Below are 56,764 nucleotides of genomic sequence, written 5' to 3' on the forward strand. Positions count from 1 at the left end.
ATCGGTGAAACGACCAGTGTGCCCCGGGGCACCTGCCGCGGCGGGCCCCGCTGTGCGACTCTGTGCCCGTGATCGGCAGGAACACCGGCCCCGGGGCGATCCGCCTGAGGGGCCGCGACACGGAGCTGCGGGACCTCGCCGGAGTACTGGACGGCGCGAGGGCCCGGCTCGGCGCGTCCCTCCTGTTCACCGGCGGCCCGGGCCGGGGCAAGAGCGCCCTGCTGGCCCACCTGCGCGCCGACGCCGGTGATTTCACCGTGCTCCACTGCGGCGGTGTCGCCGACGAGGCCGACCTCCCCCTGGCCGGGCTCGAACGCCTGCTGCGCCCCCTGGCCCCGCACCCCGCCCCGCTGGCCGAGGCCCTGTCCCGCGGTCGGGACGGCGACCGGCTGGCCCTGTCGACCGCCCTGCTGGACCGGCTCACCGCCCAGGGCCGGCTGCTGGTGTGCGTCGACGACGCGGAGCGGCTCGACGGCCCCTCCCTGGACGCCCTGGCCTTCGCGGCCCGCCGCCTGTCCGGCAGCGCCGCGGCGATCGTGTTCGCCGCCCGCGACGGCCGGGTCAAGCCGGGCTCGGCCCACGACCTGGTGCCCGGCGTGCCCGAGCGGCGGCTGCACCCCCTGAGCGAGCGGGCGCTCCACGACATCCTCACGGACCGCGCCCCGGCCGGGCTGCCCGCCCCGGCGCGGGCGGCCCTGGTGCGCGCGGCCCACGGCAACCCCGCCGTCCTCCTGGGACACCTGGAGTCCCGGGTCCCCGACGCGGACGACCCCTTCCCCGGGGAGCCGCGGCTGCCGACCCGGCTCCGCGCCGACCTGCTGTCCCCCTACCGGGACCTGCCCGGACGCACCCTGTCCCTGCTCCTCCTGGCCGCGCTGGGCGGGGACGTCCCGCTGCACCTGCTGGCGAGGGCGGCCGGCGCCGCCGGACCCGCCGCGGCCGACCTGGAACCCGCCGAGGAGGCGGGGGCGGTGCGGGTGGAGGACGACCTCGTCGTCTTCGCCGACCCCCTGGTGGGGCGGGCGTTCGCGCAGGATGCGCCGGCCGTCGTGCTGCGCGCCGCCCACCGCGCCCTGGCGGACGTGACCGACCGCGGCACCGACCCGGTGCGGTTCGTCCGGCACACCGCGGCCGGGGCCGAGGGCCCCGACGCCGCGCTGGCCGACTCCGTCGAGGCCGTCGCCCGGTCCGCCAAGCGCGTGGCGGGGCGCAACGAGGCCTCGTTCGCCCACGAGCGGGCCGCCCTCCTCACACCCGACCCCGACGTCCGGGCCTGCCGCCTCAACAGCGCGGCCTACGAGGCCTACATGGCGGGCCACTCCGAGCACGCGGCGCGGCTCCTCTCCCGGGCCCGCCCGCTGGCCGTCACCGACCGGCGGCGCGCACTGATCGACCTCGTCGACGCCCAGCTGGCCATGCGCAGCTCCAACGCGATCGACGTCGCGGAGCTGCTCTACGGCGTGGGCCGCGACCTCATCCCGCACGACCGCACGCTCGCCCTGCGCACCCTGGTCCGCTCGGCCGACGCGGCCTCGCTGGCGGGCGACCCCGTACGGCACGCGCGCGCGGCCGAGCTGGCGCTGCCGCTGGTGCGCCCCGACGACTCCGACCGGGTGCGCATGGCCGCCTCCTTCCTGGAGGGGTGCACCATCTCCTTCCGGGGCGACTACCCCGGCTCCACCCCCCTGCTGCGCGAGGCCGTCCGGCTCGCGGACGCGGTCGACCGGCCCTCGGAGCTGATCTGGGGGAGCGTGGCGGGGCTGCGCCTGTCGGACAGCCTGTTCGTGCGGCGCGCCAACACCCGCGCCGTGGAACTGGCCCGCCAGGGGGGCGAGCGGGCCACCGTCCCCGCCGCCCTGGGGTTCCTGGTGTTCTCCGAATTCTGGAGCGGGCGCTTCCCGTCCGCCGCCGGGACCGCGCTCCACGGCCTGCGGGCCTCCCGGGAGAGCGGCCAGACCATCTGGGCCACCCAGCACCTGGCGTCGCTGGCGATGATCGCCGCGGTCCAGGGGGACGTGGACACCTGCCGCATCCGGGCGCGGGCCGTCGCCTCCCAGGCGGGCGAGAACAGCCTCGGCCTGGCCGCGGCCCTTGCCTCGTGGGCGCTGGCCGTCCTGGAGCTGTCGCGCGGCAACGCCGCCGAGGCCTTCTTCCGGCTCCGGTCCCTGGTGCACGCGGGGCCGGGCCAGGGCCACCCCACGATGCGGCTGCTCACCGCGCCGCACTTCGTGGAGGCGGCCACCCGCATCGGCGAGCTGGCCTGGGCGCGGACCTCCCTGGCGGGGTACCGCCGCTGGGCGGACGCGATCGACTCCCCCGGCGCGCAGGCCCTGGCCGAGCGCTGCGCCGGGCTGCTGGCCCCGCAGGACGAGGCCGCCGACCACTTCGAGAGCGCCCTGGCCCTGCACCGGGCCTGCGGCGACGACGACGTCGAACACGCCCGTACCCAGCTGCTGTTCGGCGTTTACCTGCGCCGGGCGCGCCTGCCGGGGCGGGCGCGCGAACACCTGCACAACGCGCAGGAGTCCTTCGAGCGCTTCGGCGCCCGGCTGTGGGTCCGCCAGACCCGGGCCGAGCTGCGCGCCCTGGGCACGGGGGAGCGCGGACCGGAGTCCCCGTCCACCGGCGAGCTGACCGCCCAGCAGCAGCAGATCGCCCGGCTGGTCGCCGAGGGCGCGACCAACCGCGAGGTGGCCGCGCACATGTTCATCAGCCCGCGCACGGTGGAGCACCACCTGCGCGGCATCTTCCGCAAGCTCGGCATCAGGTCCCGGGTGGACCTGGCCCGCCTCTTCAACTGACGTCCCCGGGGACGCGGACGCCGGTTCCGCGCACCCGCTTCATACCAACCGGTCGGTATAGCCTCCCGGTCCCGACACGAAAGGCGGGGTGGAACGCATCCCATGACGACGACAGCGACCGAACACCTCCTGACGGCGGAGGGGATCACCGTCCGCTTCGGGGGCCTGACCGCACTCGACGGCGTCGGGCTGCGGGTCCGCCCGGACGGTGTCACCGGGCTCATCGGACCCAACGGGGCCGGCAAGACCACCCTGTTCAACGTGCTCTCGGGGATCCTGCGCCCCTCCGCCGGCACGCTCACCTGGAAGGGCGGGCCCCCGCCCGGGCGCAGGCCCCACCACCTCGCCCGCGCCGGGATCGCCCGCACCTTCCAGGGGCTGCACCTTTTCCCGCTGATGACGGTCCTGGACAACGTCGTCGCCGGTGCCGACCGCCTCGCCCGCGGCGGGCCCCTCTCCCTGGTCACCGGCCTGGGCCGCCACCACCGCGACGAGCGCGAACTCCGCGCCCGCGCCCTGGCCGCCCTGGAGCGCTTCGGCGTCGCCGACACCGCGCACCGCCTGCCCGGCACCCTGCCCTACGGCGTCCAGAAGCAGGTCGCCCTCGCCCGCGCCTGCGTGTGCGACCCCGAGCTGCTCCTGCTCGACGAACCCGCCGGGGGCCTCTCCGGCGGCCAGGTCGACGAGCTGGCCGCGCAGATCCGCTCCCTGGCCCGGGACACGGCCGTCGTCCTGGTCGAACACCACATGGACCTGGTCATGCGGGTCTGCGACCACATCGTCGTCCTGGACTTCGGCCGGGTCATCTCCGCCGGGACCCCCGACGAGGTGCGCGCCGACCCCGCCGTCACCCGCGCCTACCTGGGCACCGCCGGGGAGGGGGACGCCCGATGAGCGCCGCCCTGCTGGAGGTCGTGGGCCTCGGCGCCTCCTACGGCGCGGTCCGCGCGCTGGACTCCGTCTCCTTCACCGTCCCCGAACGCGGCTTCCGGGCCGTCCTGGGCGCCAACGGGGCGGGCAAGACCACCCTGCTGCGCACCCTCACCGGCCTGCACCGCGCCGACGCGGGCCGAGTGCTGCTCGACGGCGAGGACATCACCCGGATGCCCGCCGAGCGCGTCATCACCCGGGGCCTGGCCCACGTCCCCGAGGGGGGCGGCGTCATCACCGGGCTCACCGTCGAGGAGAACCTGCGCCTGGGCGCGCTGTGGCGCTCCCCGCGCCGCGACCGCGCCACCGAGGCCGAGGTGCTGGAGCTGTTCCCGCCGCTGGTCCCGCGGCTGGGCCGGTCCGCGGGCACCCTGTCCGGCGGCGAGCGCCAGATGCTCGCCATCGGGCGCGCCCTCATGGCCCGCCCCCGGGTGCTGCTGCTGGACGAGCCCTCCCTGGGGCTGGCACCGCTGGTCACCCGGCAGATCTTCGCCCTCCTGCGCGACCTGCGCGAGCGCACCGGGCTCACCGTCGTCCTCGTCGAGCAGAACGCCGCCGGGGCGCTGGCCGCCACCGACAGCGGCGTCGTCCTCGGCCAGGGCCGGGTGGCCGTGGAGGGGCCCTCCGCGGAACTGCTCTCCGACGACCGCACGCGCCACGCCTACCTGGGCTTTTGACCCCGGACCCCGAGGAGCACCCCCCATGGACCACTTCGTCGACCTGACCCTGGGCGGACTGGCGTCCGGTGCGGTCTACGCCGCCCTGGCGCTGTCACTGGTCATCATCTACCAGGCGACCCGCCTGGTGAACTTCGCCCAGCCCGCCCTGGCGCTGGTCGCGGTCTACACCGCCGCCACCGTCGCGCCGCTCACCGGCTCCTACTGGCTCGGCTTCGCCGCCGCCCTCACCGCGGGCACCGCCGCGGGCGCCCTGGTGGAGCGGTTCGTCGTCCGCCCCATCGCCCGGGTCTCCCGGCTCAACGGGATCATCGTCACCCTGGGCCTGCTCCTGGTCGCCCAGGGCGGGGTCGGCATGGTCTGGGGCAACGACCAGCACGGGTTCCGGTACGCCTTCGACTTCGTGGGGAGGCCGTCCCCGGCGGACGTGTTCGCCCTGGCCTCGGTGGCCGCGGTCGCCGTGCTGCTGTTCTGCCTGTACCGCCACACCCCGCTGGGGCTGCGCATGCGCGCCGCGGCGCTCCACCCCGAGGCGGCCCGGCTCAGCGGTGTGAGGGCGGGGCTGATGCTCACCGCGGGGTGGGCGATCTCCGCGCTCATCGCCTCCCTGGCGGGCATGCTGGCCGGCCCCCCGTTCATCTCGCCGAACGTGTTCGACGCCGTCTTCGTCTACGGCATCACGGCGGCCGTGGTCGGCGGCCTGGACAACCCGTTCGGGGCGGTCGTCGGCGGCCTGCTCGTCGGCCTCGGCATGTCCTACGTGTCCGGTTACGCCGGTCCCGAGCTGGCCACCCTCACCGCCCTCGCCCTCGTCGTCCTCGTGCTCAGCGTGCGCCCCGACGGCATCCTGTCCCGCCCGGCCGCGCGAAAGGTGTAGCCATGTCCACGTCCGCCACCGAGCGCGAACCCCGTACGGCCGGCGGCCCGGCGCGCCGCCGCGTCGACCTGCCGTCCCCGCTGCGCCACCTCCTCCTGGCCGCCCTGGCGCTGGCCGCCGTCGCCGGGCTGCTCCTGGTGACCGGCGACCTCACCGCGCTGCGGCTGGCCGCCGTCGGCTACACGATGCTGGCCGTCGCCGGGCTCCAGCTGCTCGTCGGCGGCAGCGGCCAGGTGTCGCTGGGCCACGGCGCGTTCATGATGATCGGCGCGTACACGATGGCGCTGCTGGTCCTGCGCCTGCCGATGCTGCCGCTGGCCGGGAACCTCGTCGCCGTGGTGGCCGTGGCCACCGTCGCGGGCGTCGCCGTGGGCGCCGCCACCGCGCGGCTGCACGGCCCCTACCTGGCCGGCGCCACGCTCATCCTCGCCGTCGGCCTGCCCGGCCTGACGCACCGCTACCACGAGGTCCTCGGCGGCAGCAACGGCCTCACCGTGCGCACCGCCGGTGCCCCTCCGTTCCTCCAGGGGCTGGTGTCCGGGAGCGAGTGGAAGGCGCTGGTGGTGTGGACGGCCGTCGTCCTGGGCCTGGCGGTGCTGGCGACGGTCTCCACGGGCCGGCTCGGCCGCCGCATGCGGGCCGTCCGGGACGACGAGACCGCCGCCGCGATGTCCGGGATCCCGGTCGGGGCCACCAAGGTCACCGCGTTCGTCGTCGCCTCCGCCGCCGGGGGCCTGGCGGGCGGGCTCCAGGTGTACGTCCTGGGCACCGCCACCCCGAGCATGTTCACCCTCTCCCTCTCCCTGACCCTGCTCGCGGCCCTGGTCCTGGGCGGCATCGGCAGCATGTGGGGCGCCCTGTGGGCGGCCCTGGCCGTGGTCTACCTGGAGATCTGGCTCTCGGACGCCGTCCGCGCGTTCGAGCTCGGCAAGGACGTGGAGAACAACCTGCCGATCGTCCTGTTCGGCGTGCTGCTCATCCTCGTCCTGCGGTTCCAGCCCCTGGGGCTGCACGGCATCCTCCAGCGGCTGCGCGCGCTCCTGCGCCGCGCCCGCTGACCCGCACCCCCCTCCCGCACCGCACCCCCCACCCGAAGGAGAACACCGTGCGCACCACGACGAACACGGCGAGACGAGGCCCCCTGGCGGCCCTGCTCGCCCTGGCACTGGCGGCCACCGGCTGCACCGGGGCCGGCGAGGTCGCCGAGACGGACGGCCCGGACCTGTCCGTGTCCCCCGGGGTGACCGACGACGCCGTTGTCATCGGCACCCACCAGCCCCTCACCGGCCCCGCCGCGGCGGGCTACATGTCCATCTCCCGCGGCGCCGCCGCCGTCTTCGACCACGTCAACGAGCAGGGCGGCATCCACGGGCGGCTGATCGACTACCGGGTCGAGGACGACGGCTACGACCCTGCCCGGACCATCGACGTCACCCGCGAACTGGTCATCGAGGACGAGATCTTCGCGATGTTCGGCGGTCTGGGGACCCCCACCCACGGCGGCGTCATCGACTACCTCAACGACGAGGGCGTCCCCGACGTGTTCCCGGCCTCGGGGGCCCTGGCCTGGAACAACACCGAAGAGCACCCCCTCACGTACGGCTGGCAGGTGGACTACACCAAGGAGGCCAAGATCCAGGGGCAGTACATCGTCGAGAACTTCCCCGGACAGGACGTCGGCTACCTGTTCCAGAACGACGACGTCGGCGAGGACTCCCAGGAGGGACTGGACCAGTACCTCACCGACGAGGTGGTCACCCGCCAGCACTACGAGTCCGAGGTCACCGACCTGAGCGCCCAGGTCGCCGAGCTTAAGCGGTCCGGGGCCGAGGTCGTGGTCTGCTCCTGCATCCCGGCCTTCGTCGCCCTGGCCATGCTGGAGGCGGCGAGCACCGGATACGACCCCCAGTGGGTGGTCTCCAGCATCGGCGGCGACACCGCCACCCTCCAGGGGCTGCTGTCGGCGTTCACCGAGGACACCGACGCGGAGGGGGTGCCGGCCGACACCTTCCTGGACGGGATGCTCATCACCAGCTACATGCCCCGGGTCGAGGACCCCGACGACGAGTGGGCGGCGTTCTTCATCGACCTCTACGAGGAGTACGGCGAGGGCGACCCCATGACCAACACCCACATCTTCGGCATGACCCAGGCCGTCATGTTCGCCCAGGTCCTCATGTCCGCCGGGCCCGAGCTGGACCGCCAGGCGCTGGTCGACGCCCTGGAGGAGCAGGAGTGGCAGGGCCCCGGGTCGGTGCCGTTCTCCTCCTCCGGAGGCGACCACGGCGGCCACCAGGGCGCCTACGTCGTCCAGTACCGGGAGGGCGGGGCGGTCGAGATGATCCAGGGCCCCCGGGTCACCGACCGCGACGGCGGCCCCATCGAGGAGGTCGACTTCACCCCGCTGTCCCCGCAGGAGCTGGTCTTCCACGACTGACCGCTCATACCCGCGGCGGCCCTCCCGGTCCGCCGCGCCGGTCCGGCGGGACGGGGCGGCGCCCCGGGGAGCGGTCCCCGGTCCGCCGCCCCGTCCGCGGGTCAGGAACCGTGCGGGCAGGAGTCGCGGTAGTCGGAGAAGTCGGTGCCGATCCCGGTCCGCGGCGGCGGGCACAGGAACTGCTCGTAGCGGGTGTCGTCGTCGACGAACCGCTTGAGCCAGGAGATCGAGTAGCGGGCGATCGTGGTGTTGGAGATGTTCGGGGCGAAGTGGCTCGCCCCGCGCAGCTCCAGGTAGGCCCGGTCCAGGGAGGAGGGCAGGCTCTCGTAGAACGGGATGGAGTGGGTGCGCACCGAGGCGACGGAGTCGTTCTCCGCGCCGATGACGAGGGTGGGCACCTGGAGCGAGGACCAGCGCTTCTGGGTGTGCCAGGGGGTCAGCGGGATCGCCGCCCGCAGCTCGGGGCGGTCCTCGGCGACGGCGAGGGTGCCCCCGCCGCCCATGGAGTGCCCCATCACGGCGAGCCGGGAGCCGTCCACCCGGTCGGCGACCCGGCTGTCCTCGACCAGGTAGTCCAGGGCGGCGTCGAGCTGTCGGCCGCGGCTGTCGGGCTGGTCCACGCGGGTGATGGTGTCGATGGTGAACACCACGAAGCCCTGGGACGCGATCCGGTGCCCGTACCAGGACATGGACGATTGGTCGGCGGTGTAGCCGGGGGCGATGACCACGCCGCCGAAGGTGCCCTCGCCGCGGTCGGTCGGGTAGTAGATGGTGCCGCCGCCGAACCCGCTCACCAGGGAGGAGACGGAGACGGTGTCGGTGGAGAAGTGCCCGCGTACCGCGGTGACGCTCTGCTCGGTGGGGGCGGGCCCGCGCTCGTGGGGGTTGGCGGCGTGGGCGGGGGCGGCGGCGCCGACCGACAGGCCCACGGCCATCAGTACGGCGGTGGCCGCCCGGGCCAGGCGGGAACGGGATCGGGGGGCGGACACGGGGAAGGACCCGATATCCGTGCGGGGGGTCTTCGTGTGCACTTCGTACCTTTTCTGCGGGAATCCGCATGCGGAAATGCGAATCCGGGGGGAGCGCGCCTTGCGCGGCGCGCGGGGAAAGGGATCGCGTCCCGGTCGGAAGCGGGTTCCTCGGTCGTTCCGGGCGTCCTCCCGCTTTTCACTATCGTGTCGATCAGGTGAACGCGCATCCGTGGGATCACCGGTCGTGACCGCCGCGTCGCGGAACGGCCCCGGAGCGGTGCTCCGGGGCCGGGGGCGGGCGGGGGAGGCGGCGGTCAGCCGCGCAGGGAGCGCCACCAGGTGAACAGCCGCCCGAGGAGGTCTTCGGCCCGGTCCGGCGGCTCCTCCCCGGAGCCCGGGGAGCCGTCCGCGGCCGAGGGGTCGGCCGCGTACGGGTCCGGCGCGGCGGGCGGGCGCGGTCGCGGTTCGCCCGGGGCGAACACCACGGGCAGGGCGGACAGCCCGCGCACGAACGGGGACGGCACCCGGCGCAGCCGCTCCGGGTCCACCGCCGGGCGCAGGCCCGCCAGCCGCTCGTGCAGGGCGGTCACACCCGTCGCGGCGACCAGCCGGGCCAGCTCGCGGGACGGACAGGCGTGCGGGCCCGCGCCGAACATCAGGTGCGCCCGGGCCCCGCTCACCACTCCGGTGTCCTCGCGCCCGCGCTGCACCGCCGGGTCGCGGTGCGCCGGGTCGAAGCCGATCAGCAGCGCGTCCCCCGCCCGGATCTCCGTACCGCCGATCCGGACGTCCTGGAGCGCGAACCGGGCCGGCAGCACTTGGAAGGGCGTGTCCGTCCACATGACGTGGTCCAGCAGTTCCCGGATGGTGAGCCGGGCGTCGGCGTGGGCCGCCCTGATGCGCTCGTCGGTGAGCAGTGTGCGCATGGTGTTGCCGATGAGGTGCGTGGTCGGCTGGTGGCCCGCGCTGTTCATCAGCGCCGCCTGGTGTGCCACCTCGTGGTCGCTCAGCCCGTTGGCGTGCTCCAGCATCCACGAGGCCAGGTCGTTCCCCGGCGTCCTGCGCTTGCGGGCCACCAGGCCCGCGAAGTACTGGTGTATGCGGATGACCGCCTCCTCGCCCCGCCGGGCGTCGTCCCCGAAGATGATCCCGGTGAGGTCGCCCAGCATGTGCCCGTAGCCGTCGGGCAGCCCGTACAGGCGGTTGAGCACCAGGACCGGGAGCGGGTCGGCGAAGTCTTTGATGAGGTCGGCCTCGCCGTCGGCGATGAAGGTGTCGATGAGGTCGTCGGCGATCCGCCGCACGTCGCGGGCGGTCGCCGCCATGTCCACCCGGGACAGGGCGGACACGACCGGTGCGCGCAGCCGGGTGTGCTCGGCGCCGTCGGCGTACAGGACGTTGGGCCGCCAGGACAGCGCGGGCCGGGCCGAGGACGGGTCGACCCGTCCCTCGACCACCTCGCGCCAGCGCCGGGTGTCCCGGGAGAACAGGTGCGGGTTCTGGAGGACCGTGAGGTTCTCGTGGTAGCCCAGCAGCAGCCAGGCGCGGATCCCCGGCTCCAGCTCCACCGGGGCCACCGGGCCGTGGCGTTCGCGCAGCTCGTCCCAGAGGGAGTCGCGCCCGGTGTCCGGGGTGGGGCCGTAGAAGCGCGGGGGGCCGGGCGGCCGGCCGCAGGGGGGAGGTCCGTCGGAGGAACGGGTGGTCATCGGGTGCGCGGTGCCCGCGGAGGCAGGGGCCGCTTCCCTCCCTTCGGGAACGGGGTGTGCGTGCACGGTGCAGGGACGCGGGAACGGCGCGAACGCGGGCGGTGCCGGAGCGCGGGGCGTTCCGATGGCGGGGAGGGGCGGCCGACGGCCTGAGCGTGAATTCTAAGAGCCCCGGGCGGACTTTTTCAATGACTTCGGAGAAATGCGTCCGCCAGGGCGGGGCATTCTTTGTCCGAAGGCATGGAATATGACGAAAAAGACCTTTCGCATCAATGGCATGAAAGGTCGCCGGGGGGCTGCGCCGGGTGCAGCATGGCACGCCGCGGCGACAATCCGGTGTACCCTCTCCGGGGCGTTCTCGGGCGGCTCGTTTTGTCGGTGTCGCCCCGTAGTGTTCTTGTTGTGAGCGACCGATGGAGTATCGACGACGTATGGGCCGTCGCCCCGGACGCCGCGTCCCGCAAAGCCGCCGTCAAGGTGGCCAAAGCGGCGTCGTGGCCCCAGCGGGGGGCGGTCGCCGCGCCCGCAGGGGGCGCCTCCGCCGTGTGGGGCGAGTGCCAGGGCAGCGGCTCCAAGCCCTACCTGGCCGCCGTCCACCTGGACGGCGGCACCGGCCCGGCCTACAAGTGCAGCTGCCCCAGCCGCAAGATCCCCTGCAAGCACATCCTGGGGCTGCTCGCCCTGTGGGCGCAGGGCGAGGTCGGCGACCGCGAGGACAAGCCCTCCTGGGTGGGCTCCTGGCTGGACGGCCGGGCCGCCCGGCAGGCGCGCGCCGCGGACCCCGCCGGCGCCGCCCCCGCCGACCCGGCCAAGGCCGCCGCCACCCTGCGCGCCCGGGAGGAGGCCGTCGACGCCGGGCTCGCCGAACTGCGCCTGTGGCTGCACGACCAGGTCGACGCCGGGCTCGCCGAGGTCCCCAAGATGGGCTACGACCACTGGGACCGGATGGCCAAGCGCCTCACCGACGCCAAGGCGCGCGGCGTCTCCGGCCTGGTCTCGCGGCTGCCGGCCGTGGCCCGGCAGGAGAACTGGCCCGAGCGCGTGCTGGAGCACCTGGGCATGGTCCACCTGCTCATCGACGGCTACCGGGCCGGCGACGCCCTGGGCGAGCGCACCCGCGGCGCGGTCCGCTCCCGCGTCGGCATCACCCTCAAGGCCGAGGAGGTGCGGACCGCCGGCGAGCGCGTCGCGGACGTCTGGGCGGTGCTGGGCCGGCGCACCGTCCCCGGGGCCGAGGACGACATGACCGGACTGCGCGTGTGGCTGCGCGGCACCGAGACCGGCCGTACCGCCCTGGCCCTCAGCTTCGGCCGCGCCGAGCAGGCGCCCACCACCCCCTACCGGCTGGGCACCGCCGTCGAGGCCGAGCTGTCCTTCTACCCCGACGGCCACCGGGTCGTCCCGGACGCGGGCGCCGAGCGGCCCGGCACGGTCCCGCGGGGCACCGCGGTGGCCGCGGCGCTCGACTCCTACGCCGCCGTCCTCGCCGAGGACCCCTGGCGGGACACCTGGCCGCTGGTCCTGGCCGGCGTCGTCCCGGCCCGGGACGACCGCTGGTACCTGGCCGACAGCGCCGGCGACGCCCTGCCCCTGGCCACCGCCGCCCCCCGGCGCCTGCTCGCGGTCACCGGCGGACACCCCGCCACGGTCGCCGCCGAGTGGAACCCCCACGAAGGACTCACCCCCATCGCCGTATGGGACCGGACCGGAAAGGCGATCCCCCTGTGACCACCTCCTCCCCGGACGCCGGGCGCACCGCCCCCGGCGACCCGGAGCCGGGCCGCGGCCCGGCACAGGGCCCCGACTCCTGGGACCTCCTCGTCTCCGCCGCGCTCGTGGGCACCGCCCGCCGCGCCGTTCCCGACACCCCCGACCTGCCCGCCACCGCCGAGACCGGGGGCGCCGCCGCCCTGCTCGACCGGGCGGCCCTGGCCACCGTCCGCCGCCTCGCCGGGTACACGCCCGCGCGCGCGGCACCCGTCTCCCCCGCCCCCGAGGCCGACCGGCCCGAGGCGGGGGGCCCGGCCGCGCGGCGGCTGGAGGCGGTCCTGGCCGACCGGTCGGGGCTGCTGCCGGAGTGGCTGGAGCTGGCCGCCGCCGCGGGGCTGCGCGTCCCCGCCGAGCACCTGCCCGCCCTGCTGGACCGCGGCGCGCACGACAGCTCCCTGCGCCCCGCGGTCGCCGCCGCGGCCGGTGCGCGCGGCCTCTGGCTGGCCGGGTTCGACCCCGACTGGTCGTACCTGCTCGCCGAGTCCGCCCCCGAGGACGTGTTCGACGAGCAGGCGTGGCTGTACGGCACCGAGGGCGAGCGCCGCCGCATGCTCGGCGCGCTGCGCGCCGCCGACCCCGCCCGGGGACGCGAACTCCTCGCCTCCGTCTGGCCCGACCTGCGCAAGGCCGAACTGCGCCGCCGCCTCCTGGAGGCGATGGGGACCGGCCTGGGCCCCGACGACGCCGGACTGCTGGAGACCGCCCTCGACGACAAGGGCGCCAACGTGCGCGGCCTGGCGCTGTCCCTGCTCACCCGGCTGCCCCGCTGCGCCCACGCCGACCGGCTGCGCGACCACGTGCGGGCCCACGCCCGCCCCGGACCCGAGGACACCGTCGTCGTCACCCCCGTCGGCGCCGACGAGGCCGGCCTGCTGCGCGACCTCGCCCTGGCCCGGCCCTCCGGCGCGGTCGGCCGCCGCGAGCGCGCCGAGTACCTGTGGACGCTCGTCACCCGCGCCCCGCTCGACGTGTGGACCGGCCTGCTGGGCACCGACCCCGCCGGAGTCCTGGAGCGGGTCTCCCGCTCCGACGACGAGGAGCTGCACGACGCCCTGATCAACGCCATCGGCGTCCAGGAGGACGGGGAGTGGGCCCGTGCGGCCCTCGGCATGCTGGAGGGCAAGGTGACCGACCGCATGCTCAGCGCGGCCCGCAGCCGCCGCCCCCTCCAGCTCGAACCGCTGCTGCGGGTCCTGCCCGCCCGGGAGCGCTGCTCCCTGGCGGAGCGCTCCTTCGGCCCCCGCACCAACACCCGCGACGTGCGGTCGCTGCTCCACGCGGTCCCCGGACCGTGGACGGCGAGCCTCGCGCACCGCGTCGCCGACCGCCTCGGCGGCAAGGGCTGGGACCGCGACCACGGCGGCTACCGGTCCGTGTGCGACCTCCTCGCCGAGCGCACACCCCCCGAACTCGTCCACGAACTGCCGCAGGAGACCCCGTCCCTGGCAGCCGTCGGCGGCCCCGACGGCACCGGCGACTCCGCCTACCGGAGCCTGCTCGGCACCCTCCGCTTCCGCCTCGACATGCACAAGGAGCTCGCGTGACCACCTCCTCCGCCCCCTCTCTCTCCACCGACGCCGCCCAGGCGCTGCGCCCCCACGCGGAGCAGACCTACGCCACCGAGCTGGAGGCGCTGGCCAAGGCGGACGACCGCCGGCGCCCCCCGGGCTGGCGGCTCTCCCCCTGGGCGGTGACGCAGTACCTCCTGGGCGCCACCCTGGACGACGGCACCGAGATCACCCCCAAGTACATCGGCGCCCGCCGCGTCGTCGAGGTCGCCGTGGCGACCCTGGCCACCGACCGCGCGCTGCTGCTGATCGGCGTTCCCGGCACCGCCAAGACCTGGCTCTCGGAGCACCTGACCGCCGCGGTCTCCGGCGACTCCACCCTCCTGGTCCAGGGCACCGCGGGCACCTCCGAGGACGCCGTCCGGTACGGCTGGAACTACGCCCGGCTGCTCGCGGAGGGCCCCTCCCGGGAGGCGCTGGTCCCCAGCCCCGTCATGACCGCCATGGCGCGCGGCTCCATCGGCCGCATCGAAGAGCTCACCCGCATGCCCTCCGACGTGCAGGACGGCCTCATCACCGTGCTGTCGGAGAAGGCGCTGCCGGTGCCCGAGCTGGGCATCGAGGTCCAGGCCCAGCGCGGCTTCAACATCATCGCCACCGCCAACGACCGCGACCGCGGCGTCAACGACCTGTCCAGCGCGCTGCGCCGCCGGTTCAACACGGTGGTGCTGCCGGTGCCCGACAGCGCCGAGGACGAGGTCCGCATCGTCACCCAGCGGGTGGAGCAGCTGGGCCGGTCGCTGGAGCTGCCCGAGGTCCCGGCCGGGCTGGACGAGATCCGCCGGGTGGTCACCGTGTTCCGCGAGCTGCGGTCCGGCGTCACCGAGGACAACGGCACCAAGGTCAAGTCGCCCACGGGGACGCTGAGCACCGCCGAGGCGATCTCGGTGCTCACCAGCGGGATCGCGCTGGCGGCCCACTTCGGGGACGGGGTCCTGCGCCCCGCCGACGTCGCCGCCGGCATCCAGGGCGCCGTGGTCCAGGACCGGGTGTCCGACGGCGTCGTCTGGCGCGAGTACCTGGAGACCGTCGTCCGCGGCCGCGAGGGTTGGGGCGAGTTCTACCGCGCCTGCCGCGAGGTGGGCGCCTGATGGCACGACTGGACACGAGCGGGCTGCACGTCCTGGGCGTGCGGCACCACGGGCCGGGGTCGGCCCGCGCGGTCCGGGCGGCACTGGCCGACATCAAGCCGGACGCGGTCCTCATCGAGGGGCCGCCGGAGGCCGACGCGCTGATCCCGCTGGTGGGGGAGCTGGAGCCGCCGGTGGCGCTGCTGGTGCACCTGGCGGACCCGCCCAGGGGCGACGCCGCCGCGTCCGCCGCGGGCTGGGCGTTCTGGCCGTTCGCGGCCTTCTCCCCGGAGTGGGAGGCGCTGCGCTACGCCGCCGAGCACGGCGTCCCGGTCCGGTTCTGCGACCTGCCCGCAGCGCACACCCTGGCCGAGCGGATGGCGCGGGCCGGGGGGACCGGGGAGCCGGACGGCGCCGAGCCCGCCGACGGGCCCGAAGCCGACACGGAGGAGGGGGCCACCGAGGACCCCGAGTCGGTGGGCCGCGACCGGCTGCGCCTGGACCCCCTGGGCGTGCTCGCCGAGGCCGCCGGCTACGACGACGCCGAGCGCTGGTGGGACGACGTCGTGGAGCAGCGGGGCGAGGGCGAGCCCTCGCCGTTCCCCGCCATCGCCGACGCCATGGCCGCCGTCCGGGAGGAGAGCGGGCCCGAGGACGAGCGCGGCGCCCGGCGCGAGGCGTACATGCGCCAGGTGCTGCGGGCCACCCTCAAGCAGGGGCACGAGCGGGTCGCCGTGGTCTGCGGGGCCTGGCACGCGCCCGCCCTGCGCGGCGTCGCCGACTTCCCCGCCGCCGCCGACACGGCGCTCCTCAAGGGCCTGCCCAAGGCCAAGGTCAGCGCCACCTGGGTCCCCTGGACCCACGGCCGCCTCGCCTCCGACAGCGGCTACGGCGCCGGGGTCACCGCCCCCGGCTGGTACCACCACCTGTACACGGCCCCCGACCTGCCGGTCCACCGATGGCTCACCGACGCCGCCCGTCTGCTCCGCGAGGAGGGCCACCACGTGTCCTCCTCGCACGTCATCGAGGGCGTGCGGCTGGCCGAGAGCCTCGCCGTGCTGCGCGGCCGCCCCCTCGCCGGACTCGACGAGGTGTCCGAGGCGCTCACCGCCGTCCTGTGCGAGGGCGAGCCCGCCCGCGCCGCCCTGGTGCACCGCACCATGGCGGTCGGCGAGCGCATGGGGTCGGTACCGCCCACCACGCCCATGGTCCCGCTCCAGCGCGACGTCATCGCCGCCCAGAAGCGGCTGCGGATCAAGGCGGAGCCGTTCGACCGCGACCTCGACCTCGACCTGCGCAAGGAGGGCCACCGCGAGCGCAGCGTCCTGCTGCACCGGCTCCGGATGCTCGACGTGGCCTGGGGGGACCCGCGGGACACCCCGGCCGGCAAGGGCACCTTCCGGGAGTCCTGGCGCGTCCGCTGGGAACCCGAGCTGGACGTGGCGCTCATCGAGGCCAGCCGGTGGGGCACCACCGTGGCCGGGGCGGCCTCCGCCCGGGCCGCCGAGCGCGCCGCCGAGGCCGACCTGCCCGGGCTCACCGCCCTCACCGAGCAGTGCCTGCTGGCGGACCTGGCCGACGCCCTGCCCGGCGTGCTGACCCTGCTCACCGACCGGGCCGCCACCGACGGCGACGTCACCCACCTGATGGGCGCGCTGCCCCCGCTGGCCCGCTCCGCCCGCTACGGCGACGTGCGCGGCACCGACGCCGCGCACCTGCGCGCCGTCGCCGAGCAGATCCTGCGCCGGGTCTGCGTGGGCCTGCCCCCCGCGGTGCACGGCCTCGACGACGACGCCGCCGCCCGGTTCGTCACCCACATCGACCACACGCACTCCGCCGCCACCCTGCTCGGCGGCGAGGCGCTCGCCGAGTGGGAGGCGGCCCTGGCCGCCCTGGCCCGGCGGGAGACCCTGCCCGGCAGGATCTCGGGCCGCCTCAACCGGATGCTCTCCGACGCCGGCCACATCGACGCCGAGGAGCTGCGCCGCCGCCTGGGGCTGGCCATGTCGCAGGGCACCGAGCCCGCCGCCGCGGCGGCCTGGCTGGAGGGGTTCCTCCAGGGCAGCGGACTCGTGCTGGTCCACGACGACCGGATGCTCGGCCTCATCGACTCCTGGCTGCTCGGCCTGCCCGAGGAGCGGTTCTCCGCGGTCCTGCCGCTGCTGCGCCGCACCTTCGGGGCGTTCGACGCCTCCGAGCGCCGCGAGATCGGCGAGGCGGCCGGCCGCCTGGGCGGCACCCGGGCCGCCGTCCGCACGCGGGTCCCCGTGGACGTCGAACGGGCGGCCCCCGCCCTGGCCACCGCCCTGGCCATCCTCACCGACGGAAGGAAGCGCGCATCGTGAACGCCGCGGACACCAAGGACGAGCGCGAGCGCCGCTGGCGGCTGGTGCTGGGCCGGGAGGCCCCCTGCGGCTCCGGCCTGAGCGGGGCCGACCAGGGCATGGACGCCGCCCTGGAGGCGCTCTACAACCGGGGCGACGCGGGGCGCGGGGGCGGCGGCCGGTCCGCGGGGCTGGGCGGCTCCGCGCCGCGCGTGGCCCGCTGGCTCGGCGACATCCGCGAGTACTTCCCCTCCACCGTCGTCCAGGTGATGCAGAAGGACGCCATGGAGCGGCTGGGCCTGCACCAGCTCCTCCTGGAACCCGAGATGATGGAGGCCGTCGAGCCCGACGTCCACCTCGTCGGCACCCTGCTGTCCCTCAACAGGGTCATGCCCGACAAGGCCCGCGAGTCGGCCCGCTCCCTGGTCCGCAAGGTCGTCGAGGACCTGGAGCGCAGGGTGGCGCAGAAGACGCGCTCGCTGGTGCAGGGCGCCATCGACCGCTCCGTCCGCACCCACCGGCCGCGCCGCGTTTCCGACATCGACTGGAACGCGACCATCCGCCGCAACCTCGCCCACTACCTGCCCGAGCACAACACGATCGTGCCGCAGACCCTCGTCGGGTACGGGCGGCGCAACCAGGGCGTGCACAAGGACGTCGTGCTGGCCATCGACCAGAGCGGGTCCATGGCCTCGTCGGTGGTGTACGCGAGCGTGTTCGGGGCGGTGCTGGCGTCGATGAAGACGCTGCGCACCTCGCTGGTCGTGTTCGACACCGCGGTGGTGGACCTCACCGAGCAGCTCACGGACCCGGTGGAGGTGCTGTTCGGCACCCAGCTGGGCGGCGGCACGCACATCAACAAGGCGATCGCCTACTGCCAGGGGCTGATCGAACGGCCCGACGACTCGATCTTCGTGCTGATCAGCGACCTGTACGAGGGCGGTGTCCGGGCGGAGATGCTGCGCCGGATCGCGTCGATGCAGGCGGCCGGGGTCCAGGTGGTGGTGCTGCTGGCACTGTCCGACGAGGGCGCGCCGTTCTACGACAGGGAGAACGCGTCCGCGCTGGCGGAGATGGGCGTCCCGGCCTTCGCCTGCACCCCGGACGTGTTCCCGGAGCTGATGGCCGCGGCCATCCAGGGGCAGCCGCTCACCGCCTGGGTGGACAAGCAGAAGGACGCCTGAGGCGGGGCGCCCCAGGGGATCCGGGCGGCCTCGCGGGCTGTTCACCGGTGGGGCCGCCGGGAATACTCGATCCGGGCGGGCGGGGCTGTGGCGGTCTCCGCCCGCCCTCCCGCAGCCCGGGGGCGCGGCGCCCGCCGCCGCCCCGCGCGTCAGCCGGTGCCGTAGCCGAACCGGATGTGGTCCAGGAACAGGAAGAACCCGAGGAACCCCAGCACGGCGACCACGAAGCAGACGGCGGTGGAGATCCAGGAGTACCGGGTGTAGCGCCGCATCTTCGCGGGGTCGTCCGAGCTGCCCAGGGCGATCCCGGCCAGGACCACCCCGACGATGTTGATCACCAGCAGGCAGAACAGGACACTCAGGATCGACACCGTCAGCGCGATGACCGCGGCGGTCCTCTCCGCGGGCGCCGCTGCCGGGGGACGGCCGTGTCCGGCTCCTCGTCCAGGGGGCGGGTAACCCATCGCGCATCCTCCCGGTCGCGTCGGCGCACCTCACAGCGTTTTCGGGAGGGGCGGAGCGAATATACCAGGACGTACCGCCGCACCGGCGGTCTCACCCGGAGGAAGGGGGCCGGTCCGCCGGCCCGCCCGGTTCAGCCGCCGTAGAGCCGGGTGCGGTCGTCCACGTCCGCGGCGGGGGCGCCGGTGTGCCAGGCGCCGTGCCCCACGCGCAGGGTCCAGTCGCCGTACAGCCGCCCGGCGTCCCGGCCCACCGTGAACCGGAAGTTCGCCCGGTAGCGGCCGACCTCCCCGGAGCGCAGGGTGAACAGGGTGCGGGGCCAGCGCCGGGGGAAGGCCTCCCACCCGTCGGGGGCGGACCTGGCCACGGTCAGCAGCCCGCCGTGCTCGCGCAGGCGCAGGCACCAGGGGACCCCGGTCAGGGCGGCGTACCGCACGGTCTCCTGCGGGACGTACGCGTTCTCCTCCCGCAGGTCCACGTCGTGCAGCAGGACCGGGGTCCCGGGACCCGGATCGGGGAGGCCGGGGAGCGGGAAGGCGTCGGGCAGCCCGCGCCGCACATCCGCGGACCGGGCGCCGCGGCCCTCCTCGGTCCACCACACGGCGACGCGCTGCACGGCGATGGGGGGAGTGCGCATCCCCCCATCATGCCCCGGGGCGCGCGGCCCTCGATGCGGCCGCCGCGGCGGTGCCCCGGCACACCGGCCCGAAACGGTCGCGGCCCCGGGGAACCCCCGGCCGCCCCCGGGAGTCCCACACGGTGGGGGCGACCGAGGGGAGGAGCCTGATGGACGGAACGCACCGGGGCGACCTGCTGTCCGGGGACGACGAGGGGTCGGAGGAGGTCAACGACCTCCTGGACGACGGCGGCGACACCGTCAGCGGCGTGCGGCGGTTCCCGCCGCGGGCCGCGCCGCCCTCGCCGGACGCCACGGAGACGACCGTCCTGCTCCGGGACGAGCTGGGGCTGCCCACGGTCGGCGAGATCGGCGGCGACCTGCTGGGCGCGGACGGCGAGGCCGCCGCGCGCGAGACCGGCCTGCCCGTCCGCGCGGCGGGGCTGCCGGCCCGCGCCGTCGCGGACACGGTCATCGACGAGGCCGACCACCCGGGCCTGGCGCTGCGCGCGGTCTCCCTGCGCGGCGACCGCAACCGCGCGGCGGGGCTGCCCCGGCAGGAGTCCTTCGGGCTGTACCCCCTGGAGGGGTTCGTGCTGGCGGTCACGGCCTGCGGCTTCCCGTCGGTGCGCGACGCCGACCGGGCGCGCCGCCTGCTGCGCCGCGGTGTCGCCGACCGGCTGCCCGAGCTCGGCGCCCCGCGCCGGGACCCGGGGCACTTCCGCGGCCTGTGCGCGCAACTCCTGGGCCGTGCGGTGCAGGAGGGGCCGCCGGGATCCCTGACCGCCGCACTGCTGCGCCTGTCCCCGGCGGGGGAGACCACCGACTGCCTGCTGTTCGGGACCGACGCCGCGTCCGCCCGGCTGCTGCGCGGGGGAGCGTGGGAGCCGCTGCCCGCCACCCTGCCCGCCGCCCCCGACGGGGTGCACGTCAACGGCCGCCCCATCGCCCCGGGCGAGGCCCTGCTCCTGTGCGGCGAGGGGCTGTCCGGCCCCATGGCGGACGCGGAGACCGCCGACCGCCTCGCCGCCCAGTGGGGCGCGGGCCGGGTGCCCGGCCGGATGGAGTTCGGCCGGCAGCTGGACTTTCGCGCGGACGGCCACGACGCCGACCGCACCGCCGTCTGCCTCTGGGGGCTGTGACCCGGCCGGGCTCACGGCTCCGGGCGGGTCAGCCCCCCAGGTTCTCCTCGTCGGGCCGGGCCGAGTCCGGGCGCAGCGGGTCGTGCCCCACCGACATCAGGGACCGGCGCCACCCGGCGTCCTCCCGCCGCGGCTCCGCCAGGAGGCGGTTAACGTGGTCCGCGACCTGCTCCATGAGGTCGACGTCGGAGCCGGTGAGGTCCGTGCGCCGCTTGCGGAGCACGGCCACCACCTCCTCGCCGCGCGCCGACACCCCCAGGCCGGGCCCGGGCCGCTCGAAGGCCTCCTCGCCCGAGGCGTCGGTGAGCAGCCACTCCCGCAGTTCCTCGCCCGTCATGTTCACCGCCGTGTGGAATGCGTTCCAGACCGCGTCGGCGCGGTCGTCGTGCTCGGCCATCGTTCCCCCTCTGTCGTCGTGCTCTCCCCGCGCGGGGTCCCCGGCCACGGCCGTCTCCGGGGGCGCCCCGATGATGAACCCGAAGACCACGTGGTCGGCGAGCAGGGCCCACCGCTCCCCGGCGCTCTCCCGGCGCGCGTGCCCCAGGCCCAGAGCGGGGGCGAGCACGGCCTCGAAGGCCCCCCAGGCGAGGACGCCGTAGACGGGGCCGGCGAGCCGTGAGGCGCGCAGCCGCCGCGGGAGGAGGGAGAAGGCCAGGCCGGCCACCGTGCCGTACGACCAGTGGGCCAGCTCGATGACCGCGGTCCGGCGGTTCTCGGGGAAGGCTTCCAGGACCGGGGGCACGCCCTGCCGCAGGATCTCGTCGGGCGGCGTGCGCTCGACGAGGCCCAGGCCCACGGTGGCCTGTCGCATACCGGTCATCGCCATCGATCCCACCGCTCCCCGGACGGCGCCCCTCACCCACGGGCGCCGCGGGGGCCGGTGCGCGCACCTGCCCATCGTGCCCCTCCGATCTGCTCGTGCCCTTCCCCTGACCGCGATCGGCGGGTTCACACCTGCGCCGCGGGGGGTCGGACGGTCACCGGTGGGTAGGGGGCGGTCATGAGACCCACAGTGCGCACGGGAGCGGCGGCGGCAGCGGCGGCGGTGACCCTGGCGACCGCGTGCGGCGCCGCGGGAGAGGGGGGAGGCGGGAGCCCGCGGGCCGAGAGCGCCCCGGAGGCGGACGGGGGCGCGGTGGGGGAGCCCGGCGTCCACGCGACGGGCCTGGAGGTCCCCTGGGGGATCGCCCCCCTGCCGGACGGCTCGCTGCTGGTGGCCGAGCGCGACTCCGGCGAGGTGGTCCGGGTGGCCGGCGACGGCACCGCCGAGGCGGCGGGCACCGTGGACGGCGTGTCCTCCGGCGGCGAGGGCGGCCTGCTGGGCCTGGCCGTCGACCCCGCCTACCCCAACGAGCCCTATGTCTACGTGTACTTCACCTCCGACTCCGACAACCGGATCGCCCGCCTGGAGTACGACCCCGAGGAGGGGCTGACCGGGCAGGAGACGCTGCTCGACGGCATCCCCGCGGCGGGCAACCACAACGGCGGCCGGATCGCGTTCGGCCCCGACGGCTTCCTGTACGCGGGCACCGGAGACGCCGGGGACCCGTCGCTGTCCCAGGACCGGGACTCGCTGGGCGGCAAGATCCTGCGGATCACCACCGAGGGCGAGCCCGCCGAGGGCAACCCGTTCGGCAACCGCACCTACAGCTACGGGCACCGCAACGTCCAGGGACTGGCCTGGGACGGGGACGGGCGGCTGTACGCCACGGAGTTCGGCCAGGACCGGTGGGACGAGGTCAACCTCATCGAGTCCGGGGGCAACTACGGCTGGCCCGACGTGGAGGGGGAGGGAGGCGGGGAGGAGTACGTCGACCCGCTGGTCACCTGGTCCACCGACGAGGCCTCGCCGAGCGGGGCCGCGGTGGCGGACGGCTCCCTGTGGGTGGCCTCCCTGCGCGGCGCCCGGCTGTGGGAGGTGCCGCTCACCGGGGACGGCGGCGTCGGGGAGCCCGCGGCGCACTTCGAGGGGGAGTACGGGCGTCTGCGCACGGTGGTGGCCTCCTCCGAGGGCGACGCCCTGTGGCTGTCCACCAGCAACCGCGACGGCCGGGGCGATCCGGCCGAGGACGACGACCGGCTGTTCCGGGTGCCCCTGGGGTGAGCGCCCGCCGGGAGGCCGGGGAGGCCACCGCACATCCTCACGGCCGGCCGACGGGCGCGCCCAGGGCGGCGCGGGCCAGGAGGATCCCCCGCGGGGTCGGGCGCAGGGTGCCCAGCAGGTCGCTGCCGCGCACCGTCCGGCCCAGGGCGGTGAGTCCCGCCACGACGTCCCGGTAGGGCGAATCGGAGTCCCCGGCCACGGCCGGCAGCAGGAGCACGCCCGCGTGCCCCCGGTGGGCCCGGCGGCCGCCGCCGGACCGGACCGGCGCAGGGTGTTGCCGCGCCGCCTCGGCCGGCGGGCCCAGGACGCCGAGGGCCTCGGGACGGGCCTCGGTCAGTTCCGTGAGCAGGGGGCGGGGGTGCCCGTGGGGTCGGGCCGACCGGTCCCGCCCCCGGGCCCGCCCGGGCGGCGGCGGGTCCGCGGACCCGGGCGCGGCCCCGGCACCCGGCTCACTCCTCCGGTTCGGCCGGGGCGGCCGAGGCCAGGCCGCGCGTCACCACCTGGTCGGCCAGGACGCGGCGCACCTCCTCGGCGTCCCCGGAGTGCCCCGGGTGCCCGGTGCTCTCGCGCAGCTCGTTCAGCACCGCGGCCACCACGGAGTCCTCGGTGACCAGGCCGGAGAGCGGTGCGGCCTCGACCGCCTCGCGCCACCGGCGCAGCGCGTCCAGCCGCCCGTGCACGACCGCCTCGCGGGTGATGTGGAACAGCTGGTCCAGGTTGCGGTGGTAGGAGTCCGGGTCGGTGAGGTCGGCGTCGACCACCACGACCGGGCGCACCCCCGAGCCCTCCGGCCGCAGGTGGTAGACCCGCCACACGCGCCCGTTGGTCAGGAAGACCCACTCCGCGCCCTCCTGGGCGGCCAGGCGGCGGGCCATCTGGATGTTGCGCAGGTCCAGGTCCTGGCCGATCCCGCGCACCTCCACCGGGGCGAACAGCTTTCCGTCCAGCATGATCGCGTAGTCGTTGGAGTCGCCGCTGGTCCGGTACTCGGTGGTGAGGTCGTGGTACTTGCTGAAGTTGAGGCCGACGCTGAAGAAGTCGGCCACGAGCAGGCGCGTGTCCCCGTCGTTGGCGTCCCGCTCGGCCAGCTCGGCCACCGGCCCGGCGAAGCGGTCGAGGGCCGCGGCGACCCGGCTGCGCACGGAGTCCTGCCAGCTCAGGGTGGTGGTGAATTCGCCCGTTCGGCTCATGACCTGGGTCTCTTCGACGTCCATGAAACTCCGCTCCCGTATCTGCCGCAAGCCCCTGTCCCACGGCCTTCTCCGGCACGGCGGGGACGCGGACAGGGAAGATCCGGCCACGATGCTACAACTCGCGGACCGGCCCGGCACATCGTGTATCGCCGCGAGTGACGCGAGGGGGAACGATGTCCCACCGGGACGCGGGGGACCGCGTCCCGGTGGGGGAGAACCCCGGTTCCACCCTGAGATCGCGCCGCCCCCCTGTGCCGTGGACGGGCGCCGCCCTAGAGTGCTGTCCATGTGGACAGTAAACAATCCAACTGGAAAATCTCCCGCGAGCACATCCGCGGGGCGCATGCACCACCTCGACGCCCTCAAGCTCTTCCTCGTCGTCCTCGTCGTGGTCCTGCACGCGGCACAGCCCTACGGCCCCGCGGACTGGTGGTACGTCGAGCGGGAGGGCGGATCGGACCTGCTCGCGGAGGCCGCCCGGGTGGGCGGCACGTTCCTGATGAGCCTCTTCCTGTTCGTCTCCGCCTACTTCGTCCCCGCGGCCCACGACCGCCTGGGCGGGGCGCGCTTCCTGGGGCGGCGGTTCCGGCGCTTCCTGCCGCTCGTCCTCGTGGGCTTCTTCGTGGTCGTGCCGGTCGTGATGTACGCCTACCACCAGAACTTCCGGGACCACCCGCCGCTGGGGCCGCTCGCCTACTACACCGACGTCTACCTCGGAGCGGGGGAGGAGCCGGCGGGCTGGACCGGGCCCATCTGGCCCGACCGCCAGTTCGCGCACCTGTGGTTCCTCCAGCACCTGCTGGTGTACGCGCTCCTCTACGCCGGCTGGCGGTGGGCCGCCGACCGGTTCGGCCGCCCCCGGCCGGCCGCTCCCGCAGGGCCGCCCGGGACGGTCGCGATCCTGGGCTTCACCGCGGCGGTGGCGGCGGCCACCTTCCTGCTGCGCGTCCCCTACCCGGTCGACACGTGGATCCCCCTGCTGGAGTTCATCCAGACGGAGCCGGCCGACCTCGCCCTCCAGGCCTCGTTCTTCTGGGCCGGGACCGCCGCCTACCGCCGCGGCTGGCTCACGACGTTCTCCGACCGCGCCGGATACGCCTGGCTCGCGGTCGGAGGCGTCCTCGCCGCCGCCCACCTGGCGTTCGGGCCGCGGCTGGAGGCGCTGTACGCCCCCGGCGGAGCGACCGCGGGCTCCCTGGTGTGGTCCGGGGTGGAGACGGTGATGTGCGTGTCGCTCTCGATCGGGCTGCTCGTGCTGTTCCGCCGGGTGGCGGACCGCCCGTCGCGGTGGGTCGCGGGGGCGGCGGCCCTGGGGTTCACCGTCTACCTGGTCCACGTGCCGGTGGTGGTCGCCCTCCAGTACGCGACCCTGGGGCTGGACCCCTGGCCCGCGTTCCTCCTCGTCGCGGCCCCGGGGACCGCCGCGAGCCTGGCCCTGGCCTGGCTACTGGCCCGGACACCCGTGCTGCGGCGCTTCCTGTGACGGCCCGATAAGGTGGGCGACCATGACCCACGGCAACGACGCCGACCTCACGGCGCGGGCGCGGATCCGCCTGGCGGCCCTGGCCCTGTTCGCCCGGAACGGCTTCGCGGGCACCTCCCTGCGGGCCGTCGCGGCGCGGGCCGGGGTGTCCCACGCCCTGGTCCGCCACCACTTCGGCTCCAAGGAGGGGCTGCGCGCGGCCGTGGACGAGGACGTCCTGGACGTCTTCGACTCCCTGATGGCGGAGGCCGACACGGCCGGCCCCGGAGGACTCCTCGCCGCGTTCGGCGGTGCCGCCGCCGGACTCTTCGGCACCGACGACGTCCGCCGCGAGTACCTGCGCCGCTCCCTCCTGGAGGGCAGCGACGCGGGCGCCGCCCTCTTCGCGCGGCTGCTCGAAGGCGTGCAGACCCGCCTCGACGGGCTCCGCCGGGACACCGCCGACGAGGGGCCGGCCCAGGAGCCGGCCCGCCGGTGGGAGCCCTACCAGGTGCTCTTCCTCATCCTGGGGCCGGTGCTCCTCGAACCCGTCATGACCCCCGGTCTGCCCCGTCCGGTCTTCGATCCCCCGGTGGTCGCCGAGCGCAGTGGCGCCAATCAGCGGCTCATCGCCCGGGGGATCCTCGGACGCGGGTGACGCACGGCCCGGGGACGGCGCCTCAGGACGGGAGGCGCCGCACCCGGGCCGTGCACCCTTCCCCCGGACCGCGGGCGCCGGGGCCGCTACGCCCACCGGCGCCGCAGGTTCGGGCCCGGCCCGTGCGTCCCCGGACGGCCGGCCCGCGGGGGCCGGCCCTCCGGTCGGCGGACCGCCGGGGCCGCCGGGTGCGCGCTAGCCGAGCCGGCCGTCGAGGACGCCGTCCACGAACGTCCGGTACTCCCGCAGCGCCATGCGGAGCCTCTCGGTGTCCGCGCCGTCCTCCCAAGCGGCGCGCAGCTCCGTCCGGCGGGCCTCGATCCGGGCGATGAGCGCCTCGGTCACGTCGCCGGCCAGGGCGTCGGCCTCGCCGACGGACTTGCCGGGGTCGTCCACGAACCCGTTGACGGCGGTGTTCAGCCGCTCCCGGATCTCGTCGCGCTTGAGGGTGTGGGACGGCGTGCCCCGGCCCGTGCGCCGTCCGCGGCGCTCGCCGCCGGTGCGCTCACGGGCGCCCGGAGCCCCCTCGGGGGCGTCCGGCGCGGACGCCGGCTCCTGCGGACCGGACGGGACGGGGATCGCCCCCGGTGCGGTCGTGTCGACGGGGTCGCGCACCTCGGCGTCGACCTGAACCGGTCCGGTCTCGGTGCCGGCGCGGGCGCGCCTTCCGGTCGCGGTCTCCTCGGAACGCTTCATCGTGCCACCTCCTGGGTCTGCTCGCGCTTGCCGGCACCCCGCTTCGCCGGTCGCAGGCCCATGTCGCCCACCAGGGATTCCAGCAGGGCGCGGTGGGCCACCAGGACCTCGCGCAGGTGCTCGGTGTCGGTCGTGTTCGTCTCGGTGCGGACGGTGCGGTGCACGGCGGCGACCTCGTCGCCGTGGTCGGCGGACAGGTCGGCCAGACGGTGCTCGAACGCGTCGTCATCGGTCCCGGAGGGCTCCTCCGGGTAGCCGAGGGCGACCGCGGCGTCCGTCAGGACCTGCCGGGAGTCCCGCAGGGAGCGGGCCGGATCGTCCACGAACCGCTGCTGGACGTCGATCCAGGCCTGCCGGTACCGGGCGGCCTCCTCGTCGGTGGGCCTGCGGACCCGGACCTCCTTGCGGCGGTCCAGCCTCCGGGACAGCTCGCGCTCCGCGGACTTGGTGTCCCCGCTGGTCATGAGCACGTGGTCGTACTCGTCGCCGAACCGCTTCCGCAGCCGGGTCCGGTTGCCCATCGGAACCTTGTCGCTCCCGAAGGACAGGACCAGGGCGACGGCGACGATGAGAACGACCGCCGCGCCGATGATGATGAAAGTCGTCGTGTCCATGAGGATTCGCCTCCTATGCCTTCATCACCTGCCCAGGACCTTTTCCGTGAAACGGATCGGTGCGGCTTCGCGGGCGAATAGGAGTGCGTTTCCCCTCGTGGCGGCCGGGAAAAAAATCTCACGGCCCGGGTGCGCCGGACGCCGTTCCGTCGTCCGCCGGACGGGTTCGCCGACGGCGGGGACCGGTGGGGGAGCGGTGGTCGGATGCGGCCCAGGGTGCGGTCCTCAATTTCGCGGATGTGAAATGACAGGCGCTTATCGAGGAGTTTCACGGAAAGTGATCGACGGGCCGGATAAAGGCCTTCCGAGGGAGTGGCAGGCGTGTTTCACCCCAGCTCACGCGGGCTTTTTTCGAAGCGGGGGAGTTACCTTCCCGTGATCAGGATCTCCACGAAGGCGCGGTAGGAGCGCAGTGCCAGCCGCAGTGTCTCGGTGTCGGCGTCCTCGTCCCAGGCGGCGCGCAGCGCCGCCCGGCGGGACACGATCTCGGCGACCAGCGCGTCGGCGACCTCCGACGCCAGCGCGTCCGCCTCCCGCACCGCCTCCCCGGGGTCGTCCACGAACCCGGTGACCGCGCCGCTCAGCCGCTCCCGGGCCGACGCCGTGTCCACCCCGCGCGGCCGGGGCAGCCACCCGTCCTCCGCCGAGACCCGTTCCGTGCCCGCGCTCCGCGCCGGCGCCGCTCCGTCGACGGCCTTCTCCACCGCGTCCGCCTTCCACCGTGCCGCGGAGCGCGCCGTCCGCGCGCCCCCCTCGTGCGCGCGCAGGGTCCAGCGCACCCGCCCGCCCGCCTCGGAATGGTTCACCGCTGAGCCTCCGGTCCCCCGTCGTGCGCGTCCGTCCCGCCCAGCAGGGCGTCCACGAGCCGCCGGTACGCCACCAGCAGCTCGCGCAGGTGCTCGGTGCCCTCGGCGCCGCCCTCCCGGACCCGCCGCACCTCGGCGACCTCCCGCGGGTGGTCCACCGAGAGCGTTCCGAGGAGGTGCTCGAACTCCTCGCCGGGCGGGTGGCCCAGGTCCAGGGCGATCGCGGCGACGACCGCGCGGGCGTCGCGCACCGAGTGCCCGGGGTCGTCGACGAACTCCCGCTGGACCGCCGCCCACGAGCGCGCGTGGTCGGCGCGCAGGTCGTCGGGGAGCGCGCGCGTCCGCAGCGCGGACCGGCGCGAGAGCCGGTCGGAGAGGTCGCGCTCGGCGGCCCCGGCGTCTCCGTGCAGCCGCAGGGCGTGGTCGTACTCCGCGCCGAAGCGCCGCCGGAGCCGGGCCGTGCGGCGGGCCGGGAGGAGCGGGGAGCGGAGGGCGATCCCGGCGCCCGCGGCGGCCAGGATCACGACCAGGACGAGGATGACCAGGGGCGTCGTCTCCACGGGGGCAACCTCCTGTCGTCGGGAAGGGTGCCCCGGCCTGCGCCGGTGAAACCAGGCGGGCCGCGGGCGGCTCACCTGCCCCCGGCCACCCGCAGCACCGTCCCGGTCGCGTAGGAGGCCGCGGGGGACAGCAGCCAGGCGATCGCGTCCGCGATCTCCCCGGGTCGACCCGCACGTCGCAGCGGGATCGTCGCCGCCGCCCGGGCGGGGCGGCCGGGGTCGCCCATGGCCGCGTGCATGTCGGTCTCGATCACCCCGGGGGCGACCGCGTTGACCCTGATTCCGGACGGCCCCAACTCCTTGGACAGACCGACCGTCATGGCGTCCACCGCGGCCTTGGTCGCCGCGTAGTGCACGTATTCGTCCGGGCTGCCCAGGGTGGCGGCGGCCGAGGAGACGTTGACGACGGCACCCGCCCCGCGGGCCCCCATGTCCCGCGCGGCCCGGCGGCAGCACAGCAGGTACCCGAACACGTTGACGTCGACCACCCGCCGCAGGACGGCGGTGTCGGCGTCCGCGAGACGGCCCAGCGGGCCGGTCACCGCGGCGTTGTTGACCAGGCCGGTCACCGGGCCGAGGGACTCGGCGGTGTCGAACAGCCGCTCCACGTCCGCCTCGGAGGAGGTGTCCATGCGCACCGCCGCGCACCGGGCCCCGGCCGCCCGGACCCGCTCCGCGGTCCGCTCCGCCGCCCCGGTGTCCGAGGCGTGGCCGAAGACGATGTCGTGCCCGTCGGCGGCCAGCCGGGCGCAGGTCGCGGCGCCGATGCCCCGCCCCCCGCCGGTGACCACGGTGAGAGGTCGCGTCGTCATGGTTCCCCTTCCCCGCACGGCAGCGGGCCGCGCACGTCGGGACCAGTGTTCCACCGGGCCCCGGGCGGGAATGACCGAGGGGCGGACTAGGGTGCCGCCATGAACTCCGACACCCCCCGGGGCCCCGCGGGCCTGGCCGGAACCCCTCTCGCCTTCGACACCGCGGCCCTGCGGCGGGTCCAGGAGAACGCCTGGGTCGACCCGGCGGGCGACGCGGTCGTCCTCGACTACTTCGACCTCGCCCCCGACCTGCCCGCCTCCCTGGAGGACCTGGCCGACCTGCGGGCCCGGACGAGCGCCCGCGTCGCGGAGTCGGGGATGGGGCTGGTCGAACTCGACACGGTACTGCTCGACGGCATGCCCGCCCTGCGCCAGGTGGTCAAGGGGCGCGACCCCGGCCGGGAGTCGGGGATGGCCTACATCGGCTCGTACACGATCCCGAGGGACCGGTGCGGCGCGGTGGTCCGGGTGCAGTGCTTCGAGGGGCCGGTCACCGGCATCCGGGAGGCGTCCCTGTTCCCCCTCTTCCTCGACCGCCACCAGGGGGACGTGCAGGAGGCGATGGCGGCCTGGGCCCGGCACCCCTACGCCGGGGGCGTCACCGGCGGGACGCCCCGCAACCAGGCCGAGGACCCGGTGTGGGACGACCGCTTCCCGGACCACCCGGTCTCCCGCGCCCGCCGCCTGCTGGGCGTGCTCGCGCGGTCCCTCCGGGTCGACCCGGCCTTTCGCGACCTGCCCCCGTTCCGGTACGGGTCCTAGGGACCGCGCGGAGCCGGGCGGCCGGCGCCCGGCCCTCAGCCGGGGGCGCCGCCGAGCGGCGTGCCCCGTTCGGTCACCGTCTCGTACACGAGGTCGGTGGTGACGGAGCCGACGCGGGCGAGGCGCATCGTGATCCGCTGGAGGTCCGCCACGTCCCGGGCCAGGACCTCCATGTGGTAGCAGGACTCGCCGGTGATCCGCAGGCACCGCACGATCTGCGGCTCCTCCGCGATGACCGCGTCCACCTGGTCGAACAGCGCCCCGTGCACCTTCATCCGGACGACCGCGTGCAGGTGCAGCCCGACTGCCGCGGGCGGGACGCGCGCCCGGTATCCGGCGAGGACGCCGCTCTCCTCCAGCCGCCGCACGCGCGTCCGCGTCGCGGACAGCCCCAGGTGGGCCCGGTGGGCCAGTTCGGTCAGGGTGATCCGCGCGTCGCGCTGGAGTTCTCCCACGAGGACGCGGTCCAGGGCGTCGAGTTCGACAGGGTTCGTCACGCGTCCACTGTGCCGCAGGTTCTGCGGCGGAACGAGGCCGATACCGCACTTGTGTCCTTCAGCGGCGTACAGGCCCGTTCCTAGCATTGTTCCCACGGGCAGGGCGACGGTGAGGAGTCGGATCATGGACGTGCGGTTCTCCTGGGTGGACGTGTTCGCGGAACGGCCGCTGACGGGCAACCCGCTCGCCGTGGTGCCCGACGCGGACGGGCTCTCCGACGAGCGGATGCGGGCGATCGCCCGCGAGTTCAACCAGTCCGAGACGACCTTCCTGGTCCGTCCGGACCTGCCCGGCGCCGACCACCGGCTGCGCTCCTTCACCCCGGGCGGGGCCGAGGTCCTGGGCGCCGGGCACAATGCCATGGGCGCCTGGATCTGGCTGGCCCGGTCCGGGCTCCTGGACCCCGGCCGCGACGCCTTCGTCCAGCAGATCGGCGGCGACACGCTCCCCGTACGGATCGTCTCCCGCGGCGAGGGCGGGGCGCGGGTGGCCATGGAGCAGGCCGCTCCCCGCTTCCCGGGCCCCGTCGACGCCCGCGACGCCCTGGCGGCGGCCCTGGCCCTGGACCCGGCCGACCTCGCCGCCGACCGCGTGCCCGAGGTCGCCTCCACCGGGGTGGCCCACCTCCTCGTGCCCGCCCGGGACGCCCGGGCCGTGGACCTCGCCGACCCGGACCCGGCCCGGCTGCGCCGGCTCCTGGCCGACGTCGGCGCGGAGGGCTGCTACCTCTACACGGTGGACACCGCCGGGCTCCCCCCGGGCGTCGACGCCTACGCCCGCTTCTTCAACCCGACGGTCGGCATCGCCGAGGACCCCGCCACCGGCACCGCCGCGGGGCCCCTCGCCGCGGTGCTGGTCCGCGACGGCCTCAAGCGGGAGGGGGAGGCGGTCACGGTCGAGCAGGGGCGCGCCATGGGGCGCCCGAGCAGGATCGGCCTCACGGTCGGCGGTGGCGCCGTCCGCATCACGGGCTCCGGCGTCGTGGTGGCCGAGGGCACGCTCCACCTGTGAACCCGGGCCGGCCCGGGGTGTGTGCCGGGCGGGGCGGGTGTCACCGACCTCCCCGGCCGGTACACCTAGCCGGCGGCCCTGCTCCCGGCGACGGCGGTGAGGACCGCCTCGCGCAACCCGGGCAGCTCGGCGTCGAAGCGCCGCTGGAGCGCCTTGACCGCGTCCCGGTGCCCGCGCCTCTCCCGTGCCGTGAGCACGGTCTCCACGTCGCCCTCGATACCGATCACCGCCAGGGCCATGTCCCCGAAGGGGACCGCCTCCGCGGGGCCGCCCAGGAGGACGGCGTCGCGGGTCCGGTGGCGCTCCAGGCGGATCCGGCCGGTGTCGCGGAAGGTGTACCTGCGGGTGGGGAACACCCCCAGCACCCGGCCGCGGTCCACGGAGGCCGTCCCGTTCGCGACGAGCTGCCCGCTCACCGCCCTCTCCGCCCGCAGGTGCCAGTCGGAGACGGCGGTGACCCAGTGCGTGGGCCGGCGGGGGGACAGGTCCTCCAGCACGTCGGCCAGGAACCGGTCCCCGGGAGGCCGCGCGGCGTTGCGCGCCGCCCGGCCGCCCTCGACGCGCAGCCACCCCCCGTGGGCCAGCTCCGCCAGCGCCGCGGCCCGCAGGAGGCTGCCGCGGTAGGCGGAGCTGACGGGGTCGAAGCGGTTCCGGTCCGTGTCGTAGCTGAGCAGGTAGAGCCGCTGTGGCAGTGTCAGGTCCATGTCGCCTTCCTCCGGATCGTCTGTGGGGCGTGCCCCCAGTCCACCCGCCGCCGCGCCCCGCCACCAGTGGCACCGCGTCACCCCCCACCCGTGACGTCCCCGCCCGCCGGGCGCGCCCGATCCGTGCCCCCGCGGCGGCCGCCCGTGGCGGGGCGGCGGGGGCGGGCGCCACCGCCCGCCCACCGCCCCCGGCTCCACGGTGCGCGGGGGAAGGGGCAGGGCACGGCCGGGAGCGGGGCGCGTTCCATGGTCCGGGGCCCGGAAACAGAGGAGGCCCCCGGGCCGCGGGCACCGCTCGCGGCCCGGGGCCTCGCCGCACGGAGCGGACGACGGGGATGGAACGCCGCCGACAGCCCGCCGACCTGCCCGGACACGGGAGACCGCGGCTTCGCCCGCAACCCGACCGCGCGGCCCGCCGGCGAACGGGGAACGGGATCGCGGCACGTCCCCTACGCCCCCGCCGCCTCCGGCCCCCGGGAAGTGGCGGACATCTTCCGGGCCACCACCCCCAGGATCTGGTGCTCGGGGCAGGGGCCGTAGTCCCGTGAGTCGAGGCTCAGCACGTTGTCCCCCAGCAGGGCCACGTGCCCCGGCGGGCACGTCCCCCCGAGGCCGACCCCGACCGGGTAACGGGTTCCCGGCGTCGCGACGACGCGCTTGATGAACCATCCCCGGCCGGCGACCCCCCTGCGCAGCGGGAGCGCCCCGTGCCACCCGGTCTCCCGGTCGGGCTCGCCCACGACGACCACGTCGCCGGCGCCCACGCGCGACCGGCCGCGGCGCACCAGCACCCGGTCCCCGGGCCGGTAGGTGGGTTCCATGCTCCGGCCCTGCACGGTCACCACCACGTAGCGGCGGCGCAGCCGCCACACCGCCGCCGCGAGAACGGTGGCGAGCAGCACCGCACCCGCGACCCCGATCACGCCGTCACCCCGTCCGCGCGGGAGGTCCCGCCGGTGTACCCCTCCGCCTGGAGGGTGAACAGCCGGGCGTACTCTCCGCCCCGGTGCATCAGCTCGTCGTGGTCGCCCTGCTCGGTGACCACGCCCTCCTGGAGGACCACGATCCGGTCCGCCCCGCGCACGGCGCCCAGCCGGTGGGAGATCATCACGGTCGCCGCCCCCTCCCGCAGGGACCGCAGCCGGTCCTGCACCTCCCGTTCGGCCTCCGGATCCAGGCCCGAGGTCGGCTCGTCCACGATGAGCAGGTCCCGTCCGCGGCGCATCAGCGAGCGGGCGATGGCGAGCTTCTGCCACTGCCCGCCGGACAGGGTCGTGCCCGTGGCGGTGTCCTCGTCCCCGTCCTCCGGGAAGTCCTCTTCCGATTGGTGGAAGGTTCGGGAGAGCATCGTGTCGTAGCCGTGGGGCATCTCCTCGACGAACCCGGCCGCTCCGGCCGCCCGTGCCGCCTCCCGGATCCGGCCGGTGTCCCCGCGGTCCTCCAGGGAGCCGAGCGCGATGTTCTCCCGCACCGGCAGGTCGTAGGACATGAAGTCCTGGAAGACCGCGCTCATCCGCGAGCGCAGCTCGGCGACGTCCATCCCGCGGATGTCCGCGCCGTCCCAGAGCACCCGCCCCCGGGTCGGGTCGTACATGCGGCACAGGAGCTTGACCAGGGTGCTCTTTCCGGCGCCGTTGAGACCCACCAGGGCCAGGGAGCCCTCGGCGGGGACGGTCAGGGTGACCCCCCTGAGCACCCACGGGCCGTCGTCGGTGTAGCGGAACCACACGTCCTCCAGGCGGATGCCCTCGCGCAGCGGTGCGACGGGGTGCGGCTCGCTCGGGACGGGCAGGTCCGAGGGGGTGGCGACCACGTCGTCGTAGTGCCCCATCAGCAGCAGGGCCTGGTGGGCGCCGGTCAGGCTGATCACGACCTCGGCCATGGCCCCCTGCACCCCGCCGACCGCGGCGATGAACGCCGACACGTCGCCGAGGGTGAACTCGCCGCGGAGCGCCCCGGCCACCATCCACACCAGCCCGCCCACGGAGACCAGAGCTCCCAGCAGTGCCAGGGGGCCGTGGGTGAGCATGACCCTGCGGTCCAGGCGCTCCTCGGCGGTGTTGACCCGGCCCAGCTCACCGCGCATCCGGCCCAGGAGGAACCCGCCGGCCCCGAACAGGCGGGTCTCCTTGATGGCCGCCGGGTTCAGCATCAGCGTCTGGTAGAACATCTGCCGCCGCATGCGGGGGCTGATCCGCCACAGCATCCGGGCGCGGTCCCGGTTGAGGACGAGCTGCACGAACAGCATCGGCAGGGCTGCGGCGACGGTGACACCGGTGAGCGCGGGGCTGATGCCCAGCAGGATCCCGAGCAGGCCCGTGATCGTCAGGACCCCGCGCACGGAGGCGAAGAGCGAGCCGAGGATCTCCTCCGGCGCGGTGGCCGCCGAGGTCTGGGCCATCCGCAACCGGTCGAGGAAGGCCGGTTCCTCGAAGAGGCGCAGCCCCGGGATCCGGTCGACCGCGCCGTAGAGCCGCTGCTGCACCAGGAGGGACACACCGCGCCTGATCCGCGAACTCAGGTAGAGGGACATATGGTCCGACAGCGAGGTGACCAGGGTGAACACGCCGAGGAACACCACGAGCAGCAGCGGCGCCTCCACCAGCGGGCCGGGCACCCCCGGGGCGGCCCCACCCGCCGCCAGGACGTCCAGCAGCCACTTGGTGACGAGGGCGACCCCGGCCGGGAGGAGGCCGCCCACCACGGTGAGGGCGGAGTACAGGACCAGTGACCAGGGGGCGGCCCGCCACGCGATTCCGAGCGAGCGCAGGGCCCGCGCGCTCGCGGTGCGCGGCCCCATCCGGTCCTCGGAGGAGGGGGATCCCACCGCGGTCACGCGCCCGCGAAGGCGGTCGCGAGGTCCTCGACCTCCACGCCGGAGCGGACGATGATGCCGTCCGCGTCGGCGAGGACGACGGCGGGGACCCCGCCCGGGGAGAAGGCCCGGCCGACTTCGTCATCGAGGCTCTGCATGACGATGGTGGCGCGGTTCTCCAGGACCGAGGTGTAGGCGTCCACGTCGGCGTCGGGGTTCTCGTGTCCGATGAAGGCGATCACCTGCTCGGGGGCCAGCCCGGCGTCCGCGGCGAACTCGACCAGGGGCCGGAGCTGCTTCTTGCAGATACCGCAGTCGGTGTCGAAGAAGGCGTACACGGCCCGGTCGCCGACCCGCTTCCTGGAGGAGACCTCGGCCCCGGTCGCGGAGGTGGCGGTGAATTCCGGGACCGCCCTGCCGGCGGGGAGCCGTTCGAGGTCCGGGAACGCGGGCAGGGAACCCCGGTGGCCGGTGCTCTCGACGCGGCGCAGCCGCCGCACCAGCGCCATGGTCAGCACCAGGTTGAACAGGGCGAGCGCGGTCAGCACCACGACCGCGGCGGTGAGGATTGCCATGACGTCCTCCAGGGTTCATCTGCGGGGGAGCGGAGCGGACCGCGCGCGGCCCGGCTCGGAACGGAAGAGGCCGACGAGGTCGTCGAAGTAGAACGTGGCCGCGGTGACCGCGACGGCGGCCACCGCGGCCACGGCCGCCGCGCCCGGGGAGGAGGGGAGCGCGGGGCCGACCGTGACGGCGCAGACCAGTCCGACGGCGGCCAGGACGGCGAGGACGCCGTTGCGCCAGACGTGCGGCCACCCCAGAGCGGATCGGGCCGTGCCGAAGCAGGAGCACGCGACCGCTTTCTCGGCGCGCGCGGAGTACAGGGCCAGCAGGGTGAAGGCGGCGAACAGGAGGGCGGCGGCGAGGAGGGCGGGGACCCGTGCCCAGGGACCGGAGAGGAGGGCGGCGCCGAGGAGCAGTTCGACCGCGATGTGCGCGCGGGACGCGGCCGTGGCGGGGAACCGCCGCACGGGGAAGCGGCCGGCCAGGTCCCTCCAGGTCTGAAGGTTGGCCTCACCTCGGATCTTGGACAGCCCGGAGGTGAGGAACACCCCGGCGACCGCGGCCTGCAGGAAGAACGTGCCGATGACGAGCAAGGGACTGCGACCTCACGGTTCACGGTGGTGGGGCGTGAGGCCGGTGCCGCCCCGCCGGCGGGCGGGACGGCACCGGCGGAGCGGAGTCAGCACCCACAGCCCATGTCGGTCCAGGGGAAGTAGGCGACGTCCCCTTCGGGGTACCAGGTGCAGATCCTGCGACGCTGGCGTCCACCGCCGCTACAGCTCCGCACGCAGCGGTACTCGTAGCGGCACACGCGGTGCGAGGCCTTGGCCGTGGTCTTCGGCACGAGGATCTCCAGGATCCGGTCGCCGATGCCGAGGAGGGAGGTGGTGCGCAAGACGGTGGCTCCTTGTCGTGCCCCGTCGTGGGGCCGTTCCGGGATGGCGGGAGGGCCCGAACGCATATCGGACCTTCCCGGCGTCGGGGCGCTGCGCGCTCCCGGGAGGAGGGAGCGCCAAGGAACTCTGGCGCACGTTCCGTGTGCGTTCCTTGAACATTCCTTGAACCGGGCACGGACCGCGCCGGCCCGGGACCCGCACCCGATCCGGCTGCGCACGGTGGCCGTCACGGGCTTCGGGCGCCGCGGTGGTTTCGGGGCATGGGCAGTGCTGAGGAGGGGCAGGGCCGGTGGGTGGTGCACGGTGAGCGCACCCTGTACGACGACCGGTGGGTGCGGCTGGGCAAGGCGGACATCACCACGCCCTCGGGGGACGGGTTCGAGCACCACACGGTCACTCTGCCCTCGGCCGCGGTGATCGCCGTCCTGGACCCGTCCGGCGAGCACGTCCTGATGAGCTATCGGCACCGGTTCGTGCCCGACGTGTGGGGGTGGGAGTTGCCCGGCGGCCTCTTGGACCCCGAGGAGAGACCGGAGCAGACCGCCGTGCGCGAGGCCCTGGAGGAGACCGGCCACCGGGTCGGCTCGGTGGAGCACGTGGCCACCTTCGAGCCGATGATCGGCACGGTCCGCAGTCCGCACCACGTGTTCGTCGGCCGTGACGCCGAGCCGGTGGCGGAACCGACCGAGTTCGACGAGGGCGTCTACGAGTGGGTGCCCCTGGCCAGGGTCCGCAGCCTGATCGCCGAGGGGCGGATCCGGAGTTCGGGCACCCTCATCGCCCTGCTCCACATCCTCGCCTCCTGAGGGCGCTGGCCGCAGGCCAGGCGGCGGGACCGGGGGCGGCGACGACCCTCCTCCGGTCGCCGCAGCGGCTCCCTGACGGGCCTGTGGCACGTACGTGGCACGGACTCCGGCACCCACCCGGAGAAAGCAGAACGGCCAGGTGTTCGGAAAATACCGAACTACCTGGCCGTTCTCGTTCTGGAGCGGATGACGGGAATCGAACCCGCGCTATCAGCTTGGGAAGCTGAAGTTCTGCCATTGAACTACATCCGCGTGTCTGCGGCCGTCGCGGCGACCGTCCGACGAGTGCCATCCTAGCCCACCTCCGGGGCGCCACGGCAAGTCGGAACCGGGGAGCCGTGTCGGGGCCGCCTGTTCGCCGGCCGTTCGCCCTGGTGGCCCGGTCGGGCGCAGTGGGTGGCGCGGTAGGTTCGGAGCGTGCTGCTCTCCGATCGCGATATCAGGTCCGAAATCGATTCCGGGCGGGTCCGGATCGACCCCTTCGACCCCGGCCTGGTCCAGCCGTCCAGCATCGACGTGCGCCTGGACCGGTTCTTCCGGGTCTTCGAGAACCACAAGTACCCGCACATCGACCCCTCGGTCGAGCAGCCGGACCTGACCCGGCTGGTCGAGACCGGAGCCGACGACGCCTTCATCCTGCACCCGGGGGAGTTCGTGCTCGCGTCCACCTACGAGGTGGTGACGCTGCCCGACGACATCGCCAGCCGGCTGGAGGGCAAGAGCTCGCTGGGGCGCCTGGGGCTGCTGACCCACTCCACGGCCGGGTTCATCGACCCCGGCTTCTCGGGGCACGTGACCCTGGAGCTGTCCAACGTGGCGACGCTCCCGATCAAGCTGTACCCCGGCATGAAGATCGGTCAGCTGTGCATGTTCCGGCTGACCTCGCCCGCCGAGCACCCCTACGGTTCGGCCCAGTACGGATCGCGCTACCAGGGGCAGCGAGGGCCGACGCCCTCGCGCTCGCACCTGAAGTTCACGCGCACGCGAATCGAGTCCTGACCAGGCACCCCGGCCCCTCTCCGGCCGGGGTCTGTCGCATCCGGATCCGTGACGGTATGTTGTTGTTTCGACACAGACCGTCGTGCGACCCCTCTGTCACCTATATGTGAGCCAGATCACGTCATAGTGTGCCGTGACATAGATCACATATCGCTGTCCTGCGACGATGCAAACCCCCGGCACGGTCGGCTGACCGTTTTTATGTCGCTTAAACATGTTATTTGCTGGTTACCAACCGTCTGAACTGTGGGTACGCATCTCGGTAACGTTGCCCCCCGACGTGAACCAGGTACTGGTCCAACCCCGCAAGGGGCGCACTCCGGGGGGCTCTGCGCGGACCGGCCGCCTGAAGCGCCCGCGGCTCGGCGATCGGGGAACCCGGTCTGCTCCGCGGCCGGGACAGCCCCGTAGAGGAGACCGTGCCAGCAGTACGTGCAGACCACTTGTACAAGGTGTTCGGTAGACAGGCCGGAGCCGCCGTTGAGCGGCTCGCCGACGGCAGTCACCGTGACACCATCGCCGACCTCGAAGTGACCGCCGCGGTCATCGACGTCTCCTTCGACGTCGAACCGGGCGAGATCTTCGTCGTCATGGGCCTGTCCGGATCGGGCAAGTCCACACTCATCCGCATGCTCAACGGCTTGCTGGAACCCACCTCGGGCTCGGTGGAGGTCGACGGAGTCGACATCACGGCCCTGAGGAAGAAGGAACTCCTGAAGCTGCGCGGCGAGAAGATCAGCATGGTCTTCCAGCACTTCGCGCTGCTGCCGCACCGGACGGTGCTGGAGAACGCCGCCTACGGCCTGGAACTGCGCGGCGAGCCCCGCGCGGAGCGGTCCGAGCGCGCCGGCGAGACACTCGAACTCGTGGGCCTGGGCGGCTGGGAGGACAAGTACCCGCACCAGCTGTCGGGCGGTATGCAGCAGCGGGTCGGCCTGGCCCGCGCGCTGGCCGCCGACACCGACATCATCCTGATGGACGAGGCGTTCAGCGCCCTCGACCCGCTGATCCGGCGGGACATGCAGACCCAGCTCCTGGAACTCCAGAAGAGCCTGGGCAAGACCATCATCTTCATCACCCACGACCTGAACGAGGCCATGCGCCTTGGCGACCGCATCTGCGTCCTGCGGGACGGCCGCGTCGCCCAGATCGGCACCGCGCAGGAGATCCTCAACGAACCCGCCAACGACTACGTCGAGCGGTTCACCGAGGACGTCGACCGCACCCGCGTGCTGACCGCCGCCGCGGCCCTGGACTCCGGGGCCACCGCGGGCGCGACCGCGCCCCAGGTCGCGGCCGACACCCCGATCGCGGAGCTGTACACCGACATGGCCCGATCCGAGGTCGTCCGCGTGGTCGACGAGGACGGCAGCGTGCTGGGCACCGCGTCCCGCACGTCCGTGCTCGCCGCCCTCGCGTCGGGGAGGGAGCGGTCATGACACCGGTCGACTTCCCGCCCGCCCTGCCGATCGGCGAGGGGTTCGAGGCGTTCAACAGCTGGCTCAAGGCGAACTTCGGTCCGGCCTTCGACGCCATCGGCGAGTTCATCCGCTGGGCTGTGTCCGTTTTGTCAGGGTTTTTCGCTGACCCGGCGGCCGCCCAGATCACGTTCATCGCCGCGGTGGTCATCGCGGTCCCGCTGCTGCGCTCGCACCGCGTGCCGCTGGCGGCGACCGTGGGCACCGTCTCGGTGCTCTACATCCTCCAGGCGTGGTTCGGCCTGGTGGACACGGTCATCAACGTCATGCCGCCCTTCCTGTTCCTGTGGGCGATGAACCTGTTCGACCAGTACGTCGACTCCTACTTCGTCATCTCCCTGCTGTTCCTGGCGGCGGTCACGGTCCTGGGGGCGCTGAACCCCGGGTCGCGCAGGCGCACCGCGATCGTGGCCGGCGGCTGGCTGACCGCGATCCTCCTGGGCTGGCTGCTGCTGCCCATGCTGGTGACCCAGCCCCGCTTCCTGCTGATGATCCTGCTGCTGAGCCTGCTCGCGTACTCCGTGGCCGGGTGGCGGATGGGCGTCTTCTCGCTCCTCGCGCTGGCCCTGGTGGCCTCGGTCGGCCAGTGGGAGAACGCGATGGACACCCTGGGCCTGGTGCTGGTGGCCAGCGCCATCGCGGTGGCCATCGCGATCCCGATCGGCGTCCTGGCCGCCTACAACGACCTGGTCAGCAAGATCGTCAAGCCGGTCCTGGACCTGATGCAGACGCTGCCCGCGTTCGTGTACCTGATCCCGGCGATCTTCTTCTTCTCCATCGGCGCCGTGCCCGGCGTGGTCGCGACCATCGTGTTCGCGATGCCGCCCGGGGTGCGCCTCACGGAGCTCGGCATTCGCCAGATCGACAAGGAGCTGGTGGAGGCGGGCGAGGCGTTCGGCGCCCCGAGCCGCAAGATCCTCACCGGCATCCAGCTGCCCCTGGCCCTGCCGACCATCATGGCCGGCGTCAACCAGGTCATCATGCTGGGCCTGTCGATGGTCGTCATCGCCGGCATGGTCGGCGCGGGCGGCCTGGGCAGCCAGGTCTACCAGGGCATCAGCCGCAACGACGGCGCGCTCGGCTTCGAGGCCGGTATCGCCGTCGTCGTCCTCGCCATCCTCTTGGACCGCCTCACCGCGGCGGTCACCCGCAAGAGCCCGCAGGGGCGTGCCGCCGTCTCGGCGGGCTGAGCACGCCCCACAGCCGGCGGGACGACCGCACACGCCCCGCCGGAGCCGGAAACACCTAGGGAAGGAATCCCACGATGTACACCCGCAAGCGCGCGGCCGCGCTGTCCGCCGCCGGAATGAGCACCGTCCTCCTCCTCACCGCCTGTGGCGGCGGCGGGGACCAGAGCCTGACCGGTCCGGGCGAGGACGAGGAGGGCGGCGGCGGCCAGGCGGTCAACATCGCCCTGATCGCCTGGGAGGAGGCGATCGCCACCACCGCCATGTGGCAGGTCATCCTGGAGGAGAAGGGCTACGACGTCACGGTCACCGACGTGGACGTCGCCCCGATGTACCAGGGCGCCGCCAACGGCGACGTGGACCTGTTCCTGGACACCTGGCTGCCGGTCACCCACGCGGACTACTGGGAGGACTACGGGGACGACCTGGAGGACCTCGGCACCTGGTACGACAACGCCAAGCTGACGATCACGGTCCCCTCCTACGTGGAGGACGTGAACTCCATCGAGGACCTGGCCGGCAGCGCCGACGAGTTCGGCGGGCGCATCGTGGGCATCGAGTCGGGCGCCGGCCTGACCCGGGTCACCAAGGAAGAGGCGATGCCGGGCTACGGCCTGGACGGCGAGTACGAGCTCGTGGAGTCCTCCACCGCGGCGATGCTGGCGGAGCTGGACTCGGCGATCGCCGAGGAGGAGCCGATCGTCGTCACCCTGTGGCGTCCGCACCCGGCCTACGCCAAGCACGACCTGAAGGACCTCGAGGACCCCGAGGGCCTGATGGGCGACGCCGAGGAGATCCACGCGGTCGGCCGCGCCGGCTTCGGCGAGGACTTCCCGGAGCTGTCCCAGTGGCTGCAGGACTGGGAGATGACCGACGACGAGCTGGCCACCCTCGAGGTGCTGACCCTCGAAGACCACAAGGACGACCCGCAGGCGGGCGCCCGCGCCTGGCTCGCGGACAACCCCGAGTTCCTGGAGCGCACCCTGGGCGACGACGCCGAGGGCCTGGACTTCTCCTGACGCTCCCGGTGGCGGTCCCCTGTGACCCCGGGGACCCCGGGGGCGCGTGATAGCGGCTGAGGGCCCCTCCCGTACGGGAGGGGCCCTCAGCCGTGTGCGGGACCGGGTCAGGGGGCCTGGTAGCCGCCCTGGGCGCCCGGCTGGCGCCACGGGTCGGCCTGGCGCCGCCTCTCCCGCCGGGGCAGGGCGTAGGCGGCGAGCAGGCCGCCGATGAAGCCGAACAGGTGGGCCTGCCACGAGACCCCGGGGTACTGCGGGAGCACGCCCCAGATCATGGTGCCGTAGAAGAGCACGACGCAGATCATGATGACGATGTCCACGGTCCTGCGCTCGATGATGCCGCGCAGCACGGTGTAGCCGAAGTAGCCGAAGACCAGGCCGCTGGCGCCCACGGTGATCGTGGTGGGCGCGCTGAAGAGCCAGATCCCCACGCCGCTGACGACCGTGATGATCAGGCTGGTCAGCAGGAAGCGGGAGAGGCCGCTGAAGGCGACGAGCGAGCCCAGGACGAGGAAGGGCAGCGAGTTCCCGATGAGGTGCTGGAAGTTGCCGTGCATGAACGGCGCGGTGAGGACGGTCCAGGGCTCCCCGGGGTCCCAGGAGCGTAGGCCGAACCGGTGGTCGAGGGATCCGAGCATGAAGAAGTCGAGGATCTCGAAGACCCACATGGCCGCGAGCATCCCCGCTACGGTCAGGATGGCGGTGATTCTGGACTGCGTCACCCCACCGAGGGTAGATGACCCGGGCTTGCGAGGGTATGTCCGCGGGGCGCGTGGTGCGTATTCGACTGATGTGACCTTAGACGTCCGACTGCGTACCGTTGTGTTCCCGAATTTCGGTCCGGCCGTTATCGGATCCGGGAGCCCCGGCGGCGGTGCGCCGCGGCGTCAGGAGGTCAGCGAGCGCTTGCGCGGCGGGATGCCGGCCATCGCCATGAACGCCTCCACCTTGGCCGGGCTGGTGATCCCGGTCAGCGGCAGGTAGGCGCGGGAGGTGCGGCGGCTCCGCAGCGAGGGGAACCGCTTGGGGCGGCCCGCGGTGTCGCACAGGCCCAGCGAGCGGACGCCGCCGGGCAGCAGGTAGTAGGAGCCGATGTCCCCGAAGGGGACGCTGACCTCGTACTTGCCCCGCCGGTAGTGGAACTCCCCGTCGGAGATCTCCAGCACGGGGGTCTTGACGACGAGGTGGCCGTGGGCCGCGAGCCCGCCGCCCAGGAGCAGGAGCAGCACGCCGAGCGTGATGTTGGCCCAGTGGGAGGGGTCGAGCGCGATGGCCAGGACGCCCAGGGCCGCCAGGAGGTAGCCGCCCCACAGCTCCGCGTGCTTGCGGCCCGAGGGACAGACGAGGCGCACGGTTTCGGACACGGCAGGGGCCTTCCTCGCTGCGGTCTGGGGTCGGCGGTGGTGGCCGCCGCTGTCGACTTTATCGGCTCCATGGGGGTGCCCACGGTGGTTTCGGACACTGGAACGAGAGGCTCTCCGCGGCCATCGCCGCGACCAGCGGAGGGGCGGTGCGGGCGGTCCGGGGGATCTTCGGGAGGGAGGTCCCCGGCGGACCCCGGAACCCTTTCCGTGTCATGTCATCCCATGTTCACATGATCCTCTTGGTCGGTGGTGCCGCCGGGAGAAGACCGACCCTTTCGTCCAGAAAGGATTATTCATGCCCGTATGTCCGTTTCCAATGTGGTAATCAAAGTGGAGCTTTGTGTAGTCAAACATCGTTTACCTTTAAGTAAACAATGTTGACTGCAATGTTTTTACTTCTTCCTATTTCTGGTGCGACCGAATCCCCGGTCCTGAGTACCAGGCGACCGGTGCCCGCTGGCCTGGGCAAACGGGGAGTTCGCTTCGGTGTTACGGGGGTGTTGACGATCGATGTCGACGCCCGCGGTCGATGGGCGCGAACCGGTTGCGGATGGGTCACGAATCCGGCATTGGGGCTATACAGACATTTCACTCGATGGTCTTCTGATCGACTAATCGCCTAAGTTCGGTGGGGACTGTGCGGACCACTCGATCCCCCACTGAAGGTTCGTATTAGTGATCAAGGGTGTGACTGATGCAGATTCGTAAGAAAATGCTGGGGGCCGCGGCCATCGGCGTTTCGGCCGTGCTCGCGGTGAGCGCCTGTTCCCCGCCGCAGGACGGCAGCTCCGGGGACGCCGAGAGCTCGGTGACCTGGATCGTCAACCAGCCCGGTGGCGGATGGAACCACAACGCCCCCGAGGGCGGCTCCGTCTACGTGATCCAGATGCTCCACGACATCCTCCCGGTGACCGGCTTCTGGAACCCCGAGGGCCAGTGGGAGTGGAACACGGACCTGATCGCCAACACCCCTGAGCTGATCGAGGGCGACCAGGTCTCCTGGGAGTACCAGATCAACCCGGACGCCAACTGGAGCGACGGCGAGCCCATCGACGCCGACGACTTCGTCTGGCAGTGGAAGATGAACAGCGGCGACGGCGAGCTCTGCTCGGACGGCTGCAACTCCCGCGGCTCCACCCTGGAGTCCCTCATCGAGAGCGTCGAGGGCTCCGAGGACGGCAAGACCGTCACCGTCACCCTGAAGGAGGACGCCCAGTTCCCCGGCTGGTTCACCTTCGGCGTCGACGGCCTCTACCCGGCGCACGTGGCCGCGGCCGAGGGCATGGACCTCGACACCCCCGAGGGGATGCGGGAGTCCTCCGACTTCTTCAACGCCAACCCCGTCACCGTCTCGGGCGGCCCCTACATCTACGAGGGCACCCCGGCGCTCGACGGCCGCGTCGTCAAGGTGGCCAACGAGGAGTACTACGGCGAGGCCCCCGGCATCCAGGAGATCATCCTGGAGGTCAACACCGAAGAGGGCAGCTGGGTCCCGGCCCTGACCAACGGCGAGGTGCAGGGCTCCTCCCCGGCCACCTGGTCCGACGACGTCATCACCCAGCTGGAGGGCCAGGAGAACGTCGACTTCGGCATCGCCTCCGGCGGCAGCTGGGAGCACGTGGACCTCAACGTCCAGAGCGACCTGCTCTCCGACACCGCCCTGCGCCAGGGCATCTTCACCGCGATCGACACCGCGAACATCGCCACCCGCACCTACGGTGAGAAGTTCCCCGAGATCGAGCCGCGCACCAACCACGTCTTCTCCACCACCAGCGAGTTCCACGAGGACGTCCTGACCCCGACCGGCCAGGGCACCGGCGACGCCGAGGCCGCGCTGGAGCTGCTGGAGGAGGCCGGCTACGAGCTCAACGGCGACTCCCTGGAGTCGGACGGCGAAGCCGTCCCGGCCCTGCGCCTGCGCTACACCGCCGGGCACGTCGCCCGCGAGATCATCGCCGAGCTGATCCAGGCCGACCTGGCCGAGATCGGCATCACCGCCGAGATCGAGACCACCGACGACCTGGGCGGCACCCTGGCCGAGGCCGACTACGACCTCATGATCTACGGCTGGAGCACCACGCCGGACTTCTACGGCTCCCCGCACCAGTACTGGCACAGCGAGAGCGGCAGCAACTTCGGCGGCTACGAGAACGACGAGGTCGACGAGCTGGTCGACGCCGCCCTCAACTCCTCCAGCCCCGAGGAGTCCGCCGAGGCCGCCAACGAGGCGGCGACCCTGGTCGCCGAGGACGCCTACGTCCTGCCGATCGTGGACACCCCGGCGTACTTCTTCTACGACACCTCGTTCATCGAGGGCGTCTCCGACAACCACGCCCAGTCGCGGCGCGCGCTGTGGGACCAGACCGAGTGGGCCGCGGTCGAGTAGCGCTCTTTCCGGACCACACCGCTCCACAGGGAACGGGGCGTCCGCCCCCCGAGGGGGTGGCGCCACGGGGTGACGACCCCGGGCGCCGCCCCCTCCGGGCGGCTCCCGCCGCCCCCGACCCGGGTTCATGAGCGCTCATCGAAGGACCTTTCCATGCTCGTATACACCGCGCGTCGCCTCGCCGTGGCGATCCCCGTACTTCTGGCGGCGTCGGTCCTCGTCTTCCTCATGGTGGACCTGAGCGGGGACCCCCTCGCCGAACTCCGCCTGCAACAGCCGCCCCCGTCCCCCGAGGCGATCGCCGACGCCGAGGCCCGCTACTACCTCGACCGGTCGATCCCGGAACGGTACTGGCTGTGGATGACCGGGATCGGCGGCAACGGGGACATCGGCCTGCTCCAGGGGCAGTTCGGCCCCTCCGTCCGGGGTGTGGCGTTCGATATCGGCACCCAGCTGTCGTCGAGCATCTACGTCACCATCCGCCTCGTGACCGCCGCGGTCATCGCGGCCCTGGGCCTGGCGGTCCTCTCCGGCGTGGTCAGCGCCATGCGCCAGTACTCCAAGCTCGACTACACCCTGACCTTCATCGGCTTCCTCGCCCTGGCCATGCCGACCTTCTGGCTGGGCGCGCTGATCAAGGAGGGCGGCCTGTGGTTCAACCAGACCACGGGCACCGGCTTCTTCTACACCATCGGGGCGAACTCGGCCCGGGTGAGCAACATGACGGGCTGGGAGTACTTCCTCGACTCCGCCGGCCACCTCGTGCTCCCCACCATCACCCTGATGCTCACCAGCTTCGCGTCCTGGAGCCGCTACCAGCGCACCTCGATGCTGGAGGTGCTCAACAGCGACTACGTCCGGCTGGCGCGGGCCAAGGGCGTGCCCAACCGGGTGGTGGTGCGCCGGCACGCGCTGCGCACCGCGCTCATCCCCCTGGTCACGGTGGCCACCATCGGCATCGTCGCCATCATCGAGGGCGTCGTCATCACCGAGACGATCTTCCAGTGGCGCGGCCTCGGCTACTTCTTCATCGAGGCGGTCAAGGCCCAGGACGCCTTCGCCATCATGTCCTGGCTGATGCTGAGCGGAACGCTCGTGGTGATCGCCAACCTCGTCGCCGACATCCTGTACGGCGTTCTCGACCCGAGGATCCGCTATGAGTGAAATGCAGAGCCGCATCGCGATGGACGACGGCTCCTCGGACGGCCCCGCGGCACCGGTGAACAGGGGAGGGGACCTCACCCAGGTCCAGCTCATCTGGCGCCGCTTCCGCCGGCACCGGGCGGCCATGGCCAGCCTGGTGCTCCTGGGGCTGATCGTCGCCTTCGCCTTCCTCGGGCCGCTCGTCTGGCAGTGGGGCCACACGGTCGACTCGAACATCCCCAGCAACGCGGGGCCGAGCCTGGAGCACCCCTTCGGCACCACCAAGCAGGGCAACGACGTGTTCGCGCAGACCATGCGCGGCGCCCAGCAGTCCCTCAAGGTCGCCCTGACCGTCGCCGTGGTCTCCACCGTGGTCGGCGCCACCTGGGGGGCGGTCGCCGGGTACTACCGCGGGCGCACCGACGCGATCATGATGCGGATCGCCGACATCTTCCTCATCATCCCGCTCATCGTCGCGGTCGCCTCCATCAACGGCGCGGTCCGCGGCGGCACCACCTGGTACGCGGTGGCCCTCATCATGTGCCTGTTCTCGTGGGCGACCGTCGCCCGCGTCGTCCGCGGCGTCGTGCTCTCGCTGCGCGAACAGGAGTTCATCGAGGCCGCCCGCGCGGCCGGGGCCCGGGCGACCCGGATCATCTTCCGGCACCTGCTGCCCAACGCCGCGGGGCCGATCATCGTCGCCGCCACGCTGCTGATCGCGGTCGCGGTGCTGACGGAGGCGGGACTGTCCTTCATCGGGTTCGGCATCCAGCCGCCCGACATCTCCCTGGGGAAGATGGTGGAGGGCGCGCGCACCGCCGCCTTCACCCGGCCCTGGCTGTTCTACCCGCCCGGTGTGCTGATCGTCCTCATCTGCCTGACGATCAACTTCATCGGTGACGGCCTGCGGGACGCCCTCGACCCACGACAGACGATGGTGCGGCGATGACCACGACGGACAATTTCAACGACGGCGCCACCGCGACCGTCGACACGGACATCGTCCTGGACGTCCAGGACCTCAGCGTCACCTTCTCCTCCGAGGACGGCCCCCTGAAGGCCGTGCGCGGGGTGTCCTACCGGGTGCGCCGGGGCGAGGCCCTGGGCATCGTCGGCGAGTCCGGCTCGGGCAAGTCGGTGACCTCCATGGCGATCATGGGCCTGCTGCCCAAGTCGGCCTCCGTGTCCGGATCGGCCCGGGTGCTCGGGCAGGAGGTCATCGGCCTCAACGACGCCCAGATCAGCAAGGTGCGCGGCGACAAGATCGCCATGATCTTCCAGGACCCGCTGACCTCGCTGAACCCGGTGTATACGATCGGCTACCAGATCGCCGAGGCGGTGCTCACCCACCGCAAGGTCACCAAGCAGGAGGCCCGCAAGCGGGCGGTCGACCTGCTCGACAAGGTGGGCATCCCCCACCCCGACCGGCGCGTCGACCAGTACCCGCACGAACTCTCCGGCGGTATGCGCCAGCGGGTCGTCATCGCCATCGCGATGGCCAACGACCCCGACGTGATCATCGCCGACGAGCCCACCACCGCCCTGGACGTGACCGTCCAGGCGCAGGTGCTGGAGGCCCTGGAGGCGGCGCGCAAGGAGACCGGGGCGGCCCTGGTGCTCATCACCCACGACCTCGGCGTGGTCGCCGGGCACGTGGACCGGGTCGCCGTGATGTACGCGGGCCGCCTGGTGGAGACCGGGTCCGTCGAGGACGTCTTCTACCGGCCCCGGATGCCCTACGCGCTGGGCCTGCTGGGATCGCTGCCGCGCATGGACGAGGCGCGCCACGAGCGGCTCACCCCCATCCTGGGGACGCCGCCGTCGCTGCTCGACCTCCCCGCCGGCTGCGGGTTCGCCCCGCGCTGCCCGATGGCCCAGGAGGTCTGCCACACGAGCGAGCCCGCGCTGGAGGCCGCCGTGGACGGGGAGGACGACGACCCGTTCCGCCGCCACTCGGCGGCCTGCCACTTCAGCGAACGGCTCGTGGACGCCCGTCCCGAGGACCTGTTCCGGACCACCGCGCTGGACGCGGAGGCGCCGGCGGAGCTCGCCGAGGCCGAGGACACCGGGGCCGCAGCCGAGCGCCGCCAGGAGGAGGCGGAGGCGGAGCCCGGCGAGGTGCTGCTGTCCGCGATCGACCTGGTCAAGAACTTCCCGATCCGCTCCAAGGGCATCCTGCGGCGCAAGATCGGCGAGGTCCAGGCGGTCTCGGGGATCTCCCTGGAGCTGCGCGAGCACGAGACCCTCGCGCTCGTCGGCGAGTCGGGCTGCGGCAAGTCCACCACGGCGCGCCTGCTGCTCCAGCTCATCCGGCAGACGTCGGGCGAGGTCACCTACATGGGGCAGCCGCTCCACTCGCTCAGCGACTCCCAGATGCGGCCGCTGCGCCGCGACCTCCAGCTGGTGTTCCAGGACCCGTTCGCGTCCCTGGACCCGCGTATGACGGTCTCGGACATCGTCGCCGAGCCCATGCAGATCCACGGGCGGGGCAAGGGCGCCAAGAAGCGGGTCAAGGAGCTGCTGGAGCTGGTCGGGCTCAACCCCGAGCACGGCTCCCGCTACCCGCACGAGTTCTCCGGCGGCCAGCGCCAGCGCATCGGCATCGCCCGCGCGCTGTCGCTCAACCCGAAGGTGCTCATCCTGGACGAGCCCGTGTCGGCGCTGGACGTGTCGATCCAGGCCGGGGTGATCAACCTCCTGGAGGACCTCCAGGACGAACTGGGCCTGTCCTACCTGTTCGTTTCGCACGACCTGTCGGTGGTCCGGCACATCGCCGACCGCGTGGCCGTGATGTACCTGGGCAAGATCGTGGAGACCGGGACGACGGAGGAGCTGTTCGACGCCCCGGCGCACCCGTACACCCAGGCCCTCATCTCGGCGATCCCGCTGCCGGACCCGGTCAAGGAGCGGACCCGGGAGCGGATCGTGGTCACCGGCGACGTGCCCAGCCCGGCCGACCCGCCCTCCGGGTGCCGGTTCCGGACGCGCTGCCCGAAGTTCGCCGGGGAGCTGACCGACGAGCAGCGGAACCTGTGCGTGGAGGAGCCCCCGGAGCTGCTCGACCGGGGGACCGGGCACCGCGACGCCTGCCACTACTCCCAGGTGGTGGAGCTGATCTGACCCCGGTCCGCCGTCCCCGGGGCCGTTCGGGCCGGGAGCGGCGGACGGGGGGGTCCGCGGTGGCGGCGGGAGGACGTCCTCCCGCCGCCACCGCGCCGTTTCCGGTACCGGGTCCCACCCTGTCCGCAAGCGGACTCGGATCGAATGTAAGAAGGGTCGATGTCCGCTTCGGCCTGCGAAAGTACCTAAAAGGTGATTCGCTCTCACGGCGTGTGCGCGTGGCGACCGGTGGTGAGGTTCGGTTAGGTTCGTGGTCTCCCATCCGAACCCCTTGGAGACCCATGAGAGCCCCGACCCCCACGGCGAAGCCGCGCTCCCGGTGGGCCGCCGCGGCGGCGGCGTCCCTGCTGCCGCTCACCCTCTTCGCCGCCCCGGCCCACGCCGAGCCCGCGGCCGACCCCGCGGCCGACCTGCGCGCGGACCTGGACGCGATCCTGGCCGACCCGTCGGTGGCCGACGCCGGCGTCGTCGTCCTCGACCCCGCCACGGGCGAGGAGCTGTACTCCCGGGACGCGGACACCCCCTACGTGCCCGCCTCCAACATGAAGCTGTTCACGGCCGCCGCCGCGCTGGAGGTCCTGGGCCCGGACCGCACCTTCGGCACCGAGGTCGTCGTCCCCGCCGGATACGGGCGCCCGCGCGCGGTCGAGGACGTGTACCTGGTCGGCGGCGGCGACCCCACCCTCTCGGCCGCCGACATCGACGCGCTCGCCGCCGACGTCGCCGCCTCCGGGGTCAGGGTCGTCAAGGGCGACGTGGTCGCCGACGACGGCTGGTTCGACGACGAGCGCCTCGTCGACGACTGGTGGCCCGAGGACGAGCCCTACGCCTACTCCGCGCAGATCTCCGCGCTCACCGTCGCCCACGGGGACCGGTTCGACACCGGCGTCACCGAGGTGACCGTCACCGCGGGCACCGAGGGCGCGGCGCCCGAGGTGGACCTGGGCGCGGCCGAGGGCTACATGGAGCTGGACAACCGGGCCGTGACCGGCGCCCCCGGCACCGGCAACACCCTGGCCGTGGACCGGCCGGTGGGCACCAACACCATCGTGGTGAGCGGCTCCCTCCCGCAGGACGGCGCCCCCGTCGCCGTGCTGCGCACGGTGGACGAGCCCGCGGCCCTGGCCGGGCACCTGTTCGAGCAGGCGCTGGAGGAGCACGGCGTCACGGTGCGCGGCGGGACCGAGCAGGGCGCGGTCCCCGCGGACCTGGACACCCGGGTGGTGGCCGACCACACCTCGGCCGAGCTGTCCGAGATCCTGGTGCCGTTCATGAAGCTCAGCAACAACGGCCACGCCGAGATGCTGATCAAGTCCATCGGTCAGGAGACCGCTGGCGAGGGCACCTGGGCGGCCGGCCGCGCCGGCGCCACCGAGGCCCTGGCCGGGCTGGGAGTGGACACCGGGGGCCTGGTCCTGCACGACGGCTCCGGCCTCTCCCGGACCGACCGCGTGACGGCCTCCGCGGTCACCGGGCTGCTGACCGCGGTCCGCGGCGCGGACTGGTACCCCGCGTGGTCGGAGTCGCTCCCCGTCGCCGGTATCGACGACCCCTTCGTCGGCGGCACCCTGCGCGCCCGCATGGCGGGCACCGCCGCCGAGGGCGTGGTCTCGGCTAAGACCGGCACGATGAGCGGCGTCAGCGGCCTCTCCGGGTTCGTCCCCGGTGCCGACGGCGGCGAGGGCCTGGTCTTCTCCGTCATCAACAACGGGCACACCGGCCCGGCCCCCACCGCGGTCCAGGACGCCGTCGCGGTCCGCTTGGCCGAGTACCTGGGACACGAGGGCGCGCTGCGGACGCAGGGCGCCCGGGTCCCGGAGAGCGCGCCGGCCGCGGAGAGCGGCGAGCTGGAGTGCTCGTGGGAACTGACCTGCTGACCCCCGGGTAGCGGGGCGGGCCGGGGTTCGTGGGGAGCCCCGGCCCGACGCATGTCCGGGGACGGCCGCGGAGCGGCCGTCCCCGGGGTTTTCCACAGGCTGGGGACGGTGGTGCCGCCCGCCCCCCGGACCTGGCAGGCTGAAGGCGGAAATCGTGCGGGCGGGGCCGCCGCGGCCCCGCGCACCACCCCCCGCCGACCGACGCCCGCGTCCGAGACCGGCACCTGCCCGAAAGCGAGTCCCCGACCGTGAACCTCGCCATGGTCTACGTGGGGGAGGGGATCCTCCAACTCTTCTCCCTGATGTCCTTCGTCCTGCTGATGCTCGGCCTCGGCCTGCTGGTCAGCCGGATGATGGGCGTCCCCTTCAGCGTCCCCCGGCTGCTGCTGGCCGGGCTGGTCGGCCTGGTCCTGGGGTCGGCCGCGGGGGCACTGCTCCACTACGGCTCCGTGGAGCGGCTGGCGGCCGAGGCGCCCCTCACCTCCCCGGGGCCGGAGTACGTGTTCGTGGTGATGGTGATGTCCGCCGTCGTGACGATGCTCGCCTTCGTCGGGCTGGAGCTGGCCGTCCCGCGCGGCACCCGGCCGCGCCCGCTCCAGGCGGTCCGGGCGGTGCTCGACTGGTCCGGCCGGGTGCGCCGCTACCGCCAGATCACCTGGATCCTGGCCCGGCGCGGGCTGTGGGGCTATGTCACGGGCCGCCGCGAGGACGGCGACGACAGCTCCACCCAGCGGCGGCTGGCCCGGTCGCTGGCCCGCTCCATGGAGGAGGCCGGGGTGGTGTTCGTCAAGCTCGGGCAGGTGCTGGCCACCCGCCGCGACCTGCTGCCGCCCGTGTTCGTCGAGGAGCTGGGGCGCCTGCACAGCGAGGTCGCCCCCATCCCGGCGGACCGGCTCCGGGAGGCGGTCGAGCGCGGGCTCGGCCGCCCCGTGGACGAGGTGTTCGCCGAGTTCTCCCACGAGCCGCTGGCCGCGGCGTCCATCGCCCAGGCGCACACCGCCCGCCTGCTGGACGGGGAGGAGGTGGTGGTCAAGGTGCAGCGCCCGGGGATCGCCCCGGTGGTCCAGCGCGACCTGGACATCATCCGGCGGCTGGCCGCGCGCTTCGACGAGTACACCGACTGGGGCCCGGCCATCGGCGTCACGGACCTGGCGGAGGGGTTCGCCGAGGCGCTGCGCGAGGAGCTGGACTTCGAGGTGGAGGCGGCCAACATCGCCGCCGTCGCCGAGGCCGCCCCGGACTCGCGGGTCCGCATCCCCAAGGTGTACGACGCCTACACCGGCAGGCGGATCCTGGTCATGGAGCGGCTGCACGGCGTCTCCGTGGGCTCCGTCGACCCCGCCGACGTCCCTGGGGAGGAGATCGCCCGCGCCCTGCTGGACTGCCTGCTGGAGCAGGTGATGGTCAGCGGCATCTTCCATGCCGACCCCCACCCCGGCAACATCCTGCTGCTCGACGGCGGCGGCGTGGGCCTGCTCGACTACGGATCGGTGGGGAGGCTGGACGGCCAGACCCGGGAGTCGCTGCGGCTCATGATGGTGGCGCTGGACCGGCGCGACGCCGTGCTGCTCACCGACACCCTGCTGGACGTGGTCACCGACCCCGAGGGGGTGGACGGGGAGCGCCTGCGCCGGGCCCTGGGGCAGTTCATGGCCCGCCACCTCCAGGGCGGGATGACCGCGAGCATGCGGATGTTCACCGAGCTGCTGCTCATCGTCACCCGGTTCGGGCTCACCCTCCCGTCCGAGCTGGCGGCGGTCTTTCGGGCCCTGGCCACCCTGGAGGGCACCCTGGTGCACCTGTCTCCGGGGTTCGACACGGTCGCCCAGGCCAAGCGGTTCGCCGGGGAGCGCGTGTCGGAGCGGCTGCGCGGGGAGGCGCTGCGCGACCTGGCGACGGACGAGATCGTCGCGCTGCTGCCCACGCTGCGGCGGCTGCCGCGCAGGCTGGACCGGATCACCGACCAGCTGCACAAGGGCCGGTTCACCGTGCAGGTGCGCCCCTTCGCCCACCCGGAGGACCGCAGGCTCCTGGGCGGGCTGGCCCGGCAGGCGATCCTCACCGTGCTGGCGGTGGCCACCGGGCTGATGTCGGTGGGGCTGTTCAACGTCACCGACGGGCCCCACGTGGCCTGGGCGGAGATGACCGTCCGCGCCCAGATCCTCAACGGGGCGGCCTGGCTGCTGCTGGCGGTGGCCGGCCTGCTGGTGCTGCGGCTGCTGGTGGGCGTGGCCCGGGACGGTGCCCGCCACCGACCATGACCGGGCCGCCGGCCCGGGATCCCGCCGTCCCGGCGGCCGGGAACGGGTCCGCTGCGCCGGCCACCCCGGTCCGGGTCCTCCCCGCGCCGGGCTCCCCCGGTGCCGGTGACCGCCGTCCGGGGTTTCGGTCGCCCCGGTTCGGCCGGTCCGGGGTCCGCGGGTCCGGTGGGCGGCCCGGGGTCCGCTGTCCGCCGGTCCGGTCCCCTCCCCGGGGCGCCGCTGGTTCTCGCCGCCCCGGTTCCGCCGGTCCGGGTTCCCGGCGTCGCGGCGGCCCGGGGCCGCACCGCCGCGACGCGGCCGGGGCGGCGGCGTCCTCGACGCGCGGCGTCACCGCGCCCGTCCTCCGGCCGTGCCGCCGCCGGGCGCGCCCAACGGCGGCGCCGGAGCTACCAGGCGCGGCGGCCGAGGAAGGCGAGCAGGCGGGTCTGCTCGTCGGCGTCCGCCGGCGGGGTGAGCTCGGCCCCGCACACCCCCGAGGAGCGCAGCGAGTCCCCGAAGGAGTCGGCGGCTCCGCGGGCCCAGCGCACGTCGTCGGGGTCGATGCGCTCGTCCAGCCCCGCGGCGCGGGCCAGGTCCCAGCGGTGCACGACCAGGTCGAAGTTGACGAAGCGGTCCACCGCCGCGGCGAACGTGGTGCGGCCGAAGTACCCGTCGAACCCGGTTTCCGCGCGGCCGGGGTCGGTCAGGTCGGCCAGGACCACGGCCCGCGCGGCGTCCCAGGAGGCGGCCGGGTCCGCGGCGGCGGAGGGGACGTCGCCGAGTTCACGGCCGACCAGCCCCAGGAACATGCCCTGGGTGTCCACGACGTGCCCGACCAGGTCCAGGGCGGTCCACCCCTCACAGGGGGAGGGTGCCCCCCAGCGCTCTTGCGGAACCCGCTTCACCAGGTCGGCGAAGGCCTCGGACAGGCGGGCGTAGCGTGCGGCGGTCTCGTTCACGGTGTTCTCCTTCTCGCGGTCGGCACCGATCCTGCCCCGCCGGCGCCGCCCCGTCTTGAAGGAACGCGACACCGGGGGAGAGTGTCGGTGCCCCGGGGCACACTGGTGGTATGGACGTGCGACCCGTCGAAGAGGACGCGCGCGGGATCGTCGACCCGGACCGCGGCCTCACCCGGTTCCGGCTGGAGCGCGCGGCCCCCGGGCCCGCGCTCGCCCGCTTCGTGGACCGTTACTGGACCGCTTCGTGGGACCTGAGGGAGCCCTACACCCAGCCGGTGCTCGCCCACCCGGTGGTGAACCTCGTGTTCACCGGGGGCACCGCCACCCTGCACGGGCCCGCCACGCGGGTCGGGCGGCGGCGCCTCGCCGGCCGCGGCCGGGCACTGGGGGTGATGTTCCGGCCCGCGGGCTTTCGGCCCTTCTCCGACCGGCCGCTGAGCGACCTGGTCGACACCGGCCTGCCGGTGGGCGAGGTCCTGCCGGGCGGCGCCGGGCTGGAGCGCGAGGCCGCCCGCCTCGACCCCGCGGACCCGTCGTCGGCGGTCCCGCTGACGGCCCTGGTGGAGGGGTTCCTGGCCGGCCTGGCACCGGGGGGCCGCCACCCGGCCGAGGACACCCGCGACATCGCCGAGCGGATCGCCGCGGACCCCTCGGTCACCGGTGTCGCCGGGCTCGCGGAGCGCGAGGGCCTCGGGGTGCGCGGGCTCCAGCGGCGGTTCTCCGACCACCTGGGCCTGGGGCCCAAGACGGTCATCCGCCGGTACCGCTTCTACGAGGCGGCCGAGCGCGCCCGGCTGGGGGAGCGGCCGGACTGGGGGCGGCTGGCCGCGGACCTGGGATTCAGCGACCAGTCCCACCTGACCCGGGAGTTCACCGCGGTCATCGGGGTCCCGCCGGGCCGCTACGCCGCGGGGACAAGAGCCGCACGATGACCCGGTGCACCTCCTCGACACCGGGGGGCGGGTCCTCCACGCAGCCGCGCAGGAACAGCCCGTCGACGGCGGCGGCCGCCGCCGCCCGGTCGTCCGGGTCCGCCAGGTGCGGGGTGAGGAAGGCGTCCACGGCGCGTCTCCAGCGCTCGGTCTCCACCCGCAGAGCCGGGCGGCGGGCCGCCATCAGGAACAGCTCGAACTCGGCCGCCAGGTGCTCCCGGCCCGGCGCGGCGACGAGTTCGGCCAGCTCGCGCGGTGCCGTCAGCGGGTCCCGTACCAGTGCCTCCAGGGCGGCGACGTAGAAGTCGTTGACCCCGGTGAGCGCGGCCAGCAGCAGGTCGTCGACCGAGGCGTAGTGGTACATGACGGCGCTGGGCGGCACTCCCGCCTCCGCCGCCACCCGGCGCTGGCTGACCGCGGCCGCGCCCTCGACGGCGATGACCCGCAGCACGGCGTCCACGAGCAGCCGCCGGCGCCGTGCGCCCTTGAGCCGGCGCCCGTCGGTGGCCGGGACCCGCGGCCCGCCCCGACCGGCCGCGGCCGGTTCCGCCTTCCCGGGCCCCC

The 56,764-nt window shown here is 74.0% G+C and carries 52 protein-coding genes and 1 tRNA gene (1 of these 53 running past the window's edge); 29 read left to right on the forward strand and 24 right to left on the reverse strand.

Annotated elements, in window-relative coordinates:
• Positions 1–68: 68 nt before the first annotated feature.
• From BUE45_RS16415 to BUE45_RS16440, 6 genes are all read left to right on the forward strand, one after another.
• Positions 69–2,801: a helix-turn-helix transcriptional regulator gene (locus BUE45_RS16415; protein WP_073380283.1), complete on the forward strand. Its 2,733-nt coding sequence runs from the start codon at positions 69–71 to the stop codon at positions 2,799–2,801.
• A 102-nt stretch (positions 2,802–2,903) separates the two neighbouring features.
• The gene (locus BUE45_RS16420; protein WP_073380206.1) at positions 2,904–3,695 is read left to right on the forward strand and encodes an ABC transporter ATP-binding protein; all 792 of its coding nucleotides are present in this window, start codon (positions 2,904–2,906) and stop codon (positions 3,693–3,695) included.
• Positions 3,692–4,408, forward strand: coding sequence for an ABC transporter ATP-binding protein (locus BUE45_RS16425; protein WP_073380207.1), 717 nt, complete (start codon positions 3,692–3,694; stop codon positions 4,406–4,408). The genes BUE45_RS16420 and BUE45_RS16425 overlap by 4 nt, the downstream gene beginning before the upstream one ends.
• A 25-nt stretch (positions 4,409–4,433) precedes the next feature.
• Positions 4,434–5,285 carry a branched-chain amino acid ABC transporter permease gene (locus BUE45_RS16430; protein WP_073380208.1) on the forward strand — a complete coding sequence of 284 codons (852 nt, stop codon included), beginning with the start codon at positions 4,434–4,436 and terminating at the stop codon, positions 5,283–5,285.
• 2 nt (positions 5,286–5,287) lie between these two features.
• Positions 5,288–6,343, forward strand: coding sequence for a branched-chain amino acid ABC transporter permease (locus tag BUE45_RS16435; RefSeq protein WP_073380209.1), 1,056 nt, complete (start codon positions 5,288–5,290; stop codon positions 6,341–6,343).
• 47 nt (positions 6,344–6,390) lie between these two features.
• On the forward strand, positions 6,391–7,722 hold the full coding sequence (locus BUE45_RS16440; RefSeq protein ID WP_073380210.1) for an ABC transporter substrate-binding protein: 1,332 nt from the start codon (positions 6,391–6,393) through the stop codon (positions 7,720–7,722).
• Between the two features lie 101 nt (positions 7,723–7,823).
• Here the strand turns inward: BUE45_RS16440 and BUE45_RS16445 are convergent, their stop codons facing one another.
• Positions 7,824–8,657, reverse strand: coding sequence for an alpha/beta hydrolase family protein (locus tag BUE45_RS16445; protein ID WP_143173389.1), 834 nt, complete (start codon positions 8,655–8,657; stop codon positions 7,824–7,826).
• Positions 8,658–9,007: 350 nt separating this feature from the next.
• Positions 9,008–10,399 (reverse strand): cytochrome P450 family protein, encoded by a 1,392-nt coding sequence (locus tag BUE45_RS16450; protein WP_073380211.1) that lies wholly within the window; start codon positions 10,397–10,399, stop codon positions 9,008–9,010.
• 477 nt (positions 10,400–10,876) lie between these two features.
• Between BUE45_RS16450 and BUE45_RS16455 the strand changes: the two genes are divergently transcribed.
• The 5 genes from BUE45_RS16455 to BUE45_RS16475 are packed head-to-tail and all read left to right on the forward strand — an operon-like array spanning position 10,877 to position 18,315.
• Positions 10,877–12,127, forward strand: coding sequence for an SWIM zinc finger family protein (locus BUE45_RS16455; RefSeq protein ID WP_073380285.1), 1,251 nt, complete (start codon positions 10,877–10,879; stop codon positions 12,125–12,127).
• Positions 12,124–13,713 (forward strand): DUF5691 domain-containing protein, encoded by a 1,590-nt coding sequence (locus tag BUE45_RS16460; RefSeq protein ID WP_281256352.1) that lies wholly within the window; start codon positions 12,124–12,126, stop codon positions 13,711–13,713. Before BUE45_RS16455 ends, BUE45_RS16460 begins: the two co-directional genes overlap by 4 nt.
• The gene (locus tag BUE45_RS16465; RefSeq protein ID WP_073380212.1) at positions 13,710–14,828 is read left to right on the forward strand and encodes an ATP-binding protein; all 1,119 of its coding nucleotides are present in this window, start codon (positions 13,710–13,712) and stop codon (positions 14,826–14,828) included. Before BUE45_RS16460 ends, BUE45_RS16465 begins: the two co-directional genes overlap by 4 nt.
• The gene (locus tag BUE45_RS16470; RefSeq protein ID WP_073380213.1) at positions 14,828–17,152 is read left to right on the forward strand and encodes a DUF5682 family protein; all 2,325 of its coding nucleotides are present in this window, start codon (positions 14,828–14,830) and stop codon (positions 17,150–17,152) included. The genes BUE45_RS16465 and BUE45_RS16470 overlap by 1 nt, the downstream gene beginning before the upstream one ends.
• Positions 17,149–18,315, forward strand: a complete 1,167-nt coding sequence (locus BUE45_RS16475; protein ID WP_073380214.1) for a VWA domain-containing protein — start codon at positions 17,149–17,151, stop codon at positions 18,313–18,315. Before BUE45_RS16470 ends, BUE45_RS16475 begins: the two co-directional genes overlap by 4 nt.
• Before the next feature lie 149 nt (positions 18,316–18,464).
• On the opposite strand, the gene BUE45_RS16480 is transcribed toward BUE45_RS16475, so the two are convergent.
• Together BUE45_RS16480 and BUE45_RS31875 are read right to left on the reverse strand one after the other, a co-directional pair.
• Complete coding sequence (locus BUE45_RS16480; protein WP_073380215.1) at positions 18,465–18,686, reverse strand: hypothetical protein; 222 nt, start codon at positions 18,684–18,686, stop codon at positions 18,465–18,467.
• 224 nt (positions 18,687–18,910) lie between these two features.
• A complete protein-coding gene (locus BUE45_RS31875) occupies positions 18,911–19,414 on the reverse strand; it encodes a hypothetical protein (protein WP_073380216.1) in 504 nt (167 codons plus the stop codon).
• Positions 19,415–19,563: 149 nt separating this feature from the next.
• Between BUE45_RS31875 and BUE45_RS16490 the strand changes: the two genes are divergently transcribed.
• Entirely contained in the window at positions 19,564–20,535 is a 972-nt protein-coding gene (locus tag BUE45_RS16490; RefSeq protein ID WP_073380217.1) for a hypothetical protein, read from the forward strand.
• A 28-nt stretch (positions 20,536–20,563) separates the two neighbouring features.
• Here the strand turns inward: BUE45_RS16490 and BUE45_RS34090 are convergent, their stop codons facing one another.
• Positions 20,564–21,355 (reverse strand): DUF3140 domain-containing protein, encoded by a 792-nt coding sequence (locus BUE45_RS34090; protein ID WP_394328517.1) that lies wholly within the window; start codon positions 21,353–21,355, stop codon positions 20,564–20,566.
• Between the two features lie 180 nt (positions 21,356–21,535).
• On the opposite strand from BUE45_RS34090, the gene BUE45_RS16500 reads away from it, so the two are divergent.
• A complete protein-coding gene (locus BUE45_RS16500) occupies positions 21,536–22,639 on the forward strand; it encodes a PQQ-dependent sugar dehydrogenase (RefSeq protein WP_073380219.1) in 1,104 nt (367 codons plus the stop codon).
• A 37-nt stretch (positions 22,640–22,676) separates the two neighbouring features.
• Here the strand turns inward: BUE45_RS16500 and BUE45_RS16505 are convergent, their stop codons facing one another.
• Both BUE45_RS16505 and BUE45_RS16510 read right to left on the reverse strand, forming a co-directional pair.
• Positions 22,677–22,856 (reverse strand): hypothetical protein, encoded by a 180-nt coding sequence (locus BUE45_RS16505; protein ID WP_073380220.1) that lies wholly within the window; start codon positions 22,854–22,856, stop codon positions 22,677–22,679.
• 232 nt (positions 22,857–23,088) lie between these two features.
• Positions 23,089–23,853 (reverse strand): hypothetical protein, encoded by a 765-nt coding sequence (locus BUE45_RS16510; protein ID WP_073380221.1) that lies wholly within the window; start codon positions 23,851–23,853, stop codon positions 23,089–23,091.
• A gap of 322 nt (positions 23,854–24,175) precedes the next feature.
• On the opposite strand from BUE45_RS16510, the gene BUE45_RS16515 reads away from it, so the two are divergent.
• Both BUE45_RS16515 and BUE45_RS33860 read left to right on the forward strand, forming a co-directional pair.
• Positions 24,176–25,315 carry an acyltransferase family protein gene (locus BUE45_RS16515; protein ID WP_178378558.1) on the forward strand — a complete coding sequence of 380 codons (1,140 nt, stop codon included), beginning with the start codon at positions 24,176–24,178 and terminating at the stop codon, positions 25,313–25,315.
• 22 nt (positions 25,316–25,337) lie between these two features.
• Complete coding sequence (locus tag BUE45_RS33860; RefSeq protein WP_073380222.1) at positions 25,338–25,952, forward strand: TetR/AcrR family transcriptional regulator; 615 nt, start codon at positions 25,338–25,340, stop codon at positions 25,950–25,952.
• Positions 25,953–26,147: 195 nt separating this feature from the next.
• Here BUE45_RS33860 and BUE45_RS16525 read toward each other — a convergent pair whose 3' ends face one another.
• The 5 genes from BUE45_RS16525 to BUE45_RS16545 all read right to left on the reverse strand — a co-directional run bounded on the left by BUE45_RS16525 (position 26,148) and on the right by BUE45_RS16545 (position 29,440).
• A complete protein-coding gene (locus BUE45_RS16525) occupies positions 26,148–26,648 on the reverse strand; it encodes a hypothetical protein (RefSeq protein ID WP_245833287.1) in 501 nt (166 codons plus the stop codon).
• Positions 26,645–27,262, reverse strand: coding sequence for a hypothetical protein (locus BUE45_RS16530; protein ID WP_073380223.1), 618 nt, complete (start codon positions 27,260–27,262; stop codon positions 26,645–26,647). Before BUE45_RS16530 ends, BUE45_RS16525 begins: the two co-directional genes overlap by 4 nt.
• Before the next feature lie 365 nt (positions 27,263–27,627).
• On the reverse strand, positions 27,628–28,068 hold the full coding sequence (locus BUE45_RS16535; protein ID WP_073380224.1) for a hypothetical protein: 441 nt from the start codon (positions 28,066–28,068) through the stop codon (positions 27,628–27,630).
• The gene (locus BUE45_RS16540; protein ID WP_073380225.1) at positions 28,065–28,628 is read right to left on the reverse strand and encodes a hypothetical protein; all 564 of its coding nucleotides are present in this window, start codon (positions 28,626–28,628) and stop codon (positions 28,065–28,067) included. Before BUE45_RS16540 ends, BUE45_RS16535 begins: the two co-directional genes overlap by 4 nt.
• Before the next feature lie 71 nt (positions 28,629–28,699).
• Entirely contained in the window at positions 28,700–29,440 is a 741-nt protein-coding gene (locus BUE45_RS16545; RefSeq protein WP_073380226.1) for an SDR family NAD(P)-dependent oxidoreductase, read from the reverse strand.
• Between the two features lie 99 nt (positions 29,441–29,539).
• Between BUE45_RS16545 and BUE45_RS32560 the strand changes: the two genes are divergently transcribed.
• Positions 29,540–30,202 (forward strand): hypothetical protein, encoded by a 663-nt coding sequence (locus BUE45_RS32560; RefSeq protein ID WP_084737388.1) that lies wholly within the window; start codon positions 29,540–29,542, stop codon positions 30,200–30,202.
• Between the two features lie 35 nt (positions 30,203–30,237).
• Here BUE45_RS32560 and BUE45_RS33865 read toward each other — a convergent pair whose 3' ends face one another.
• A complete protein-coding gene (locus BUE45_RS33865; RefSeq protein WP_073380227.1) occupies positions 30,238–30,699 on the reverse strand; it encodes an Lrp/AsnC family transcriptional regulator in 462 nt (153 codons plus the stop codon).
• A 124-nt stretch (positions 30,700–30,823) separates the two neighbouring features.
• Here BUE45_RS33865 and BUE45_RS16560 point away from each other — a divergent pair, with 124 nt between their 5' ends.
• Complete coding sequence (locus BUE45_RS16560; RefSeq protein ID WP_084737389.1) at positions 30,824–31,711, forward strand: PhzF family phenazine biosynthesis protein; 888 nt, start codon at positions 30,824–30,826, stop codon at positions 31,709–31,711.
• 65 nt (positions 31,712–31,776) lie between these two features.
• Here the strand turns inward: BUE45_RS16560 and BUE45_RS16565 are convergent, their stop codons facing one another.
• From BUE45_RS16565 to BUE45_RS16590, 6 genes are all read right to left on the reverse strand, one after another.
• A complete protein-coding gene (locus BUE45_RS16565; RefSeq protein ID WP_073380228.1) occupies positions 31,777–32,415 on the reverse strand; it encodes a GPP34 family phosphoprotein in 639 nt (212 codons plus the stop codon).
• A gap of 449 nt (positions 32,416–32,864) precedes the next feature.
• Entirely contained in the window at positions 32,865–33,338 is a 474-nt protein-coding gene (locus BUE45_RS16570; RefSeq protein WP_218619557.1) for a S24/S26 family peptidase, read from the reverse strand.
• A complete protein-coding gene (locus tag BUE45_RS16575) occupies positions 33,335–35,242 on the reverse strand; it encodes an ABC transporter ATP-binding protein (protein ID WP_245833290.1) in 1,908 nt (635 codons plus the stop codon). Before BUE45_RS16575 ends, BUE45_RS16570 begins: the two co-directional genes overlap by 4 nt.
• A 5-nt stretch (positions 35,243–35,247) precedes the next feature.
• Complete coding sequence (locus BUE45_RS16580; protein WP_073380229.1) at positions 35,248–35,805, reverse strand: TlpA family protein disulfide reductase; 558 nt, start codon at positions 35,803–35,805, stop codon at positions 35,248–35,250.
• 15 nt (positions 35,806–35,820) lie between these two features.
• Entirely contained in the window at positions 35,821–36,387 is a 567-nt protein-coding gene (locus BUE45_RS16585; RefSeq protein WP_073380230.1) for a MauE/DoxX family redox-associated membrane protein, read from the reverse strand.
• A gap of 86 nt (positions 36,388–36,473) precedes the next feature.
• Positions 36,474–36,689, reverse strand: coding sequence for a hypothetical protein (locus BUE45_RS16590; protein ID WP_073380231.1), 216 nt, complete (start codon positions 36,687–36,689; stop codon positions 36,474–36,476).
• 261 nt (positions 36,690–36,950) lie between these two features.
• On the opposite strand from BUE45_RS16590, the gene BUE45_RS16595 reads away from it, so the two are divergent.
• On the forward strand, positions 36,951–37,496 hold the full coding sequence (locus BUE45_RS16595; RefSeq protein ID WP_073380232.1) for an NUDIX hydrolase: 546 nt from the start codon (positions 36,951–36,953) through the stop codon (positions 37,494–37,496).
• A gap of 178 nt (positions 37,497–37,674) precedes the next feature.
• On the opposite strand, the gene BUE45_RS16600 is transcribed toward BUE45_RS16595, so the two are convergent.
• A tRNA-Gly gene (locus BUE45_RS16600) sits at positions 37,675–37,748 on the reverse strand.
• Between the two features lie 165 nt (positions 37,749–37,913).
• Here BUE45_RS16600 and dcd point away from each other — a divergent pair.
• The 4 genes from dcd (at position 37,914) to BUE45_RS16620 (ending at position 42,179) form a co-directional block, all read left to right on the forward strand.
• Positions 37,914–38,495, forward strand: coding sequence for a dCTP deaminase (dcd, locus tag BUE45_RS16605; protein WP_073380233.1), 582 nt, complete (start codon positions 37,914–37,916; stop codon positions 38,493–38,495).
• 443 nt (positions 38,496–38,938) lie between these two features.
• Entirely contained in the window at positions 38,939–39,934 is a 996-nt protein-coding gene (locus BUE45_RS16610; RefSeq protein WP_073380234.1) for a quaternary amine ABC transporter ATP-binding protein, read from the forward strand.
• Complete coding sequence (locus BUE45_RS16615) at positions 39,931–41,163, forward strand: ABC transporter permease (RefSeq protein WP_073380235.1); 1,233 nt, start codon at positions 39,931–39,933, stop codon at positions 41,161–41,163. Before BUE45_RS16610 ends, BUE45_RS16615 begins: the two co-directional genes overlap by 4 nt.
• Before the next feature lie 74 nt (positions 41,164–41,237).
• Positions 41,238–42,179 (forward strand): glycine betaine ABC transporter substrate-binding protein, encoded by a 942-nt coding sequence (locus BUE45_RS16620; RefSeq protein ID WP_073380236.1) that lies wholly within the window; start codon positions 41,238–41,240, stop codon positions 42,177–42,179.
• Between the two features lie 107 nt (positions 42,180–42,286).
• Here the strand turns inward: BUE45_RS16620 and BUE45_RS16625 are convergent, their stop codons facing one another.
• Together BUE45_RS16625 and BUE45_RS16630 are read right to left on the reverse strand one after the other, a co-directional pair.
• Complete coding sequence (locus tag BUE45_RS16625) at positions 42,287–42,901, reverse strand: rhomboid family intramembrane serine protease (protein WP_073380237.1); 615 nt, start codon at positions 42,899–42,901, stop codon at positions 42,287–42,289.
• Between the two features lie 165 nt (positions 42,902–43,066).
• A complete protein-coding gene (locus BUE45_RS16630; protein ID WP_073380238.1) occupies positions 43,067–43,543 on the reverse strand; it encodes a hypothetical protein in 477 nt (158 codons plus the stop codon).
• 694 nt (positions 43,544–44,237) lie between these two features.
• Between BUE45_RS16630 and BUE45_RS16635 the strand changes: the two genes are divergently transcribed.
• From BUE45_RS16635 to BUE45_RS16660, 6 genes are all read left to right on the forward strand, one after another.
• Positions 44,238–45,929 carry an ABC transporter family substrate-binding protein gene (locus tag BUE45_RS16635; RefSeq protein WP_073380239.1) on the forward strand — a complete coding sequence of 564 codons (1,692 nt, stop codon included), beginning with the start codon at positions 44,238–44,240 and terminating at the stop codon, positions 45,927–45,929.
• Positions 45,930–46,082: 153 nt separating this feature from the next.
• Entirely contained in the window at positions 46,083–47,093 is a 1,011-nt protein-coding gene (locus tag BUE45_RS16640; protein ID WP_073380240.1) for an ABC transporter permease, read from the forward strand.
• A gap of 19 nt (positions 47,094–47,112) precedes the next feature.
• Positions 47,113–48,021, forward strand: a complete 909-nt coding sequence (locus BUE45_RS16645) for an ABC transporter permease (protein WP_143173390.1) — start codon at positions 47,113–47,115, stop codon at positions 48,019–48,021.
• The gene (locus tag BUE45_RS16650) at positions 48,018–50,192 is read left to right on the forward strand and encodes an ABC transporter ATP-binding protein (RefSeq protein ID WP_073380242.1); all 2,175 of its coding nucleotides are present in this window, start codon (positions 48,018–48,020) and stop codon (positions 50,190–50,192) included. The genes BUE45_RS16645 and BUE45_RS16650 overlap by 4 nt, the downstream gene beginning before the upstream one ends.
• A 281-nt stretch (positions 50,193–50,473) precedes the next feature.
• Entirely contained in the window at positions 50,474–52,069 is a 1,596-nt protein-coding gene (gene dacB, locus BUE45_RS16655) for a D-alanyl-D-alanine carboxypeptidase/D-alanyl-D-alanine endopeptidase (protein WP_073380243.1), read from the forward strand.
• A 260-nt stretch (positions 52,070–52,329) separates the two neighbouring features.
• A complete protein-coding gene (locus tag BUE45_RS16660; protein ID WP_073380293.1) occupies positions 52,330–54,330 on the forward strand; it encodes an ABC1 kinase family protein in 2,001 nt (666 codons plus the stop codon).
• Positions 54,331–54,716: 386 nt separating this feature from the next.
• Here the strand turns inward: BUE45_RS16660 and BUE45_RS16665 are convergent, their stop codons facing one another.
• On the reverse strand, positions 54,717–55,268 hold the full coding sequence (locus BUE45_RS16665; protein ID WP_073380294.1) for a TIGR03086 family metal-binding protein: 552 nt from the start codon (positions 55,266–55,268) through the stop codon (positions 54,717–54,719).
• Between the two features lie 110 nt (positions 55,269–55,378).
• Between BUE45_RS16665 and BUE45_RS16670 the strand changes: the two genes are divergently transcribed.
• Positions 55,379–56,200, forward strand: coding sequence for a helix-turn-helix domain-containing protein (locus BUE45_RS16670; protein WP_073380244.1), 822 nt, complete (start codon positions 55,379–55,381; stop codon positions 56,198–56,200).
• Here the strand turns inward: BUE45_RS16670 and BUE45_RS16675 are convergent.
• Positions 56,148–56,764, reverse strand: partial view of a TetR/AcrR family transcriptional regulator gene (locus tag BUE45_RS16675; protein ID WP_281256353.1) — the 3' portion only. 19 nt of this gene lie beyond the right edge of the window; 617 of the gene's 636 nt are visible here — the last part of the coding sequence; the start codon falls outside the window, past its right edge; it ends in the stop codon at positions 56,148–56,150. The two genes, BUE45_RS16670 and BUE45_RS16675, sit on opposite strands and share 53 nt — an antisense overlap.

This window comes from Nocardiopsis flavescens (genome assembly GCF_900141985.1).
Classification (GTDB): domain Bacteria; phylum Actinomycetota; class Actinomycetes; order Streptosporangiales; family Streptosporangiaceae; genus Nocardiopsis; species Nocardiopsis flavescens.

What these genes read in the sequence shown, in the direction of transcription:
- BUE45_RS16580 (WP_073380229.1), bottom strand. Translation starts at nt 35,805, where the DNA reads ATGGCAATCCTCACCGCCGCGGTCGTGGTGCTGACCGCGCTCGCCCTG.
- BUE45_RS16510 (WP_073380221.1), bottom strand. Translation starts at nt 23,853, where the DNA reads ATGGACGTCGAAGAGACCCAGGTCATGAGCCGAACGGGCGAATTCACC.
- BUE45_RS16670 (WP_073380244.1), top strand. Translation starts at nt 55,379, where the DNA reads ATGGACGTGCGACCCGTCGAAGAGGACGCGCGCGGGATCGTCGACCCG.
- BUE45_RS16635 (WP_073380239.1), top strand. Translation starts at nt 44,238, where the DNA reads ATGCAGATTCGTAAGAAAATGCTGGGGGCCGCGGCCATCGGCGTTTCG.
- BUE45_RS16450 (WP_073380211.1), bottom strand. Translation starts at nt 10,399, where the DNA reads ATGACCACCCGTTCCTCCGACGGACCTCCCCCCTGCGGCCGGCCGCCC.
- dacB (WP_073380243.1), top strand. Translation starts at nt 50,474, where the DNA reads ATGAGAGCCCCGACCCCCACGGCGAAGCCGCGCTCCCGGTGGGCCGCC.
- BUE45_RS31875 (WP_073380216.1), bottom strand. Translation starts at nt 19,414, where the DNA reads ATGCGCACTCCCCCCATCGCCGTGCAGCGCGTCGCCGTGTGGTGGACC.
- BUE45_RS16515 (WP_178378558.1), top strand. Translation starts at nt 24,176, where the DNA reads ATGCACCACCTCGACGCCCTCAAGCTCTTCCTCGTCGTCCTCGTCGTG.
- BUE45_RS16435 (WP_073380209.1), top strand. Translation starts at nt 5,288, where the DNA reads ATGTCCACGTCCGCCACCGAGCGCGAACCCCGTACGGCCGGCGGCCCG.
- BUE45_RS16615 (WP_073380235.1), top strand. Translation starts at nt 39,931, where the DNA reads ATGACACCGGTCGACTTCCCGCCCGCCCTGCCGATCGGCGAGGGGTTC.
- BUE45_RS16645 (WP_143173390.1), top strand. Translation starts at nt 47,113, where the DNA reads ATGGACGACGGCTCCTCGGACGGCCCCGCGGCACCGGTGAACAGGGGA.
- BUE45_RS16650 (WP_073380242.1), top strand. Translation starts at nt 48,018, where the DNA reads ATGACCACGACGGACAATTTCAACGACGGCGCCACCGCGACCGTCGAC.
- BUE45_RS16525 (WP_245833287.1), bottom strand. Translation starts at nt 26,648, where the DNA reads ATGAAGCGTTCCGAGGAGACCGCGACCGGAAGGCGCGCCCGCGCCGGC.
- BUE45_RS16420 (WP_073380206.1), top strand. Translation starts at nt 2,904, where the DNA reads ATGACGACGACAGCGACCGAACACCTCCTGACGGCGGAGGGGATCACC.
- BUE45_RS16565 (WP_073380228.1), bottom strand. Translation starts at nt 32,415, where the DNA reads ATGGACCTGACACTGCCACAGCGGCTCTACCTGCTCAGCTACGACACG.
- BUE45_RS16620 (WP_073380236.1), top strand. Translation starts at nt 41,238, where the DNA reads ATGTACACCCGCAAGCGCGCGGCCGCGCTGTCCGCCGCCGGAATGAGC.
- BUE45_RS16545 (WP_073380226.1), bottom strand. Translation starts at nt 29,440, where the DNA reads ATGACGACGCGACCTCTCACCGTGGTCACCGGCGGGGGGCGGGGCATC.
- BUE45_RS16595 (WP_073380232.1), top strand. Translation starts at nt 36,951, where the DNA reads ATGGGCAGTGCTGAGGAGGGGCAGGGCCGGTGGGTGGTGCACGGTGAG.
- BUE45_RS34090 (WP_394328517.1), bottom strand. Translation starts at nt 21,355, where the DNA reads ATGACCGGTATGCGACAGGCCACCGTGGGCCTGGGCCTCGTCGAGCGC.
- BUE45_RS16640 (WP_073380240.1), top strand. Translation starts at nt 46,083, where the DNA reads ATGCTCGTATACACCGCGCGTCGCCTCGCCGTGGCGATCCCCGTACTT.
- BUE45_RS16425 (WP_073380207.1), top strand. Translation starts at nt 3,692, where the DNA reads ATGAGCGCCGCCCTGCTGGAGGTCGTGGGCCTCGGCGCCTCCTACGGC.
- BUE45_RS16490 (WP_073380217.1), top strand. Translation starts at nt 19,564, where the DNA reads ATGGACGGAACGCACCGGGGCGACCTGCTGTCCGGGGACGACGAGGGG.
- BUE45_RS16560 (WP_084737389.1), top strand. Translation starts at nt 30,824, where the DNA reads ATGGACGTGCGGTTCTCCTGGGTGGACGTGTTCGCGGAACGGCCGCTG.
- BUE45_RS16500 (WP_073380219.1), top strand. Translation starts at nt 21,536, where the DNA reads ATGAGACCCACAGTGCGCACGGGAGCGGCGGCGGCAGCGGCGGCGGTG.
- BUE45_RS16660 (WP_073380293.1), top strand. Translation starts at nt 52,330, where the DNA reads ATGGTCTACGTGGGGGAGGGGATCCTCCAACTCTTCTCCCTGATGTCC.
- BUE45_RS16430 (WP_073380208.1), top strand. Translation starts at nt 4,434, where the DNA reads ATGGACCACTTCGTCGACCTGACCCTGGGCGGACTGGCGTCCGGTGCG.
- BUE45_RS32560 (WP_084737388.1), top strand. Translation starts at nt 29,540, where the DNA reads ATGAACTCCGACACCCCCCGGGGCCCCGCGGGCCTGGCCGGAACCCCT.
- BUE45_RS16530 (WP_073380223.1), bottom strand. Translation starts at nt 27,262, where the DNA reads ATGGACACGACGACTTTCATCATCATCGGCGCGGCGGTCGTTCTCATC.
- BUE45_RS16445 (WP_143173389.1), bottom strand. Translation starts at nt 8,657, where the DNA reads ATGGCCGTGGGCCTGTCGGTCGGCGCCGCCGCCCCCGCCCACGCCGCC.
- BUE45_RS16470 (WP_073380213.1), top strand. Translation starts at nt 14,828, where the DNA reads ATGGCACGACTGGACACGAGCGGGCTGCACGTCCTGGGCGTGCGGCAC.
- BUE45_RS33860 (WP_073380222.1), top strand. Translation starts at nt 25,338, where the DNA reads ATGACCCACGGCAACGACGCCGACCTCACGGCGCGGGCGCGGATCCGC.